General features: G+C 54.5%; 53 protein-coding genes and 2 tRNA genes (1 of these 55 only partly in view). 26 read left to right on the top strand and 29 right to left on the bottom strand.

The window, feature by feature from the left end; translation table 11 throughout:
- Positions 1-77: 77 nt before the first annotated feature.
- The 4 genes from infB to EQV24_RS12430 form a co-directional block, all read right to left on the bottom strand.
- Entirely contained in the window at positions 78-2,768 is a 2,691-nt protein-coding gene (gene infB / locus EQV24_RS12445) for a translation initiation factor IF-2 (RefSeq protein WP_013098916.1), read from the bottom strand.
- Positions 2,769-2,792: 24 nt separating this feature from the next.
- Complete coding sequence (gene nusA, locus EQV24_RS12440; protein WP_013098917.1) at positions 2,793-4,295, bottom strand: transcription termination factor NusA; 1,503 nt, start codon at positions 4,293-4,295, stop codon at positions 2,793-2,795.
- Between the two features lie 28 nt (positions 4,296-4,323).
- Positions 4,324-4,776 (bottom strand): ribosome maturation factor RimP, encoded by a 453-nt coding sequence (rimP, locus tag EQV24_RS12435; RefSeq protein WP_014833432.1) that lies wholly within the window; start codon positions 4,774-4,776, stop codon positions 4,324-4,326.
- A 207-nt stretch (positions 4,777-4,983) separates the two neighbouring features.
- A tRNA-Met gene (locus EQV24_RS12430) sits at positions 4,984-5,060 on the bottom strand.
- Positions 5,061-5,346: 286 nt separating this feature from the next.
- On the opposite strand from EQV24_RS12430, the gene argG reads away from it, so the two are divergent.
- On the top strand, positions 5,347-6,693 hold the full coding sequence (gene argG / locus EQV24_RS12425) for an argininosuccinate synthase (RefSeq protein WP_013098918.1): 1,347 nt from the start codon (positions 5,347-5,349) through the stop codon (positions 6,691-6,693).
- A 182-nt stretch (positions 6,694-6,875) separates the two neighbouring features.
- Here argG and EQV24_RS12420 read toward each other — a convergent pair.
- From EQV24_RS12420 to rlmE, 6 genes are all read right to left on the bottom strand, one after another.
- Positions 6,876-6,962, bottom strand: a tRNA-Leu gene (locus EQV24_RS12420).
- A gap of 9 nt (positions 6,963-6,971) precedes the next feature.
- Positions 6,972-7,304 carry a preprotein translocase subunit SecG gene (secG, locus tag EQV24_RS12415; protein WP_003861803.1) on the bottom strand — a complete coding sequence of 111 codons (333 nt, stop codon included), beginning with the start codon at positions 7,302-7,304 and terminating at the stop codon, positions 6,972-6,974.
- A 223-nt stretch (positions 7,305-7,527) separates the two neighbouring features.
- Positions 7,528-8,865: a phosphoglucosamine mutase gene (glmM, locus tag EQV24_RS12410; RefSeq protein ID WP_013098919.1), complete on the bottom strand. Its 1,338-nt coding sequence runs from the start codon at positions 8,863-8,865 to the stop codon at positions 7,528-7,530.
- Positions 8,858-9,706 carry a dihydropteroate synthase gene (gene folP / locus EQV24_RS12405; protein ID WP_058651421.1) on the bottom strand — a complete coding sequence of 283 codons (849 nt, stop codon included), beginning with the start codon at positions 9,704-9,706 and terminating at the stop codon, positions 8,858-8,860. The genes glmM and folP overlap by 8 nt, the downstream gene beginning before the upstream one ends.
- A 98-nt stretch (positions 9,707-9,804) precedes the next feature.
- The gene (ftsH, locus tag EQV24_RS12400; RefSeq protein ID WP_013098921.1) at positions 9,805-11,739 is read right to left on the bottom strand and encodes an ATP-dependent zinc metalloprotease FtsH; all 1,935 of its coding nucleotides are present in this window, start codon (positions 11,737-11,739) and stop codon (positions 9,805-9,807) included.
- A 102-nt stretch (positions 11,740-11,841) separates the two neighbouring features.
- The gene (rlmE, locus tag EQV24_RS12395; protein ID WP_003861812.1) at positions 11,842-12,468 is read right to left on the bottom strand and encodes a 23S rRNA (uridine(2552)-2'-O)-methyltransferase RlmE; all 627 of its coding nucleotides are present in this window, start codon (positions 12,466-12,468) and stop codon (positions 11,842-11,844) included.
- A gap of 127 nt (positions 12,469-12,595) precedes the next feature.
- Between rlmE and yhbY the strand changes: the two genes are divergently transcribed.
- A complete protein-coding gene (gene yhbY / locus EQV24_RS12390; protein WP_014833438.1) occupies positions 12,596-12,889 on the top strand; it encodes a ribosome assembly RNA-binding protein YhbY in 294 nt (97 codons plus the stop codon).
- A 151-nt stretch (positions 12,890-13,040) separates the two neighbouring features.
- Here yhbY and greA read toward each other — a convergent pair whose 3' ends face one another.
- A complete protein-coding gene (gene greA, locus EQV24_RS12385) occupies positions 13,041-13,517 on the bottom strand; it encodes a transcription elongation factor GreA (protein ID WP_095428114.1) in 477 nt (158 codons plus the stop codon).
- A gap of 227 nt (positions 13,518-13,744) precedes the next feature.
- On the opposite strand from greA, the gene dacB reads away from it, so the two are divergent.
- Genes dacB through pmrB form a run of 3 tightly spaced genes read left to right on the top strand, consistent with a single transcriptional unit; the run spans position 13,745 to position 16,883 of the window.
- Positions 13,745-15,178: a serine-type D-Ala-D-Ala carboxypeptidase gene (dacB, locus tag EQV24_RS12380; protein WP_045293570.1), complete on the top strand. Its 1,434-nt coding sequence runs from the start codon at positions 13,745-13,747 to the stop codon at positions 15,176-15,178.
- A 2-nt stretch (positions 15,179-15,180) separates the two neighbouring features.
- Positions 15,181-15,843: a two-component system response regulator PmrA gene (gene pmrA, locus EQV24_RS12375; RefSeq protein WP_013098925.1), complete on the top strand. Its 663-nt coding sequence runs from the start codon at positions 15,181-15,183 to the stop codon at positions 15,841-15,843.
- Positions 15,840-16,883, top strand: a complete 1,044-nt coding sequence (pmrB, locus tag EQV24_RS12370) for a two-component system sensor histidine kinase PmrB (RefSeq protein ID WP_058651423.1) — start codon at positions 15,840-15,842, stop codon at positions 16,881-16,883. The genes pmrA and pmrB overlap by 4 nt, the downstream gene beginning before the upstream one ends.
- A 38-nt stretch (positions 16,884-16,921) precedes the next feature.
- On the opposite strand, the gene cgtA is transcribed toward pmrB, so the two are convergent.
- The 4 genes from cgtA to rplU all read right to left on the bottom strand — a co-directional run bounded on the left by cgtA (position 16,922) and on the right by rplU (position 19,750).
- Positions 16,922-18,094, bottom strand: a complete 1,173-nt coding sequence (cgtA, locus tag EQV24_RS12365) for an Obg family GTPase CgtA (RefSeq protein ID WP_013098927.1) — start codon at positions 18,092-18,094, stop codon at positions 16,922-16,924.
- Positions 18,091-19,065 (bottom strand): DMT family transporter, encoded by a 975-nt coding sequence (locus EQV24_RS12360; protein WP_130626646.1) that lies wholly within the window; start codon positions 19,063-19,065, stop codon positions 18,091-18,093. The genes cgtA and EQV24_RS12360 overlap by 4 nt, the downstream gene beginning before the upstream one ends.
- A gap of 96 nt (positions 19,066-19,161) precedes the next feature.
- Positions 19,162-19,419: a 50S ribosomal protein L27 gene (gene rpmA, locus EQV24_RS12355; RefSeq protein ID WP_004385076.1), complete on the bottom strand. Its 258-nt coding sequence runs from the start codon at positions 19,417-19,419 to the stop codon at positions 19,162-19,164.
- Between the two features lie 19 nt (positions 19,420-19,438).
- Positions 19,439-19,750 (bottom strand): 50S ribosomal protein L21, encoded by a 312-nt coding sequence (gene rplU / locus EQV24_RS12350; RefSeq protein WP_003025032.1) that lies wholly within the window; start codon positions 19,748-19,750, stop codon positions 19,439-19,441.
- A gap of 257 nt (positions 19,751-20,007) precedes the next feature.
- On the opposite strand from rplU, the gene ispB reads away from it, so the two are divergent.
- Both ispB and sfsB read left to right on the top strand, forming a co-directional pair.
- A complete protein-coding gene (gene ispB, locus EQV24_RS12345; RefSeq protein WP_013098929.1) occupies positions 20,008-20,979 on the top strand; it encodes an octaprenyl diphosphate synthase in 972 nt (323 codons plus the stop codon).
- Positions 20,980-21,207: 228 nt separating this feature from the next.
- Entirely contained in the window at positions 21,208-21,495 is a 288-nt protein-coding gene (gene sfsB, locus EQV24_RS12340) for a DNA-binding transcriptional regulator SfsB (protein ID WP_013098930.1), read from the top strand.
- A 63-nt stretch (positions 21,496-21,558) separates the two neighbouring features.
- On the opposite strand, the gene murA is transcribed toward sfsB, so the two are convergent.
- The 7 genes from murA to mlaF form a co-directional block, all read right to left on the bottom strand.
- Positions 21,559-22,818 (bottom strand): UDP-N-acetylglucosamine 1-carboxyvinyltransferase, encoded by a 1,260-nt coding sequence (murA, locus tag EQV24_RS12335; protein ID WP_013098931.1) that lies wholly within the window; start codon positions 22,816-22,818, stop codon positions 21,559-21,561.
- A gap of 50 nt (positions 22,819-22,868) precedes the next feature.
- Complete coding sequence (gene ibaG / locus EQV24_RS12330; protein ID WP_008501458.1) at positions 22,869-23,123, bottom strand: BolA family iron metabolism protein IbaG; 255 nt, start codon at positions 23,121-23,123, stop codon at positions 22,869-22,871.
- Between the two features lie 126 nt (positions 23,124-23,249).
- The gene (gene mlaB / locus EQV24_RS12325; RefSeq protein WP_023622313.1) at positions 23,250-23,543 is read right to left on the bottom strand and encodes a lipid asymmetry maintenance protein MlaB; all 294 of its coding nucleotides are present in this window, start codon (positions 23,541-23,543) and stop codon (positions 23,250-23,252) included.
- Positions 23,543-24,178: a phospholipid-binding protein MlaC gene (gene mlaC / locus EQV24_RS12320; protein ID WP_013098933.1), complete on the bottom strand. Its 636-nt coding sequence runs from the start codon at positions 24,176-24,178 to the stop codon at positions 23,543-23,545. The genes mlaB and mlaC overlap by 1 nt, the downstream gene beginning before the upstream one ends.
- 18 nt (positions 24,179-24,196) lie before the next feature.
- Positions 24,197-24,745: an outer membrane lipid asymmetry maintenance protein MlaD gene (gene mlaD / locus EQV24_RS12315; RefSeq protein WP_013098934.1), complete on the bottom strand. Its 549-nt coding sequence runs from the start codon at positions 24,743-24,745 to the stop codon at positions 24,197-24,199.
- 4 nt (positions 24,746-24,749) lie between these two features.
- Positions 24,750-25,532: a lipid asymmetry maintenance ABC transporter permease subunit MlaE gene (gene mlaE, locus EQV24_RS12310; protein ID WP_038420698.1), complete on the bottom strand. Its 783-nt coding sequence runs from the start codon at positions 25,530-25,532 to the stop codon at positions 24,750-24,752.
- Between the two features lie 7 nt (positions 25,533-25,539).
- Positions 25,540-26,352 carry a phospholipid ABC transporter ATP-binding protein MlaF gene (gene mlaF / locus EQV24_RS12305; RefSeq protein ID WP_020687352.1) on the bottom strand — a complete coding sequence of 271 codons (813 nt, stop codon included), beginning with the start codon at positions 26,350-26,352 and terminating at the stop codon, positions 25,540-25,542.
- Between the two features lie 228 nt (positions 26,353-26,580).
- Here mlaF and EQV24_RS12300 point away from each other — a divergent pair, with 228 nt between their 5' ends.
- The 11 genes from EQV24_RS12300 to npr all read left to right on the top strand — a co-directional run bounded on the left by EQV24_RS12300 (position 26,581) and on the right by npr (position 34,500).
- Entirely contained in the window at positions 26,581-27,558 is a 978-nt protein-coding gene (locus EQV24_RS12300; RefSeq protein WP_013098936.1) for a calcium/sodium antiporter, read from the top strand.
- A gap of 13 nt (positions 27,559-27,571) precedes the next feature.
- Positions 27,572-28,558, top strand: a complete 987-nt coding sequence (gene kdsD / locus EQV24_RS12295; RefSeq protein ID WP_014833452.1) for an arabinose-5-phosphate isomerase KdsD — start codon at positions 27,572-27,574, stop codon at positions 28,556-28,558.
- Positions 28,559-28,572: 14 nt separating this feature from the next.
- On the top strand, positions 28,573-29,139 hold the full coding sequence (gene kdsC, locus EQV24_RS12290; protein WP_029883391.1) for a 3-deoxy-manno-octulosonate-8-phosphatase KdsC: 567 nt from the start codon (positions 28,573-28,575) through the stop codon (positions 29,137-29,139).
- Complete coding sequence (gene lptC, locus EQV24_RS12285) at positions 29,136-29,711, top strand: LPS export ABC transporter periplasmic protein LptC (protein ID WP_013098939.1); 576 nt, start codon at positions 29,136-29,138, stop codon at positions 29,709-29,711. Before kdsC ends, lptC begins: the two co-directional genes overlap by 4 nt.
- Positions 29,680-30,234: a lipopolysaccharide ABC transporter substrate-binding protein LptA gene (lptA, locus tag EQV24_RS12280; protein WP_013098940.1), complete on the top strand. Its 555-nt coding sequence runs from the start codon at positions 29,680-29,682 to the stop codon at positions 30,232-30,234. Before lptC ends, lptA begins: the two co-directional genes overlap by 32 nt.
- A 6-nt stretch (positions 30,235-30,240) precedes the next feature.
- The gene (gene lptB, locus EQV24_RS12275) at positions 30,241-30,966 is read left to right on the top strand and encodes an LPS export ABC transporter ATP-binding protein (RefSeq protein ID WP_013098941.1); all 726 of its coding nucleotides are present in this window, start codon (positions 30,241-30,243) and stop codon (positions 30,964-30,966) included.
- A 47-nt stretch (positions 30,967-31,013) separates the two neighbouring features.
- Positions 31,014-32,447, top strand: coding sequence for an RNA polymerase factor sigma-54 (gene rpoN / locus EQV24_RS12270; RefSeq protein ID WP_013098942.1), 1,434 nt, complete (start codon positions 31,014-31,016; stop codon positions 32,445-32,447).
- Between the two features lie 22 nt (positions 32,448-32,469).
- Positions 32,470-32,757, top strand: coding sequence for a ribosome hibernation promoting factor (hpf, locus tag EQV24_RS12265; RefSeq protein ID WP_013098943.1), 288 nt, complete (start codon positions 32,470-32,472; stop codon positions 32,755-32,757).
- Positions 32,758-32,839: 82 nt separating this feature from the next.
- Positions 32,840-33,331, top strand: coding sequence for a PTS IIA-like nitrogen regulatory protein PtsN (gene ptsN / locus EQV24_RS12260; RefSeq protein WP_013098944.1), 492 nt, complete (start codon positions 32,840-32,842; stop codon positions 33,329-33,331).
- Between the two features lie 45 nt (positions 33,332-33,376).
- The gene (rapZ, locus tag EQV24_RS12255) at positions 33,377-34,231 is read left to right on the top strand and encodes an RNase adapter RapZ (protein ID WP_013098945.1); all 855 of its coding nucleotides are present in this window, start codon (positions 33,377-33,379) and stop codon (positions 34,229-34,231) included.
- Entirely contained in the window at positions 34,228-34,500 is a 273-nt protein-coding gene (gene npr / locus EQV24_RS12250; protein ID WP_003861872.1) for a PTS phosphocarrier protein NPr, read from the top strand. Before rapZ ends, npr begins: the two co-directional genes overlap by 4 nt.
- A 39-nt stretch (positions 34,501-34,539) precedes the next feature.
- Here the strand turns inward: npr and mtgA are convergent, their stop codons facing one another.
- From mtgA to lptF, 5 genes are all read right to left on the bottom strand, one after another.
- Complete coding sequence (mtgA, locus tag EQV24_RS12245; RefSeq protein WP_013098946.1) at positions 34,540-35,265, bottom strand: monofunctional biosynthetic peptidoglycan transglycosylase; 726 nt, start codon at positions 35,263-35,265, stop codon at positions 34,540-34,542.
- Positions 35,262-35,915 carry an isoprenoid biosynthesis glyoxalase ElbB gene (elbB, locus tag EQV24_RS12240; protein WP_129253349.1) on the bottom strand — a complete coding sequence of 218 codons (654 nt, stop codon included), beginning with the start codon at positions 35,913-35,915 and terminating at the stop codon, positions 35,262-35,264. Before elbB ends, mtgA begins: the two co-directional genes overlap by 4 nt.
- Before the next feature lie 231 nt (positions 35,916-36,146).
- Positions 36,147-38,480 (bottom strand): aerobic respiration two-component sensor histidine kinase ArcB, encoded by a 2,334-nt coding sequence (gene arcB / locus EQV24_RS12235; RefSeq protein WP_029883392.1) that lies wholly within the window; start codon positions 38,478-38,480, stop codon positions 36,147-36,149.
- A gap of 135 nt (positions 38,481-38,615) precedes the next feature.
- Positions 38,616-39,698, bottom strand: a complete 1,083-nt coding sequence (lptG, locus tag EQV24_RS12230) for an LPS export ABC transporter permease LptG (RefSeq protein WP_013098949.1) — start codon at positions 39,696-39,698, stop codon at positions 38,616-38,618.
- Positions 39,698-40,798: an LPS export ABC transporter permease LptF gene (lptF, locus tag EQV24_RS12225; protein ID WP_029883394.1), complete on the bottom strand. Its 1,101-nt coding sequence runs from the start codon at positions 40,796-40,798 to the stop codon at positions 39,698-39,700. The genes lptG and lptF overlap by 1 nt, the downstream gene beginning before the upstream one ends.
- A 266-nt stretch (positions 40,799-41,064) precedes the next feature.
- Between lptF and pepA the strand changes: the two genes are divergently transcribed.
- The 5 genes from pepA to EQV24_RS12195 all read left to right on the top strand — a co-directional run bounded on the left by pepA (position 41,065) and on the right by EQV24_RS12195 (position 47,691).
- Complete coding sequence (pepA, locus tag EQV24_RS12215; protein ID WP_013098951.1) at positions 41,065-42,576, top strand: leucyl aminopeptidase; 1,512 nt, start codon at positions 41,065-41,067, stop codon at positions 42,574-42,576.
- 86 nt (positions 42,577-42,662) lie between these two features.
- The gene (gene holC / locus EQV24_RS12210) at positions 42,663-43,106 is read left to right on the top strand and encodes a DNA polymerase III subunit chi (protein WP_008502815.1); all 444 of its coding nucleotides are present in this window, start codon (positions 42,663-42,665) and stop codon (positions 43,104-43,106) included.
- Positions 43,106-45,961 (top strand): valine--tRNA ligase, encoded by a 2,856-nt coding sequence (locus EQV24_RS12205; RefSeq protein ID WP_013098952.1) that lies wholly within the window; start codon positions 43,106-43,108, stop codon positions 45,959-45,961. Before holC ends, EQV24_RS12205 begins: the two co-directional genes overlap by 1 nt.
- 123 nt (positions 45,962-46,084) lie before the next feature.
- Entirely contained in the window at positions 46,085-46,588 is a 504-nt protein-coding gene (locus EQV24_RS12200) for a GNAT family N-acetyltransferase (RefSeq protein WP_023619941.1), read from the top strand.
- 83 nt (positions 46,589-46,671) lie between these two features.
- The gene (locus tag EQV24_RS12195) at positions 46,672-47,691 is read left to right on the top strand and encodes an NAD(P)-dependent alcohol dehydrogenase (RefSeq protein WP_038420701.1); all 1,020 of its coding nucleotides are present in this window, start codon (positions 46,672-46,674) and stop codon (positions 47,689-47,691) included.
- Positions 47,692-47,749: 58 nt separating this feature from the next.
- Here EQV24_RS12195 and EQV24_RS12190 read toward each other — a convergent pair whose 3' ends face one another.
- Positions 47,750-49,396, bottom strand: coding sequence for a dihydroxyacetone kinase subunit DhaK (locus EQV24_RS12190; protein ID WP_130626645.1), 1,647 nt, complete (start codon positions 49,394-49,396; stop codon positions 47,750-47,752).
- Positions 49,397-49,533: 137 nt separating this feature from the next.
- Between EQV24_RS12190 and EQV24_RS12185 the strand changes: the two genes are divergently transcribed.
- Positions 49,534-51,036 (top strand): helicase HerA-like C-terminal domain-containing protein, encoded by a 1,503-nt coding sequence (locus tag EQV24_RS12185; RefSeq protein WP_013098956.1) that lies wholly within the window; start codon positions 49,534-49,536, stop codon positions 51,034-51,036.
- Here the strand turns inward: EQV24_RS12185 and EQV24_RS12180 are convergent.
- Positions 51,016-51,957 carry a TIGR01212 family radical SAM protein gene (locus EQV24_RS12180; protein WP_130626775.1) on the bottom strand — a complete coding sequence of 314 codons (942 nt, stop codon included), beginning with the start codon at positions 51,955-51,957 and terminating at the stop codon, positions 51,016-51,018. The two genes, EQV24_RS12185 and EQV24_RS12180, sit on opposite strands and share 21 nt — an antisense overlap.
- A 681-nt stretch (positions 51,958-52,638) precedes the next feature.
- Here EQV24_RS12180 and gltB point away from each other — a divergent pair.
- On the top strand, positions 52,639-57,099 hold the full coding sequence (gene gltB / locus EQV24_RS12175; protein WP_013098958.1) for a glutamate synthase large subunit: 4,461 nt from the start codon (positions 52,639-52,641) through the stop codon (positions 57,097-57,099).
- A gap of 9 nt (positions 57,100-57,108) precedes the next feature.
- On the top strand, positions 57,109-57,227 hold the 5' end (the start) of the coding sequence (gltD, locus tag EQV24_RS12170) for a glutamate synthase subunit GltD (protein WP_013098959.1). It continues 1,300 nt past the right edge of the window; 119 of the gene's 1,419 nt are visible here — the first part of the coding sequence; the start codon lies at positions 57,109-57,111; its stop codon lies off the right edge, out of view.

The following is a 57,227-nucleotide window of genomic DNA, read 5'->3' as shown; positions in this document are numbered from 1 at the left end:
GCTAAAGCCCCTTTTTAAAATTATTGCCGGGTGGCACGAGGCGATCCCGGCCGACATATGGACCTATCCCAACAGGATTAGTCGATGCTGCGTTGGATCTCGATGATTTCGAACACTTCGATCATATCGCCAACGCGAACGTCGTTGTAGTTCTTCACGCCGATACCACATTCCATGCCGTTACGGACTTCGTTAACGTCATCTTTGAAGCGGCGCAGGGATTCCAGCTCGCCTTCGTAGATAACCACGTTGTCACGCAGTACGCGGATTGGGTTGTGACGCTTGATGGTACCTTCGGTAACCATACAGCCCGCGATCGCACCGAATTTCGGCGATTTGAACACATCGCGCACTTCAGCCAGACCGATGATCTGCTGTTTCAGCTCTGGAGACAGCATACCGCTCATCGCTGCTTTCACTTCGTCGATCAGGTTATAGATGACGGAGTAGTAACGCAGATCCAGGCTTTCTGCTTCGATCACGCGGCGAGCAGACGCATCAGCACGCACGTTGAAGCCAACCAGAATGGCGTTAGAGGCAGCCGCCAGGGTTGCGTCGGTTTCGGTGATACCACCTACGCCAGAACCGATGATCTTCACTTTAACTTCGTCAGTAGACAGTTTCAGCAAGGAGTCGGAAATCGCTTCCACAGAACCCTGAACGTCAGCTTTCAGTACGACGTTCACTTCGTGAACTTCGCCTTCAGCCATGTTCGCGAACATGTTCTCGAGTTTAGATTTCTGCTGACGAGCCAGTTTAACTTCACGGAATTTGCCCTGACGGTACAGTGCAACTTCACGCGCTTTCTTCTCGTCACGCACAACGGTCACTTCGTCACCGGCAGCCGGCACACCGGACAGACCGAGGATTTCCACTGGAATGGACGGACCTGCTTCCAGCACTTCCTGACCCAGTTCGTTACGCATCGCACGAACACGACCGTATTCGAAACCACACAGGACGATATCGCCTTTATGCAGTGTACCTTCGCGAACCAGAACGGTAGCCACCGGGCCACGGCCTTTATCCAGGAAGGATTCGATGACCGCGCCGCTCGCCATACCGTTACGGATCGCTTTCAGCTCCAGAACTTCAGCCTGCAGCAGGATCGCGTCCAGCAGCTCGTCGATACCAGTACCTGCTTTCGCAGACACGTGTACGAACTGGCTTTCACCGCCCCACTCTTCTGGCAGGATGCCGTACTGGGACAGTTCGTTTTTAACACGATCTGGATCCGCTTCTGGCTTATCGATCTTGTTCACTGCAACCACAACCGGCACACCCGCCGCTTTCGCGTGCTGGATAGCTTCGATGGTCTGTGGCATGACGCCATCGTCTGCAGCAACAACCAGAACAACGATATCTGTCGCCTGAGCACCACGAGCACGCATTGAGGTAAACGCGGCGTGGCCTGGGGTATCCAGGAAGGTGATCATACCGTTGTCGGTTTCTACGTGATATGCACCGATGTGCTGGGTAATACCACCCGCTTCACCGGAAGCCACTTTCGTAGAACGAATGTAGTCGAGCAGAGAGGTTTTACCGTGGTCAACGTGACCCATGATGGTCACAACTGGCGCACGCGGTTCTGCCGCAGCACCGGTATCACGGTCGCTCATTACTGCTTCTTCCAGCTCGTTTTCACGACGCAGGATAACTTTGTGGCCCATCTCTTCGGCAACCAGCTGTGCGGTTTCCTGGTCGATCACCTGGTTGATGGTCGCCATTGCGCCCAGTTTCATCATCGCTTTGATGACCTGAGAGCCTTTAACCGCCATTTTGTTCGCCAGATCGCCAACGGTGATGGTTTCGCCGATCACAACGTCACGGTTAACGGCCTGAGCTGGCTTCTGGAAGCCCTGCTGCAGGGAAGAACCTTTACGCTGTTTGCCGCCTTTACCGCCACGCACGGCTGCACGCGCTTCTTCACGGTCAGCTTTAGACTCGGCGTGTTTGTTGCCTTTTTTCGCCGGACGCGCTGCTTTCGCATTGCGACCACGACCACGGCCGCCTTCTACTTCACGGTCGTTATCATCTTCAGCCTGACGCGCATGCTGAGAAGTGGTCACGTGATAGTCGCTGGTATCTTCAGACTGCTCAGCGGTATCAATACCGTTCTTCTCGTTTTCTTCTGCCATACGGCGCGCTTCTTCAGCCACACGACGCGCTTCTTCTTCAAGCTTGCGGCGTGCTTCTTCTTCGGCTTTACGCTTCAGTTCGGCAGCTTCATTTTCACGACGGGCTTTTTCAGCCTGGGCGGTTTTGGTCATTTCGTCTGTCTGTTGATTGCTCACTTTGTCTTTTTCCGCAGCTTCACGCTTCACTTTTTCACTTGCGTCGCGTTTCGCTTTTTCTGCGGCCTCACGTTCAGCTTTTAATTCTGCCTCACGTTTGGCAGTTGCTTCTGCCTCACGCTGAGCTTGTTCTTCCGCTTCACGCTGTGCCTGCTCTTCCGCGGCAAGGCGCTCTGCCTCTTGCGGATCACGTTTTACAAAGGTGCGCGTCTTGCGGACTTCAATTTGTACCGATTTACTTTTGCCACCGGTACCTGGAATATTCAACGTGCTGCGCGTTTTGCGCTGCAGCGTCAGCTTGTCAGGCGCAGAGCCGTGTTCACGGTTGAGGTGCGCTAACAAGGTTTGTTTTTCGTTTGCCGTCACTGAGTCATCAGCGGTCTTCGGGATCCCTGCATCAGCAAATTGCTGTACCAGGCGGTCCACGGAGGTCTGAATCTCAGCAGCCAGCGATTTTACAGTTACATCAGTCATGCTGTTCCTTCCTGCTACAGTTTATTACGCTTCGTCGCCGAACCAGCAAATATTACGTGCGGCCATGATGAGTTCGCCGGCTTTCTCGTCGGTTAAACCTTCGATATCAGCCAGGTCATCAACGCCTTGCTCAGCGAGATCTTCCAGCGTACAAACACCACGGGCAGCCAGCTTGAACGCAATCGCACGATCAAGACCTTCCAGATTCAGCAGGTCATCAGCCGGCTTTTTATCGCCAAGGCTTTCTTCCTGAGCCAGTGCCAGGGTGGTCAGTGCGTTTTTAGCGCGTTCACGCAGGGCTTCAACGGTTGGTTCATCCAGACCGTCAATTTCCAGCAGCTCTTTCATTGGCACATAGGCCAGTTCTTCCAGCGTAGAGAAACCTTCTTCTACCAGAACCGTGGCGAACTCTTCGTCAATGTCCAGGTATTTCGTGAAGGTATCGATCGCCGCATGGGCTTCAGCCTGATGCTTGGCCTGCAGGTCATCAACGGTCATCACGTTGAGTTCCCAGCCGCTCAGCTGTGACGCCAGGCGTACGTTCTGACCGTTACGGCCGATTGCCTGCGCCAGGTTACCCGCTTCAACAGCGATATCCATGGTGTGTTTGTCTTCGTCAACAACGATAGACGCCACATCCGCCGGAGCCATTGCGTTGATCACGAACTGCGCCGGGTTGTCATCCCACAGAACGATATCGATACGTTCGCCGCCCAGCTCGGTAGAGACCGCCTGAACACGCGCACCACGCATACCGACGCAAGCACCGACCGGGTCGATACGCTTGTCGTTGGTTTTCACCGCAATTTTCGCACGGGAGCCCGGATCGCGAGCCGCCGCTTTAATTTCGATAACTTCTTCACCGATTTCCGGCACTTCGATACGGAACAGTTCAACCAGCATTTCTGGTTTAGAACGGGTCACGAACAGCTGTGCACCACGCGCTTCAGGGCGAACGGCATACAGCACACCACGGATACGGTCGCCAGGGCGGAAGTTTTCACGCGGCAGCATGTCTTCACGGAGAATCACAGCTTCAGCGTTGCCCGGCATCCCTTCGGATTTGATCTCCAGAGAGATGTTGTCGCGGTTCACTTTCTTCACCACGCCAGTGATGATTTCGCCTTCCTGATCGCGGAACTGATCGACAACCAGCGCACGCTCGGCTTCGCGAACTTTCTGCACGATAACCTGTTTTGCGGTCTGGGTGGTGATACGGTCGAAGGTCACAGATTCAATCTGATCTTCAACATAGTCACCAACGTTCAGGCTTTCGTCTTCAAAACGCGCCGCTTCCAGGGTGATCTCTTTGGTTGGCTGGGTCACTTCTTCAACGATTACCCAACGACGGAATGTATCGAAGTCACCGCTTTTACGATCGATTTCTACGCGAACATCGATCTCTTGTTCGTATTTTTTCTTGGTTGCTGTAGCCAGTGCACTTTCCAGCGCTTCGAAAATCTTTTCACGCGGCAGTGATTTCTCGTTGGAGACGGCTTCAACAACAGCCAAAATTTCTTTGTTCATCGCGGGCTTTTCACCTCAATCCAGACTGTTAAAAGTGGGGAACCAGGTTCGCCTTCTGGATATTACTCAGCGCGAACACTTCATCTTTGCCTTCGACTGTTACCGTGATCATTTCACCATCAACGGCTTTGATAATTCCCTGCCATTTACGGCGGTTCTGTACGGCCATACGCAGAACGAGAGCCACTTCTTCACCGGTAAAGCGCACATAGTGCTCGGCCGTGAACATCGGGCGATCGAGGCCAGGTGAGGAAACTTCCAGGTTGTACGCAACGGTAATTGGGTCTTCAACATCAAGAACCGCACTCACCTGGTGGCTAACATCAGCACAATCATCAACATTGATGCCATCTTCACTATCAATATAGATGCGCAGCGTCGATGTGCGGCCGCGAACGAATTCGATGCCGACCAGTTCGTAGCCCAGTGCTTCGACCGGTGCAGTAATCATCTCTGTTAATTTTTGCTCTAATGTGGACAAGCCCACCCCCAAGACATAAAAAAAGGGCGTAAAGCCCAGTTATTCTGTAGTCAGATAACAAAAAACCCCGATAAATCGGGGCTTTAGATAACTGAACCCTATAGCCACAACTGTGGCCTGGAGCACTCTCCGAAAGAATTTTTTCAAATCCAGCTACGAAGGCTCTGAGTCTTCACAGTATATTTGAAAAATGACTTTATGGGAAAGTGGTTGCGGGGGCCGGATTTGAACCGACGACCTTCGGGTTATGAGCCCGACGAGCTACCAGGCTGCTCCACCCCGCGCCTGAAACGTGGCAAATTCTACGCGTTTTGGACAGAATTTGCAAATAATGCTGGGATTTGGTACCGAAGACGGGACGTAAAACCGGCGTTTAGTATATTGATAGTGAGCCCCATCTGTCAACTCAGTTTCCGCCAGGGCATACGGAGGGAAATTTTTACAAAAAACGCACGAGTCTCTTCCGGTCATCGACAAAAGATGATTAAATGAATACTCACTTATTTTGCATAAAAATGCATCGAGAGCGAAAGCGGTCTCTAATCAGTCAATCACGCAGGGTTTTATTTTATGACGACGATTCTCAAGCATCTTCCGGTAGGACAACGTATTGGCATCGCTTTTTCAGGCGGCCTGGATACCAGCGCTGCACTGCTGTGGATGCGCCAAAAGGGAGCGGTTCCGTATGCATATACTGCGAACCTGGGTCAGCCGGATGAGGACGACTATGATGCCATTCCTCGTCGTGCTAAAGAGTATGGCGCAGAGAACGCACGTCTGATTGATTGTCGTAAGCAGCTGGTCGCCGAAGGTATTGCCGCTATCCAGTGTGGCGCGTTCCATAATACCACTGGCGGTCTGACCTATTTCAACACCACCCCACTGGGCCGTGCCGTGACCGGCACCATGCTGGTTGCCGCCATGAAAGAAGATGGCGTGAACATCTGGGGTGACGGCAGTACCTATAAAGGCAACGACATTGAACGTTTCTATCGTTATGGCCTGCTGACCAACGCCGAGCTGCAGATTTACAAACCGTGGCTGGACACCGATTTTATCGATGAGCTGGGCGGCCGTCATGAAATGTCTGAATTTATGATCGCCTGCGGCTTCGACTATAAAATGTCCGTCGAAAAAGCCTACTCCACTGACTCCAACATGCTGGGCGCAACGCACGAAGCAAAAGATCTGGAGTTCCTGAACTCCAGCGTGAAAATCGTTAACCCAATCATGGGCGTGAAATTCTGGGATGAAAGCGTCACAATCCCGGCAGAAGAAGTAACCGTGCGTTTCGAGCGTGGCCACCCGGTAGCCCTGAACGGCAAGACCTTCTCTGATGATGTGGAACTGATGCTGGAAGCGAACCGCATCGGCGGTCGTCACGGCCTGGGTATGAGCGATCAGATCGAAAACCGTATCATCGAAGCGAAAAGCCGTGGCATCTATGAAGCCCCGGGGATGGCGCTGCTGCACATTGCCTATGAGCGTCTGCTGACCGGCATTCACAACGAAGATACCATCGAGCAGTATCACTCCCATGGCCGTCAGTTGGGTAAACTGCTGTATCAGGGCCGCTGGTTCGATCCACAGGCACTGATGCTGCGTGATGCCCTGCAGCGTTGGGTGGCAAGCGCTATCACTGGCGAAGTCACTCTTGAACTGCGTCGCGGGAATGATTACTCCATTCTGAACACTGTGTCTGACAACCTGACCTACAAAGCAGAACGTCTGACCATGGAAAAAGGTGAATCCGTATTCTCGCCTGATGACCGTATCGGTCAGTTGACCATGCGTAATCTGGATATCACCGATACACGTGAGAAGCTGTTCAACTACGTTGAGAATGGCCTGCTGTCAGCCAGTTCCGGCAACGGCCTGCCGCAGGTTGAAAACCTGGAGCACAGCGATAAGAAGTAATCGAGAGAAGACATCCAAAAGGCGCCCAACAGGCGCCTTTTTTGTAGCCTTAGTAGGCCCGGTAAGCGCAGCGCCACCGGGCAATGGCGGGTGGCGCTGCGCTTACCCGCCCTACAAAAGATCAGATCCACAGAATACAGACGAAAAAAAAGACGTCGAAAGACGTCTTTTTTCTGGAATATTGGTACCGAGGATGGGACTCGAACCCACAAGCCCGTTAGGGCACTACCACCTCAAGGTAGCGTGTCTACCAATTCCACCACCTCGGTACGGAATACTTACTGCGGGATATCGCTGGTTGGCTTAGCCGGTGCAGCTGGCTGAGTCTGCTCAGTTTTCGCTGGCGCGCTCAGGTTTTCCCACTCGCTTCCTTTGCTGGTCTTGTTGCTGTTGATATTGCCAAGCACCAGGCTGATGATGAAGAACAGCGTAGCCAGAATCGCTGTGGTACGGGTCATGAAGTTCGCAGAACCACTTGAACCGAACAGCGTACCGGAAGCGCCTGCTCCGAAGGAGGCTCCCATATCAGCGCCTTTACCTTGCTGCAGCATAATCAGCGCTACGAGAGCGATGGCTACAATAAGGAAAATAACTAAAAGAGCTTCGTACATAATCAACCTGTTCCTTGCGGATTTGCCGCATACCAATGCTTCGACCAATTAGCAGGATTTTTGTTTCCCACTGAAGCGGGTGTGAATACTAACCAAAGCGAATGACCTTCGCAAGGGCAATTTTGACGCATTGTATCAACTGCAGAAAAAAACAGCAAAAAGCCATTAAATGCTTAAAACTAAGGCGGCAAGCGCCGCCTTTTTAAACACTTACTGTGAAAAGTTATGCAGCTTTTACAGCATCTGCAATACGGTGCGCAAATTCAGTCACCTGCGCTTCGTCTTCGCCTTCCACCATCACGCGGATCAGCGGTTCAGTACCTGACTTACGCAGCAGGACACGCCCACGGTTGCCAAGCGCAGCTTCAACGTCTGCCATCACCGCTTTGACGTTATCATTTTCCAGCGGATCGCCTTTGCCTGCGGTGAAGCGCACGTTCACAAGGATCTGCGGGAACATTTTCATGCCGCTGCACAGATCGTGCAGGCTCATATGGTTACGTGCCATCGCGGCAACAACCTGAAGCGCTGCCACAATGCCGTCACCGGTGGTGGTTTTGTCGAGCAGGATCACATGGCCGGAGTTTTCAGCGCCAATGCGCCAGCCTTTCTCCTGCAGTTTTTCCAGCACGTAGCGGTCACCCACCTTCGCGCGAACAAACGGGATCCCCAGCTGTTTCAATGCCAGCTCCAGACCCATGTTGCTCATCAGCGTGCCAACCGCACCACCGCGCAGCTGTCCCTGACGCAGACCTTCACGCGCAATAATGTAGAGGATCTGGTCGCCATCGACCTTGTTCCCTTCGTGGTCAACCATGATCACACGGTCGCCGTCGCCGTCCAGGGCAATACCCAGGTCCGCTTTTTCTGCCAGCACGCGTGCCTGCAGGGCACGAACGTCCGTCGCACCAACCTGTTCGTTAATGTTCAGACCATCAGGCTCACAGCCGATGGTGATCACTTTCGCCCCCAGCTCGCGGAAAACATTCGGCGCAATGTGATACGTCGCGCCGTTTGCACAGTCCACCACAATTTTGAGGTGAGCCAGGCTTAGCTCGTTCGGGAAGGTCCCTTTGCAGAATTCAATGTAACGGCCAGCCGCATCAACAATACGGTTTGCTTTGCCCAGCTCAGCGGAATCAACACAGGTGATCTCTTTTTCCATTTCAGCTTCGATCGCCTCTTCCACATCATCCGGCAGCTTGGTGCCATCGATGGAGAAGAACTTGATACCGTTATCATAGAACGGGTTATGTGAGGCTGAAATCACGATGCCGGCTTCCGCGCGGAAGGTACGCGTCAGATAGGCGACAGCAGGTGTTGGCATTGGGCCAGTAAAGGATGCTGAAAGCCCGGCAGCGGCGAGACCGGCTTCCAGTGCGGACTCCAGCATATAGCCGGAAATGCGGGTGTCTTTGCCAATGATGATCTTACGCGAGCCATGACGCGCCAGAACCTTGCCAGCAGCCCAACCAAGCTTAAGCACAAAATCAGGGGTGATTGGAGCATCGCCTACGCGCCCACGGATACCATCGGTACCAAAATATTTACGATTACTCATAGCGTTTCTTTTCCTTCGCTGCCAGTGTGGCTTCCACCACACGCATGGCTTCTACTGTTTCTTTAACATCATGGACACGGATAATATGCGCGCCTTGCATTGCTGCAATCACCGCGCAGGCCAGACTGCCGCTCAGGCGCTCACTCGGCCCGACATTCAGCAACTGCCCAATCATCGACTTTCTCGACATGCCAACCAGCAACGGCAGGCCGAAATGATGAAACTCTGACAGGCGCGCAAGCAACGCATAATTGTGGGAGAGATTTTTACCGAAACCGAACCCCGGGTCGAGCAGCAATTTCTCTTTTGCGATACCTGCACGCTCACAGCGTGCAATATGCTCAATAAAGAAGCGATTCACATCTGCAAAGACATCCTCATACTTAGGCGCATCCTGCATCGTTTTCGGTTTTCCCTGCATATGCATCAGACAAACCGGCAGCCCGGTTTCCGCAGCCGCTTCAATCGCCCCCGGCTCGGTCAGAGAGCGGATATCATTGATGATGTGAGCACCCACTCGCGCCACTTCATGAATCACCTCTGGCTTAGACGTGTCCACGGATATCCACACCTCAAAACGTTGTGCGATGGCTTCAACCACCGGCACCACTCGCGCCAGTTCTTCCTCCACCGAAACCTCTGCCGCCCCCGGACGCGTCGACTCACCGCCAACGTCAATGATGGTAGCGCCCGCGTTGATCATCAGATTGGCGTGCTTAACCGCCTCAATAAGCGTGTTATGCGTACCGCCATCTGAGAAGGAGTCAGGGGTAACATTCAGGATACCCATCACATGCGGATGTGAGAGATCGAGATGCGAGTCCTGGGCGAAAAGTTTCATGGCTAAATCCCTGGTATTAATGTGGTTAAACAGAAAAGAAAAACCCCGGAGCAAGCTCCAGGGTTTGAGGTACAGACACACTCGCCAACAGCAGTGACTTACTTGTCGCCCAACTGTTCTGACATGGTGTTACCCGGGTTCGGCGTACGCGGTTCATCAACCGGACGCGGCGCACGCGGGGTGCCATTGTTGTCAGAATTGTTGGAAGCGCCTGGGTCTTCCCAGCCTGCTGGCGGACGCACTTCGCGGCGAGCCATCAGGTCGTCAATCTGCGGAGCATCGATGGTCTCATATTTCATGAGCGCATCTTTCATCGAATGCAGGATGTCCATATTGTCGTTCAGGATCTGACGTGCGCGACCGTAGTTACGTTCAATCAGCGCTTTCACTTCCTGGTCGATGATACGAGCCGTTTCATCAGACATATGTTTCGCTTTCGCCACAGAACGGCCCAGGAATACTTCGCCCTCTTCCTCTGCATAGAGCAGTGGACCGAGTTTGTCGGAGAAGCCCCACTGAGTCACCATGTTACGCGCCAGGTTTGTCGCCACTTTAATATCGTTGGACGCACCGGTAGAAACATGTTCCGGACCGTAGATAATCTCTTCCGCCAGACGACCGCCGTACAGGGTTGAAATCTGGCTTTCCAGCTTCTGACGGCTGGCGCTGATCGCGTCGCCTTCAGGCAGGAAGAAGGTCACACCCAGCGCACGACCGCGCGGAATGATCGTCACTTTATGCACCGGATCGTGTTCCGGCACAAGGCGACCGATAATCGCGTGGCCCGCTTCGTGGTATGCTGTGGACTCTTTTTGCGCTTCCGTCATCACCATGGAGCGACGTTCCGCACCCATCATGATTTTGTCCTTCGCTTTTTCGAATTCCACCATCGACACTACACGTTTGTTACCGCGAGCGGCAAACAGTGCAGCTTCGTTGACCAGGTTAGCCAGGTCCGCACCGGAGAAGCCCGGAGTACCGCGCGCAATGATTGCCGCGTCGATATCTGGCGCCAGCGGTACGCGACGCATGTGCACTTTCAGAATCTGTTCACGACCACGAACATCCGGCAGACCGACCACAACCTGACGGTCGAAACGGCCTGGACGCAGCAGCGCAGGGTCAAGAACGTCCGGACGGTTAGTTGCCGCGATAACGATAATACCCTCGTTACCTTCGAAGCCGTCCATCTCAACCAGCATCTGGTTCAGGGTCTGCTCACGTTCATCGTGACCACCGCCCAGACCAGCGCCACGCTGGCGGCCTACGGCGTCGATTTCATCGATGAAGATAATGCACGGTGCTGCCTTTTTAGCCTGCTCGAACATGTCACGCACACGAGATGCACCGACACCCACGAACATTTCTACGAAGTCAGAACCTGAAATAGTAAAGAACGGTACCTTCGCTTCACCCGCGATGGCTTTCGCCAGCAGGGTCTTACCGGTACCCGGAGGGCCGACCATCAGGACGCCTTTCGGGATCTTACCGCCCAGCTTCTGGAAACGGCTCGGCTCGCGCAGGTATTCAACCAGTTCACCCACCTCTTCTTTTGCTTCGTCACAACCGGCGACGTCTGCAAACGTGGTTTTGATCTGATCTTCCGTCAACATACGCGCCTTGCTCTTACCGAACGACATGGCACCTTTGCCACCGCCGCCCTGCATCTGGCGCATAAAGAAGATCCAGACGCCGATAAGAAGCAGCATCGGGAACCAGGAGATGAAGATAGAAGCCAGCAGGCTCGGTTCTTCTGGCGGCTCACCTACCACCTTGACGTTTTTAGTCAGAAGGTTATCAAGCAGCTTAGGATCGTTCACCGGGATGTAAGTCGTGTAACGGTTACTATCTTTCTTGGTAACGTTGATCTCACGTCCGTTGATACGCGCTTCGCGAACCTGGTCCTGATTGACCTCCTGCAGGAAGGTAGAATAATCCACCTTGCGGCCATTCGACTCGCTGGGCCCAAAGCTCTGGAATACTGACATCAGCACAACGGCAATGACCAGCCAGAGTATTAGGTTTTTCGCCATGTCACTCAAGGGATTAACCTCATATTACAACTGTGTTAAAAACAGCGTCAGGATACTCTATATCCAGTGTCATTCAAACTTTCGTCTGAAATCTACCGGTTATCATTTTCGCCCGGTCGCTACAATATACACTTCACGGGAACGGGCCCGGGAAGAGTCCGGCTTACGAACTTTAACCTTCGCAAACAGGGAGCGAATTTCCTTAAGATACTCCTCGAAACCTTCGCCCTGAAACACCTTCACAACAAAACTACCACCAGGCGCTAGTACATCACGACACATTTCTAACGCTAGCTCCACCAGATACATGGCGCGGGGGATATCCACCGCCGGTGTTCCACACATATTTGGTGCCATATCCGACATGACAACCTGGACCTTACTGTCACCAACACGATCAAGTAACGCTTTCAGCACTAATTCATCACGAAAGTCGCCCTGAAGGAAGTCGACACCAACGATGGGATCCATTGGTAAAAGATCGCATGCGATGATGCGGCCCGTGCCGCCAATCTGCGTTACCGCATACTGCGACCATCCGCCAGGTGCCGCACCGAGGTCAACCACCGTCATCCCCGGCTTAAAAAGTTTGTCACTTTGCTGTATTTCATCAAGTTTAAACCAGGCACGGGAACGCAACCCCTTTTTCTGTGCCTGTTGAACATATTTATCGCTAAAGTGTTCCTGAAGCCAGCGGCTGGAGCTGGCAGAACGCTTTTTACCTGTCATTTAACATTTCCGTCCTGGTTCATCGTTGCTTGCCTGTGACGTAAATTTCTACGCAGCTATTTGGCGATATAAGGGAGATGGCGGTAGAATGAACCGTTTTCAATCCCAACGTAAGCAAAAATATACGATGAATCTGAGTACTAAACAAAAACAGCACCTTAAAGGTCTGGCACATCCGCTCAAGCCTGTAGTCATGCTTGGCAACAATGGTTTGACCGAAGGGGTGCTTGCCGAGATTGAACAAGCGCTGGAACACCACGAGCTGATCAAGGTGAAAATTGCCTCTGAAGACAGAGACACGAAGAACTTGATCGTGGAAGCCATCGTGCGCGAAACCGGTGCCTGTAACGTGCAGGTCATCGGTAAAACGCTGGTGCTCTATCGCCCAACTAAAGAGCGTAAAATCTCGCTGCCACGCTAAGGATATCCTGAATTAAACACATTTTCTGTGTAAAACGAGGGATTTCTGTCAGCAGGTGAGCAAAATGCCATGCTCCTTGAGTTGATAAAAGGCCGCTATGCGGCCTTTTTCCTTTCTTTACAATGTATCAACATCTTCGTGAAGAGGCGAATTACAGGTACTCAACCTTAATAATTTCGTATTCCACTTCGCCACCCGGGGTACGGATGATCACGACATCGTCCTGCTCTTTGCCAATCAGGCCGCGAGCAATCGGTGAGTTCACTGAAATCAGGTTCTGTTTGAAGTCTGCTTCATCGTCACCCACGATGCGGTAAGTCTGCTCTTCGTCAGTGTCCAGGTTCAGCACGCTAACGGTTGAACCAAAGATCACACGCCCATTGTTTGGCATTTTGGTGATATCGATAACCTGCGCATTGGACAGCTTAGCTTCGATATCTTTAATACGCCCTTCACAGAAACCCTGCTGCTCACGCGCCGCGTGGTATTCAGCGTTCTCTTTCAGGTCGCCATGCTCACGCGCTTCCGCGATAGCGGCGATGATTTCAGGGCGACGAACAGATTTCAGGAAATCCAGCTCTTCGCGCAGTTTTTCGGCACCACGTAAGGTCATCGGAATAGCTTGCATTTGTTATACCTCTTAAACATTCCTGTTGGGAGCAGTGTTCCCTGCTCCGGCCCTCATGAGCGGGCCAGAAGCAAAAAGAAAACCGACCCGGGAGCAACGCCCCAGGTCAGCAGCAATTTTCAATTTGATAAGTATTTTACCGCGAAGTTCACTATGGGTCATCGTTTACTTTGCAGTGCCATGCACCGTAGTATGACGGTTTGTTTTCGGGTTGTTAGCGCGAGATTATGCGATTTTCCAGATTTATCATCGGATTGACTACCAGTATAACGTTCAGCGTTCAGGCCGCGAATGTTGATGAATATATTAATCAGCTCCCTGCCGGGGCCAACCTTGCTCTGATGGTGCAGAAGGTCGGCGCGCAGGCACCTGAGATTGACTACCACAGTCAACAAATGGCGCTGCCTGCCAGTACTCAGAAGGTGATCACTGCGCTCGCTGCCCTGCTTCAGCTTGGTCCTGACTTCCGTTTTACCACGACTCTTGAGACTAAAGGAGAGGTTAAAGACGGTGAGCTGAAAGGCGATCTTATTGCCCGTTTTGGCGGTGATCCCACCTTCAAACGTCAGGATATCCGCAACATGGTGGCGGTGCTGAAAAAATCTGGCGTGCAGAAGATCGATGGCAACGTGTTGATCGACACCTCCATCTTTGCCAGCCACGATAAAGCGCCGGGCTGGCCGTGGAACGACATGACGCAGTGCTTTAGCGCACCGCCATCGGCAGCGATTGTTGATCGTAACTGCTTCTCGATTTCGCTTTACAGCGCGCCAAAACCGGACGATTTAGCGTTTATTCGCGTGGCGTCTTACTACCCGGTCACCATGTTTAGCCAGGTCCGAACGCTGGCAAAAGGCTCCCCGGATGCGCAATATTGCGAACTCGATGTGGTGCCCGGCGACCTTAACCGCTTCACGCTTACCGGTTGCCTGACGCAACGCGCCGATCCCCTCCCGCTGGCCTTCGCCATCCAGGATGGCGCAAGCTACGCGGGCGCAATTCTCAAGGACGAACTGAAACAGGCTGGGATCACCTATACCGGTACCCTGCTCCGCCAGACGCAGGTTAATCAACCCGGCACGGTTGTCGCCAGCAAACAGTCTGCACCGTTGCACGATTTGCTAAGGATCATGCTGAAGAAGTCTGACAATATGATCGCCGACACCGTGTTCCGCATGATTGGTCACGCGCGTTTTGGTGTTCCGGGAACCTGGCGTGCGGGCTCCGACGCCGTGCGTCAGATCCTTCGTCAGCAGGCGGGGATCGATCTGGGCAACACCATCGCTGTCGATGGTTCCGGGTTATCACGTCACAATTTGATCTCCCCGGCGACCATGATGCAAGTGCTTCAGTACATTGCACAACATGACACTGAGCTAAACTTTATTTCGATGCTGCCACTTGCCGGGCATGACGGTTCACTTCAGTACCGGGCCGGTCTTCACGCTGCCGGTGTGGACGGTAAGGTATCAGCCAAAACAGGTTCACTACAGGGTGTTTACAACCTTGCAGGCTTCATCACCACCGCCAGCGGGCAGCGTCTGGCATTCGTGCAGTATCTTTCCGGCTATGCCGTCGAACCGGCCGACCAGCGCAATCGCCGTATCCCGCTGGTGCGCTTCGAAAGCAGGCTTTATAAGGACATCTACCAGAATAACTAGCGATGAAACTACTTATAGTTGAAGACGATCTGTTATTACAGGAAGGGCTGGCGCTGGCGCTGTCCAATGAAGGCTATGCCCTCGACTGCGCCGCCACGGCGGCAGAGGCGGATGCCCTGATCCAGAGCGGTGAATACAGTCTGGTGATCCTCGATCTGGGCCTCCCGGATAAAGACGGGGCCACGTTGTTAAGCCAGTGGCGGCGTCGCGGTGTTGACAACCCGGTGTTGATCCTGACGGCGCGCGATGCCATCGAAGATCGTATCAACGGCCTGGATTCCGGCGCGGATGATTATCTGGTGAAGCCGTTTGCCCTTGCAGAGCTACAGGCGCGCGTGCGTGCGTTAATTCGCCGCTATCAGGGGCACAGTGATAACTTACTGACCGATGGTGATATTACCCTGAATCTGCAAACTCAGCAGGTGCTGTGCCAGTCTCTGCCTGTTGAGGTCACACCGAAAGAGTTCGCCCTGCTTACGCGTCTGATCATGCGTAGCGGGCAGACGGTACACCGTGAAACCCTCCAGCAGGATATCTACTCCTGGCAGGACGATCCGGGATCAAATACCCTTGAAGTCCACATTCACAATTTGCGACGCAAACTTGGCAAAGACCGGATAAAAACCGTTCGTGGCGTGGGTTATCGTCTGGAGAGACAGAAATGAACAGTATGCGTCGGCGATTAATGGTTTTGCTGGCGGTGATCCTGTTATTTTTCCAGTTGATAAGCGTGATTTGGCTGTGGCATGAAAGCCGCGAACAGATTGGCTTTCTGGTCAATGAAACGCTGTCTGCAAAGGCACGTAACAACCATGTCGAAAAAGAGATCCGCGAAGCGATTGCCTCGCTGCTGGTCCCTTCCCTGGTGATGGTCGGTTTTACCCTGCTCTTCTCCTTCTGGGCAGTCACCTGGATAACTCGTCCGCTGAAACAATTGCGGGCCAGTCTGGCGAATCGTTCGGCGGACAACCTCACTCCGCTGCCCATGTATTCAGATATGGAAGAGATTGGCGCCGTCACAACCTCTCTGAACCAATTGCTCGCCAGGCTTGATCACACCATACAACAGGAAAGGCTCTTTACCGCCGATGCCGCGCATGAACTGCGAACCCCACTCGCCGGGATCAGGTTGCATCTGGAACTGATGGCACAGTCAGGTTCGCCACAGGCTTCAGCATTAATCAGCCGTATCGATCAACTCATGCATACCATTGAACAGCTGCTGATGCTGGCGCGGGCCGGGCAGGCAATGGCGAGCGGCCACTATGAGACGGTAAACTGGACAGACAATATCATCACCCCGCTTGGCCTTGAGCATGAAGCCAAAGAACATACGGTGATATGGCCGGCCAAAAGTCCGCTAACGGTGCAGGGGGACGCGGTGCTTCTGCGACTCATGCTGCGTAACCTGCTGGAGAATGCCGGGCGCTACAGCCCAGCAGGGACCACCATCACAGTGACATTGACCGCACAGGACGGCGGTACACGGGTCAGCGTAATCGATCAGGGTCCCGGTATTGATGAAGCACACCGGCAGTCAATTACCGAGCCGTTCCGTCGTCTCGATCAGCGCTACGGTGGCAGTGGCCTGGGTCTGAGCATTGTGCAACGCATTGTGCAACTTCACCACGGAAAGCTGACGCTGGAGAATGCCGCAGAAGGCGGTCTCATTGCCAGTTGCTGGCTGCCTTCAACGTTAGAATAAAAAAAAACCCCTGTATCAACAGGGGCCTTATCGGGTCATTAGTGCTTGTAGATGAACTCGACGCCTTCTTCGTCGTCTTCATCCCAGTCGTCGTCCCAGTCGTCTTCCTCTTCCGCTTCCAGCTCTTCAAGCTGTTGACGGTGGTAGTCATCCCACATGAATTCGACTTTTTCAGGCTGCTTCGCTTCTTCAGCCTGAACAACCGGGTTCTCGATGATAAAGGTCATCACATCCCAGCAGAGATCTTTCACGCCAACCTGGCTTGCCGCGGAGATCAGGTAGTACTTATCTTCCCACCCCATCGCTTCAGCAATGGCTTTCGCTTTTGCTTCCGCTTCGGCTTTATCCATCAGGTCAATCTTGTTAAAGACCAGCCAGCGCGGTTTGTTCGCCAGTTTCTCGCTGTATTTCTCCAGCTCGCCGACGATGATACGGGCATTTTCTACCGGATCGGACCCGTCGATCGGATCGATATCGATAAGGTGCAACAGTACACGGCAGCGCTCAAGGTGTTTCAGGAAGCGGATACCCAGACCGGCACCTTCCGCTGCGCCTTCAATCAGACCCGGGATATCGGCAACCACAAAGCTCTTCTCGTTATCCATACGGACAACGCCCAGGCTTGGCACCAGCGTGGTAAACGGATAGTCCGCCACTTTTGGCTTAGCGGCAGAGACGGCGCGAATAAACGTGGATTTACCAGCGTTTGGCATTCCCAGCATCCCCACATCGGCCAGCAGCATCAGCTCCAGCTGCAGGTCGCGCTTATCGCCCGGCGTACCCATTGTTTTCTGACGCGGCGTACGGTTGACGGAAGATTTGAAACGGCTGTTGCCCAGACCGTGCCAACCCCCTTTTGCAACCATTAGACGCTGACCATGTTTGGTCATATCGCCCATGGTCTCACCGGTACCCTGATCGATCACACGCGTACCCACCGGTACCTTAATGGTGACGTCTTTGCCACGTTTACCGGTACAGTCACGGCTCTGGCCGTTCTGGCCACGCTCAGCGCGGAAAGATTTTTCGAAACGGTAGTCGATCAGCGTGTTGAGGTTCTCATCCGCCTCCAGCCATACGTCGCCGCCGTCGCCGCCGTCGCCGCCGTCAGGGCCACCACGAGGAATATATTTTTCACGGCGGAAGCTTACGCAACCGTTGCCGCCATCACCTGCCACGACCAGGATCGTCGCTTCATCAACAAACTTCATTTTACTCTCCGTAAATCATTCGCCTGAGCGGGGACCGCTTCATTTTTGCGCCAACGCCCCCAGAGACGATGACCAATGGCGGAATACATCGCGCCCGCAACCACGACAAACGCACCGAGATAGCCCAACAGGTTGAGCATCGGTCTGACGAAGACATCGGGCCAGGCCATTGATAACAAATCTGAAAATAACAGCGTAAACAGCGGAGTGAGCGTAATCAATGCACTCACCTGTGCTGCCTGCCAGCGCGCCATTGCTTCGGCCAGCGCGCCATAACCGACCAGCGTATTCAGCCCACAAAATATGAGGCACGCCAGCTGCCAGTCGCTAAGCTGGGTGATCACCCCCGGCTTCGCTAACGGCAATAATGCTATTGTACACAAAGTGTACAGCAAAAAGAGGATCTGCTGTGAGGCAAGGCGACGCAATAACACCTTTTGCGCGACGCCATAGCTCACCCAAACCGTTGCTGCCCCCACACCGAAGATTACACCCCAGGTGTAATTGGTCAGGCGGGTAAAAATTTCTATCAGGCTGGTATTGAAGAACATTACCAGGCCACATAGCAGCATGCTCGCCCCGACGATCTGCGTACCGCGCATCTTCTCCTTGAGGATAACGACGCTGGCAATCATCATGCCGACCGGTGAAAGTTGACCAATCACTTGCGACGCCGTCGGGCTGAGATATTGCAGGGAAGAACTGAACAGAATGAAGTTACCAAACAGTCCCCCCGTCGCGATAGCCAGTAATACCAGCCAGCGCGGTTTACGGAAGAGACGCAGGGGCGGAAGCTTGCCTTTAACAGCAAGGATGGCCCCCAGGCCGATACTTGCCATCAGAAAGCGATAAAACACCACCGTAGGCGGTTCCATCACTTCCAGTACCTGCTTCATTGCAATTGGCAGCGCACCCCAGCACATTGCGGTTGTGAGCGCCAAAAGAATTCCAATGCCGGCCTGCTGCTTCATGCCCGTTTTCCCTACAGAAAAAATTACCGGGTTTCCAATGTAAAAAGCCCCGCAACAGGTTGCGGGGCTTTAATCCGTTACCGGACCGAGAAAACCTTACTCAGCAACGATGCTGATGTATTTACGGTTGTTCGGGCCTTTAACTTCAAATTTCACTTTACCGTCTGCTTTAGCAAACAGAGTGTGGTCACGACCGCAACCTACGTTGTTGCCAGCGTGGAATTTGGTACCACGTTGACGAACGATGATGCTACCCGCCAGAACGGATTCGCCACCGAAACGCTTAACGCCCAGGCGTTTAGCTTCTGAATCGCGACCGTTACGTGTGGAGCCGCCAGCCTTTTTATGTGCCATTTAAATCTCTCCTCAGGTCTTAGGCGCTGATGCCAGTAATTTTCACATCAGTGAACCACTGACGGTGGCCCTGCTGCTTACGGTAGTGTTTACGACGACGAAACTTAACGATTTTAACTTTCTCGCCACGACCGTGAGCAACAACTTCAGCTTTGATAACGCCGCCATCAACGAAAGGAACGCCGATTTTGACTTCTTCACCGTTTGCGATCATCAGAACTTCTGCGAACTCAACAGATTCGCCAGTTGCGATGTCCAGCTTTTCCAGGCGAACGGTCTGACCTTCGCTTACTCGGTGTTGTTTACCACCACTTTGGAAAACCGCGTACATATAAACTCCGCTTCCGCGCACATCCTCGTATGAATCAGAGTGCGCTATAAATATTCACAATAGGGCGCGAATATTACGCAAAACGCGAGCCTTTGACAAGTGCTACCATCAATACATGAAGAAAAAAAACACAACACGTACGGTAGCGTTTATCTGAGCCGTTTTTTCAGTACAATCAGCAATACTATTGATAAACCGAAACCCTTCGTTACCCCATTAAAGATGGGATAAACAGGATAAAAAGCCCGGCTTTTGCGATGAATTTAGAAAAAATCAACGAGTTAACCGCGCAAGATATGGCGGGTGTGAATGCAGCAATCCTGGAACAACTCAACTCTGATGTTCAGCTAATCAATCAGTTGGGCTATTACATCGTCAGCGGCGGCGGTAAACGTATTCGCCCGATGATTGCCATACTGGCCGCCAGAGCCGTGGGTTATCAGGGAAAGGCTCATGTCACTATCGCAGCACTGATCGAATTTATTCACACTGCGACGCTTCTGCATGATGATGTTGTGGATGAATCAGACATGCGTCGTGGCAAAGCCACGGCAAACGCCGCCTTCGGCAACGCAGCCAGCGTTCTGGTCGGTGATTTTATCTATACCCGTGCCTTCCAGATGATGACCAGCCTCGGCTCTCTGAAAGTGCTGGAAGTGATGTCTGAAGCCGTTAACGTGATCGCGGAAGGCGAAGTGCTGCAGCTGATGAACGTCAACGATCCTGACATCACCGAAGAAAATTACATGCGCGTAATCTACAGCAAAACCGCGCGCCTGTTTGAAGCCGCGGCGCAATGTTCCGGCATTCTGGCTGGCTGTACCGCTGCGCAGGAAAAAGGGCTGCAGGACTACGGCCGTTATCTGGGGACCGCATTCCAGTTGATTGACGATTTGCTGGACTACAGTGCTGATGGCGAAACGCTCGGCAAAAACGTCGGCGATGACCTCAACGAAGGTAAACCGACCCTGCCGCTGCTCCATGCCATGCACAACGGATCCGCTGACCAGGCGAAAATGATCCGTGAAGCGATTGAGCAGGGAAATGGTCGCCATCTACTGGAACCGGTACTGGAAACAATGGCCATCTGCGGCTCGCTGGAGTGGACGCGTCAGCGCGCTGAAGAAGAGGCGGATAAAGCCATCGCGGCACTGCAGGTCATTCCAGACAGCCCATGGCGCGATGCGTTAATCGGCCTTGCCCACATCGCCGTACAGCGCGATCGTTAACCTCTCGCTTCTCCCCGCGGCCTTCGCGGGGAGATTTCAATAAGTTCTTATAAATTCCATATTCACGTAAAATCATCGGCTTACAGACCGCATGAATAAAGCCATGTCTTATTCTGAATATTCCTTCAAGTAACGCGAACTTTTTAGAGCCTGTGTTCAAAATGAGTATAGTAACCCCGTCGTTTCGGTAGAAATGACGTGGGTGATTACGAACACAAGGACAGCTTTATGGATATGAAATTTATCGACTGGCACTCAGCAGATATTATTGCTGCGCTGCGCAAAAAAGGAACATCGCTCGCCGCTGAATCACGTCGCAATGGATTGAGCTCATCAACGCTGGCAAATGCCCTGACTCGCCCCTGGCCAAAGGGTGAATTGATTATTGCATCGGCGCTGGAGACGCACCCGTGGGTCATTTGGCCCTCGCGTTACCACGATCCCATTACCCATGAGTTTATTGACAGAACACGCATGATTCGCCAGAAAAAAACCAGGAAAGAGCAACCGGCCTGACGCGCTTTTTTTGACAGGAACAGCACCCCCCCGGCCATCTCTGGCAGGGGGCTGCCGGAACGATTACTCGCCCTTCACACGCTCGATATTGGCACCCAGCGCGCGCAGTTTGTCTTCAATACGCTCGTAACCACGATCGATGTGGTAGATACGATCCACAACCGTCGTTCCTTCCGCGATACAACCCGCTAATACCAGGCTCGCAGACGCACGCAGATCGGTTGCCATAACCTGCGCACCGGAGAGCTTCTCAACACCGTGGCAAATCACCGTGTTACTTTCGATCTCTGCATGTGCGCCCATACGGATCAGCTCCGGTACGTGCATGAAGCGGTTCTCGAAGATAGTCTCGGTGATCACACCGGTACCTTCTGCCACCAGGTTCAGCAGCGTGAACTGAGCCTGCATATCGGTCGGGAATGCCGGATGCGGCGCCGTGCGAACGGTTACCGCTTTTGGACGTTTACCGTGCATATCAAGGCTGATCCAGTCTTCACCGGTTTCGATATCCGCACCCGCTTCACGCAGCTTCGCCAGCACCGCATCCAGGGTGTCAGGCTGCGCATTACGGCAAACAATCTTGCCGCCAGAAATGGCCGCAGCCACCAGGAAAGTCCCGGTTTCAATACGGTCTGGCAGAACGCGATACACACCGCCCCCCAGACGCTCAACGCCTTCAATGGTGATGCGATCGGTACCCTGGCCAGAGATTTTTGCACCCAGCGCCACGAGGAAGTTGGCAGTATCCACAATTTCCGGCTCGCGCGCGGCGTTTTCGATAATGGTGGTACCTTCTGCCAGCGTTGCCGCGGACATAATGGTGACGGTTGCGCCAACGCTCACTTTATCCATGACAATGTGTGCGCCTTTCAGGCGGCCATTAACGGACGCTTTAACGTAACCTTCTTCCAGTTTGATCTCCGCGCCCAGCTTCTCCAGACCGAAGATATGCAGGTCAACAGGACGCGCGCCAATGGCGCAACCACCAGGCAGTGACACCTGTCCCTGACCAAAACGCGCTACCAGCGGGCCAAGCGCCCAGATGGATGCACGCATGGTTTTCACTAGGTCGTACGGTGCTGAGAAGTTGTTCACGTTGCTGGCATCGATCCAGACGGAGCCATTACGCTCGACTTTCGTCCCCAACTGGGTGAGCAGCTTCATGGTGGTGTCGATATCTTTCAGCTTCGGTACGTTCTGAATTTCTACCGGCTCTTCCGCGAGCAGCGCAGCAAAGAGGATCGGCAGCGCGGCGTTTTTCGCGCCAGAAATTGTGACTTCGCCCTGGAGGCGCGTCGGCCCCTGTACACGAAATTTATCCATGGTGTGCTCTCTTATAAATTCAACCGTGCTGCGGGCGCATCGCCCTCAGCTCAAAAACCGTTTAGTTTGCGATCGCGTGCCCACTCTTGCGGGGTGAACGCTTTAATCGACAGGGCGTGTATGCGGTTATCCGCAATATATTCCATCAGCGGCGCGTACACAGCCTGCTGTTTCTTCACACGGCTCATACCGTCGAACATCTCACCCACAGCAATAACCTGGAAGTGACTGCCATCGCCTGTGACGTGGGCTTCCTGAAGGGAGAGTGCATTCATCAGCACTGTCTGGATTTCATGATTTTCCATGGGTTCTTAATCATCTGATAGTGAAAACAAGCCCAACATCTTAGAGCAAAGTGGCGTCGTCTTAAACAAGCAAAAAGCCCCGACGATGAAACTGTCAGGGCTTTCAGAAGTAACGCACTGAAAATATTAATGCGGCAGTACGTCCTGAGGAAGATTGTAGAGCTGCGCCAGGGTGACGACATTATCGCTGGCCCCGTGAAGCATTACGGTTGCCCCCTGCTTTTTCCCCACGGCAATGAGGTGGGCAAGCAGCGCCACCCCAGCCGTATCTACCCGCGTGACGCCGCTCAAATCGATCAGCGTAACGCCCTGCATGGCGTCATGGCGTTTATCCCATAACGGGTTGAGCAGATCCTGATCGAGTTCACCGGACAGCTTTAATGTTTCGCCCTCACGCGACCAGCTCAGTTGCTGCGACATTACTTCTTCTCATCCAGGGTGATTTTCTGGCGAGAGATAGACTGCAGCTGGGCGGTCAGGCCATCAATGCCTTTAGTACGCAGCAGGTCGCTCCACTCATTCTGTTTAGTCGTGATCATGCTCACCCCTTCGGCGATCATGTCATACGCCTGCCAGTTGCCGGTCTGGCTGTTTTTACGCCACTGGAAATCCAGGCGAACCGGTGGACGACCGTTAGGATCGATGATCGTGACGCGAATAGGCACTATGGTGGCATCACCCAGCGGCTGTTCCGGTGCAATCTGGTAGGTCTGGCCGTGGTACATCGCCAGCGCCTGGCCGTAAGCCTGTTTCAGGTATTCGCGGAAGGCAGCAAAGTAGGCTTCACGCTGCGCAGGGGTAGCGTCTTTGTAATAACGCCCCAGCACCAGCGCACCGGCATATTTGATCTGCACATACGGCAGCAGCTCCTGATCGACCACGTCACGCAGATAATCAGGATTAGAACGAATTTTAGGCTGTTCGTTTTTAAGACGATCGAAGGTTTTCTTCGCGGCTTCGTCCATCAGTTTGTACGGGTTGCTCTGATCCGCGGCGTGTGCTGCCGTGAGAGGGGCAATAACCAGCATGGCAACCATTAACAGTCGTTTAAACATGAATGACTTCTCCTGATATTAATTCGTCGTGCCAGGTGTCGGTGCGACGTTGGTATGATCTTCAGTCTGCGCAGGGGCAGCATCGGACTTTTTATCATCTCCCTTACTGTTGTAAAGGAACTGACCAATCATGTCCTCCAGCACCATCGCGGACTTGGTATCCTGGATCACGCTACCGTCTTTAAGGATAGTCGTTCCAAGCTCAGGATCTTCAAAGCCCACGTTCAGTGCCAGATATTGTTCGCCCAGCAGGCCGGAGGTGCGGATAGAAAGCGAGCTGGTATCCGGGATATGGTTGTAACGCTCTTCAATATCCATCGCCACGCGCGGCAGATAGGTTTTTTCATCAAGCGTAATGTCAGCCACACGGCCAATAACCACACCGCCAATACGCACAGGAGAGCGCGCCTTCAACCCTCCGATATTGTCGAAAGTGGCATAGATGCGATAAGTCGGTTCGGTACGCACTGAGGTGATATCCGCCGCTCTCAGGCAGATAAACAGTGCGGCAAGCAGTGCCAGCAACAGGAACACGCCGACCCAAATTTCATTTTTTCTCGTTTGCATGAACTCAATTCCCAAACATCAGTGCGGTGAGCACAAAATCCAGACCCAGTACGGCCAGCGACGAATGTACGACAGTACGTGTAGTTGCACGGCTAATGCCCGCCGACGTCGGGATGGCATCGTAACCATTAAATAACGCAATCCAGGTGACCGTAATGGCAAATACCACGCTTTTAATCAAACAGTTAACCAGATCCATTCGCAGATCGATGGCGTCCTGCATGGCAGACCAGAAGAAACCGGCATCAATGCCTTTCCAGTGAACGCCCACCAGCGAACCGCCCCAGATACCGACGGCCACAAACAGGATAGTCAGCAACGGTAAGGAGATAACCCCTGCCCAGAAACGGGGCGAGATAACACGCCGCAACGGATCGACCGCCATCATTTCCATACTGGAAAGCTGCTCGGTGGCACGCATCAGACCAATCTCTGCGGTGAGTGCCGACCCCGCGCGTCCGGCAAACAGCAGTGCCGCCACCACCGGCCCCAGTTCACGCAGCAGCGAAAGCGCCACCAGCATGCCGAGGCTGGTTTCCGCGCTGTAGGTCGTCAGAACAAGGTAGCCCTGCAGCCCCAGCACCATGCCGATAAACAGACCGGACACAATGATGATCAGCATCGACAGCACGCCGACGTTATAGAGTTGCCGTACCAGTAAAGGCGCGTGCTTGCGCAACTCCGGCTTGCCGACCAGCGCGTTGAACAACATCAATCCGGCGCGCCCGAACGTCCTGATGGTTTTTATGCCACGGTGTCCAAGAGCGGCCAACGCATTTAACAGCATGAGTGGCTTAACTCCCTATTCCCAATAAATCGTCACGATAGTCGCCCGCAGGGTAGCGGAACGGCACAGGCCCATCCGCAATACCGTCGAGGAACTGCCGTACTCGCGGATCGCAGTTTTCCTGCAACGCCTGGGCGCTGCCGTGCGCGACGATCCTTTTGTCTGCCACAATGTAGGCATAGTCGGCAATACTCAACACTTCCGGCACATCGTGAGACACCACAATGCAGGTGACGCCGAGCGCGCTGTTCAATTCAGAGATGAGCTTCACCAGCACGCCCATCGTAATTGGATCCTGTCCGACAAACGGTTCGTCGAACATGATTAAATCGGGTTCCAGCGCAATGGCTCTCGCCAGCGCGGCGCGACGCGCCATGCCACCAGACAGCTCTGACGGCATCAGCTTTGCGGCGCCACGCAGCCCTACCGCCTCCAGCTTCATCATTACCGTGCTTTTCAGCAGCTCTGGCGGAAGCTGCGTATGCTCGCGCAGCGGATAGGCGACATTATCAAAGACGTTCATGTCGGTGAACAAGGCCCCCGACTGAAAGAGCATGCTCATCCGCTTGCGCACAGTATACAGGCGCGACCGCGACATCTCCGGTACGTTTTCGCCGTCGAAGAGGATTTCACCGCTATCGGGTGGGATCTGCCCACCGATAAGTCGCAGCAGGGTCGTTTTACCGATCCCGGACGGTCCCATGATGGCTGTGATTTTGCCACGTGGCACGGTCAACGAAATATCATCAAATATCAATCTGTTGCCGCGAGAAAAGCTCACCCCACGGACATCGACTAAATTCGCCATCGTTTGGCTCATTTACGGTTCCTTTCTTACCCTGCTTCATGCGAAGCGTGAAGCTTAAATCAGCCCTAAACCCCACATTTTTACAGAATATTAGCCGTAGAGGTTAGCGAAAGCTGGCATTTGTTTTACTTTTCCGGCGCATAAAGTCAAAATTAGGAATTCGTTACGTCTTAGGCTGTATGCAGCGCTAACAATTCCCGCGCGGTGGACCGGCGAGTATACCTGAAGAAAGGACTTTTGATGCTTTTAGCAACAGCACTGTTAATAATTGGTTTACTTTTGGTGGTCTACAGTGCTGACCGTTTGGTGTTTGCTGCATCGATCCTGTGCCGCCTCACTGGCGTCCCACCTGTTGTCATCGGGATGACCGTGGTCAGTGTTGGAACCTCCCTGCCTGAAATCATCGTCTCTGTGACGGCATCGCTGCATGGTCAGATAGACCTTGCTGTTGGCACCGCGATTGGCTCTAACATCGTCAATATTCTGCTTATTCTGGGCCTGGCCGCGCTGCTCCATCCATTTCGCGTGCATTCTGATGTTCTGCGCCGGGAATTGCCGCTAATGTTGATCGTAAGCCTGTTGGCAGGATGCGTATTTTACGATGGCGTTCTGAGCTACAGTGACGGCATTTTCTTGCTGGCGCTGGCGGTCATCTGGCTGCTCTATAGTGTTAACATTGCCCGCCTGGCGGAAAAACAGGGTCAGGACAGCCTGACGCGTGAGCAGGTCGCCGAGCTACCGCGTGAAGGTACGCTGCCTGTGGCACTGCTCTGGCTGGGTGTCGCGTTGATCATTATGCCCATGGCAACACGGATGGTCGTGGATAACGCGACGGTACTGGCGAATTATTTCGCCATGAGCGAACTGACCATTGGCCTGACCGTGATCGCCATCGGCACCAGCCTGCCGGAGCTGGCCACGGCCATTGCCGGGGCACGTAAAGGTGAAGATGACATCGCCATCGGCAATATTATCGGCTCGAACATCTTCAATATTGCCATCGTCATGGGCCTGCCAGCCCTGATAACGCCCGGGCCGTTTAACCCGCTGGCCTTCTCACGTGATTACGGGGTGATGTTGCTGGTAAGCGTTATCTTTGCCCTGCTCTGCTGGCGGCGGCAACGACAGATCGGCAAAGGCGCAGGCGCGCTGCTGACGGGTGGATTTATCGTATGGATGGCGATGCTGTACTGGCTTTCGCCTCTTCTCTCTGGGTAAACGGAAACGCATTATGTCGCAAATAGAATTGCAGCCGGGTTTTGACTTTCAGAAAGCAGGCAAAGACGTTCTGGAGATTGAACGTGAAGGTCTGGCGCAGTTAGATCAGTACATTAATCAGGATTTCAGTCTGGCCTGTGAGAAGATGTTCTACTGTGCCGGTAAAGTCGTGGTAATGGGGATGGGCAAGTCCGGCCACATTGGCCGCAAAATGGCCGCCACTTTCGCCAGCACCGGCACCTCCTCCTTCTTTGTACATCCAGGAGAAGCGGCACACGGCGATCTGGGCATGGTGACGCCGCAGGATGTCGTCATTGCGCTGTCAAACTCCGGGGAGTCCAACGAGATCCTGGCGCTGATACCGGTTCTGAAGCGGTTGCAGGTCCCGCTCATTTGCATGACCAGCCGCCCGGAAAGCAGCATGGCACGTGCGGCGGATATTCACCTGTGCGTGAAAGTGCCGAAAGAGGCCTGCCCACTGGGTCTTGCGCCGACATCCAGCACCACCGCGGCGCTGGTGATGGGCGACGCGCTTGCCGTTGCGCTCCTTGAAGCCCGCGGTTTTACCCCTGAAGATTTCGCGCTTTCCCATCCTGGCGGTGCGCTGGGTCGGAAACTGCTGCTGCGGGTTAACGATATTATGCATACTGGCGATGAGATCCCTCACGTCAGTAAAGAGGCCTCTCTGCGTGATGCGCTGCTGGAAATCACCCGTAAAAACCTGGGCATGACGGTGGTGTGTGACGATCTGATGAAGATCGAAGGGATTTTCACCGACGGTGACCTACGTCGCGTGTTCGACATGGGCGTGGATGTTCGCACGCTGGGTATTGCCGATGTGATGACGCCCGGCGGGATTCGCGTTCGCCCGGGCACGCTGGCGGTGGATGTACTGAACCTGATGCAGTCCCGACATATCACCTCAGTGATGGTTGCCGATGGCGACCAATTGCTGGGTGTGGTACATATGCATGATCTGCTGCGCGCAGGCGTAGTGTAATGAAGGATAAGACAATGAGTAATGCGGGTGCATCCCTTGCAACCTGTTATGGTCCGGTCAGTGCCCACGTGATGGCAAAGGCAGAAAATATTCGCCTGCTGATTCTGGATGTGGACGGCGTACTGTCCGATGGCCTGATTTACATGGGCAATAATGGTGAAGAGCTGAAAGCGTTCAACGTTCGCGATGGCTACGGTATTCGTTGTGCGCTCACATCGGGTATCGAGGTTGCCATCATCACCGGGCGAAAAGCTAAACTGGTAGAAGATCGCTGTGAAACGTTGGGCATTACCCATCTGTATCAGGGACAGTCCGATAAGATGGCTGCTTTCAATGATTTACTGGGTAAACTGTCTATCGCGCCAGAACATGTGGCCTATGTCGGGGACGACCTGATCGACTGGCCGGTAATGGCTGAGATTGGCCTGAGTGTCGCGGTTGCGGATGCGCATCCGCTGCTGATCCCGCGGGCTGATTATGTTACCCACATCAACGGTGGCCGTGGTGCCGTACGTGAAGTCTGCGATCTGCTTCTGCTGGCGCAGGGCAAGCTTGATGAGGCCAAAGGGCAATCGATATGAGTAAAACCAGACGTTGGGTTATCATTCTGCTTTCGCTTGTCGCACTGATACTGATTGGCGTGAACCTTGCCGATCGTGACGATACGCAAACGGAAGTGATCAACAATAACGATCCAACCTATAAAAGCGATCACAGTGATACCGTAGTCTATAGCCCGGAAGGTGCGCTGAACTATCGCCTGATTGCCCAGCACGTTGAATATTTTTCAGATGACGGTATTTCGTGGTTTACCCAGCCGGTCATGACGACGTTTGATAAGGACAAAGTGCCGACGTGGTCGATTAAGTCCGACCGGGCAAAACTGACGAATGACCGTATGCTTTATCTTTATGGCCATGTTGAAGTCAACGCCCTGACCGCTGACTCACAACTGCGCAAAATTACGACAGATAATGCCCAGATCAACTTGGTTACTCAGGATGTGACGTCGCAGGATCTGGTCACTCTGTACGGCACAACATTTAATTCCAGCGGTTTAAGAATGCGCGGGAACTTACGCAGCAAAAACGCCGAGCTGATTGAAAAGGTTAGAACCTCCTATGAAATTCAAAACAAACAAACTCAGCCTTAAAGTAATTATCGCCAGCGCGATGCTGGCGGCCAGTCTTCCCGCGCTTGCTGTTACTGGCGATACCGAACAGCCGATCCATATCGAGTCCGATACGCAGTCTCTTGATATGCAGGGTAATGTCGTTACCTTTACCGGCAACGTGGTCATGACCCAGGGCACCATCAAGATTAACGCCGATAAGGTGGTCGTTACCCGTCCAGGTGGCGAACAGGGCAAAGAGATCATTGATGGCTACGGCAACCCGGCCACGTTCTACCAGATGCAGGACAACGGCAAGCCAGTGAAGGGCCATGCCAGCCACATGCATTATGAACTGGCGAAAGATCTGGTCATCCTTACCGGTAACGCCTATCTGGAACAGCTCGACAGCAATATCACCGGCGATAAGATCACCTATCTGGTGAAAGAGCAAAAAATGCAGGCCTCCAGCGAGAAAGGCAAACGCGTCACCACCGTGTTAGTGCCGTCTCAGCTGCAGGACAAAGGCAAGGGCCAGGCCCCGGCACAGAAGAAGAGTAACTAATTCGTTATGGCAACATTAACTGCAAAAAATCTCGCGAAGGCCTATAAGGGCCGCCGTGTCGTGGAAGATGTCAGTCTGACCGTCAACTCCGGCGAAATTGTTGGCCTGCTTGGTCCAAACGGTGCAGGTAAAACCACGACCTTCTACATGGTTGTGGGTATTGTCCCGCGCGATGCCGGTAATATCATCATTGATGATGAAGACATCAGCCTTCTGCCACTGCATGCGCGCGCACGCCGTGGTATTGGCTACCTGCCGCAGGAAGCCTCCATTTTCCGTCGCCTGAGCGTCTTCGATAACCTGATGGCCGTTCTGCAAATTCGTGACGACCTGACCAGCGAACAGCGTCAGGATCGCGCCAACGAGCTGATGGAAGAGTTTCACATTGAGCACCTGCGCGATAGCCTTGGTCAGGCGCTGTCCGGGGGGGAACGCCGCCGTGTTGAAATTGCACGCGCGTTGGCAGCAAACCCGAAGTTCATCCTGCTGGATGAACCATTTGCAGGCGTTGACCCCATCTCCGTTATCGACATTAAACGTATTATTGAGCATCTGCGCGACAGCGGTCTTGGCGTGTTGATTACTGACCACAACGTCCGTGAAACACTGGCCGTATGTGAACGTGCGTATATCGTGAGCCAGGGCAACCTGATCGCCCACGGCACGCCACAGCAGATCCTCGAAGATGATCATGTTAAGCGCGTCTATCTTGGGGAAGACTTCAGACTCTGATAGGGTAGAGGTAAAGTAACGCCGAACCGGAGAAAAATGCTCTGAACATGAAGCAAGGTTTGCAATTAAGGCTCAGCCAACAACTGGCGATGACGCCGCAGTTACAGCAGGCGATTCGCCTGTTGCAACTGTCCACATTAGAACTCCAGCAGGAGCTCCAGCAAGCGCTGGACAGCAATCCGCTGCTGGAGCAAGCCGATCTTCATGACGAGGTAGACACTCAGCAATCACAGGACACGGAAGCCCTCGATACCGCCGATGCACTCGAACAAAAAGAGATGCCGGACGAGCTTCCGCTGGATGCCAGCTGGGATGAAATCTACACCGCCGGAACCCCTTCCGGCACGCGTGCAGACTACCAGGACGATGAGCTACCGGTCTATCAGGGTGAAACCACCCAGTCACTACAGGATTACCTGATGTGGCAGGTGGAGCTAACCCCTTTCTCCGATACCGATCGCGCGATTGCCACCTCCATCGTCGATGCCGTTGACGACACCGGCTATCTGACCGTCACGCTGGACGATATTCTGGAAAGCATGGGCGATGACGAGATTGAACTTGAAGAGATAGAAGCCGTTCTGAAGCGCATTCAGCGTTTCGACCCGGTGGGCGTAGCAGCGAAAGACCTGCGCGACTGTCTGCTGATCCAGCTTTCACAGTTCAGCAAAGAGACGCCCTGGATCGATGAAGCCCGCTTAATCATCAGCGATCATCTGGATCTGCTGGCTAACCATGATTTCCGTACCCTGATGCGCGTTACGCGTCTGAAAGAAGAGGTGCTGAAAGAGGCGGTTAACCTGATCCAGTCGCTCGATCCTCGCCCCGGCCAGTCGATCCAGACCAGTGAGCCTGAATACGTCATACCTGACGTGCTGGTCAGAAAACACAACGGCCGCTGGGTCGTTGAACTCAATTCAGACAGCATTCCTCGCCTGCAAATCAATCAGCAATATGCCTCCATGTGCACCAGCGCGCGTAACGACGCCGACAACCAGTATATTCGTAGCAATCTGCAGGAAGCGCGTTGGTTAATCAAAAGCCTGGAGAGCCGCAATGATACGCTGTTGCGTGTGAGCCGCTGTATCGTCGAACAACAGCAGGCTTTCTTTGAGCAGGGCGAAGAGTATATGAAACCGATGGTGCTGGCGGATATCGCCCAGGCCGTCGAGATGCATGAATCAACGATTTCCCGCGTGACCACGCAGAAGTATCTGCACAGTCCTCGCGGTATATTTGAGCTTAAGTATTTCTTCTCCAGCCATGTGAATACCGAAGGCGGTGGCGAAGCCTCGTCAACGGCGATTCGTGCACTGGTGAAGAAGTTGATCGCCGCGGAGAACCCCGCGAAGCCACTGAGCGACAGTAAGTTAACCACCATGCTGTCCGACCAGGGTATTATGGTGGCACGTCGTACTGTTGCGAAGTATCGAGAGTCTTTATCCATTCCGCCGTCTAACCAGCGTAAACAGCTGGTCTGACACAACCGATAAGGAAGACACTATGCAGCTCAACATCACTGGACAAAACGTCGAAATTACTGAAGCTTTACGCGACTTTGTGAACACGAAATTCGCAAAACTCGAGCAGTATTTCGAAAGGATCAATCAGGTCTATATTGTGTTGAAAGTGGAGAAAGTGACTCATATCTCGGATGCAACCCTGCATGTCAATGGGGGCGAACTCCACGCCAGTGCGGAAGGGCAAGACATGTACGCTGCTATCGACGGCTTGATTGATAAGCTTGCAAGACAGCTCAATAAACATAAAGATAAACTGAAACAACACTAATTGTCCGGGCAGTTAACGGGTGCAGGAAGGCCTGTTGTGGAGCACAACAGGCCATTTGTACAGTTAGCGCTTAGGTGAAATTATGATGAACAACGATTCCGCTCTTCAATTGAGCAATGTCCTTAACCAGGAATGTACCCGCAGTGGCGTTCACTGCCAGAGCAAAAAACGTGCGCTGGAGATTATCAGTGAACTGGCCGCAAAACAGCTGGGCCTGCCACCGCAGGTCGTATTCGAAGCCATCCTGACCCGTGAAAAAATGGGCAGTACCGGTATCGGCAACGGCATTGCGATCCCGCATGGCAAACTGGAAGAGGACACCCTGCGTGCCGTCGGTGTGTTTGTGCAACTGGAAACGCCTATTGCCTTTGATGCCATCGATAACCAGCCCGTTGATCTCCTCTTCGCGCTGCTGGTTCCTGCCGATCAGACGAAAACCCATCTGCATACGCTTTCACTGGTCGCTAAACGCCTGGCCGATAAAACCATCTGCCGTCGACTGCGCTCAGCGCAAAGTGATGAAGAGCTTTATGAAATTATCACTGAAGCAGAAGGCAGTCAGGATGAGGCATAACCAGGAGATGGCCTTCACATCTGTTGTCCTGAGGAGAAACGGAACATGGTGCTGATGATTGTCAGTGGCCGTTCAGGGTCGGGGAAATCCGTCGCCCTGCGCGCGCTGGAAGACATGGGTTTTTACTGCGTAGATAACCTGCCGGTGGTACTGCTGCCCGAGCTGGCACGCACCCTTGCAGACAGACAAATCTCTGCCGCCGTCAGCATCGACGTCCGTAACATGCCTGAATCGCCAGAAATCTTTGAACAGGCGATGAGCAACCTGCCGGACACGTTTTCACCTCAGTTGCTGTTCCTTGATGCGGACCGCAACACGCTGATCCGTCGCTACAGCGATACCCGTCGTTTGCACCCGCTTTCCAGCAAGAACCTCTCTCTGGAGAGCGCAATCGACGAAGAGAGCGACCTGCTGGAGCCCCTGCGCTCACGTGCCGATTTGATTGTCGACACCTCCGAAATGTCCGTTCACGAGCTGGCAGAAATGCTACGTACCCGTTTACTGGGCAAACGCGAGCGTGAACTGACAATGGTGTTTGAGTCATTCGGCTTTAAGCACGGCATTCCTATCGATGCGGATTATGTTTTCGACGTGCGCTTCCTGCCAAACCCGCACTGGGATCCGAAACTGCGTCCAATGACCGGTCTGGATAAACCCGTCGCGGCGTTCCTCGACAGGCACACAGAAGTTCACAATTTTATCTACCAGACGCGAAGCTACCTTGAGCTATGGTTACCTATGCTGGAGACAAACAATCGTAGCTATCTGACGGTGGCGATTGGCTGTACCGGCGGTAAACATCGTTCGGTCTATATCGCCGAACAGCTGGCCGACTATTTCCGTTCACGCGGAAAGAACGTTCAGTCCCGTCATCGCACGCTGGAAAAACGTAAAACATGACCGTAAAACAAACCGTTGAGATCACCAATAAGCTGGGCATGCACGCACGCCCGGCAATGAAGCTGTTTGAACTGATGCAGGGTTTCGATGCGGAAGTTCTGCTGCGAAATGATGAAGGGACCGAAGCGGAAGCAAACAGCGTCATTGCGCTGCTGATGCTGGACTCCGCCAAAGGTCGCCAGATTGAAGTCGAAGCCACCGGCCCACAGGAAGAGGAAGCGCTGGCGGCGGTGATTGCGCTGTTTAACGCCGGGTTTGACGAGGATTAATTTCAGCCCCGCTGGCGGGTGGCGCTGCGCTTACCCGCCCTACATCAGCTTATTACGCTGCATAAACCCTTCCCCACCTAACTGACGCATCTGGCGCATGATCCACGCCTGACGGCTTCGCACGTACCCGGACGGGGCATTAGCCTTAAAGCGGATGGGATTAGGCAAGACGGCAGCCAGGAGCGCCGCTTCGGACATACTCAGTCGGCTGGCCGGTTTATTGAAATAGCGCTGCGCGGCGGCCTCAACACCAAACACGCCATCGCCAAACTCAGCAATATTGAGATAGACGGTCAGAATGCGTTTTTTGCTCCAGACCGTTTCCATCCCCAGCGTCAACCCCGCTTCCAGCCCTTTTCGTACCCAGCTGCGACCGTCCCACAGGAACAGATTCTTTGCGGTTTGCTGCGATAATGTCGATGCCCCACGGACGCGGTTTTCGTGGCGTTCATTGTGCGCCAGCGCTTTCTCGATTGCCGCCACGTCAAACCCCCAGTGTTCCGGGAATTTCTGATCCTCTGCCGCAATGACCGCCAGCCCCATAAAAGGTGAGATCTCATCCATACTTACCCAGTCCGAGTGGGCCACATAGCTGAAATCACCGCTGAGCCATGCCCCAAGCTGACGCTCGACCATCACGGCCGAAAACGGGACCGGCATAATGCTGAATAAGGCGAGTCCGCCGCCCCAGAATACCGCGAGCACGAGAACGATGCGCAACAGGGCGCGTTTCACCCACGCGCCTGCGCCGAATTTACGACTCATTCAGTCAACACCAGCACTCTGGCCACCAGTTTTTCGATGCCTGCAGCAGCCTCGGCAATATTCTGCGCCAGCATCCAGGCAGGCGTGGTAACGACCTTGTTGTCTTCATCCACCACAATGTCATCCACCGGACAAGGTACGTGCTCGCCGCCCATCTCCTCAATGATTTCTGCGGTATCAATATCGGTGCCGATTGTCAGCCGCAGCGGGAAATCAAAAATTTTAGGCAGCATTGCCGGCGCGATACAGATAAAGCCCTGCGGTTTACCTGCCGCGTGCATCGCCTGCGACAGCGCTTTTAAATGGGGATCGATCTGACACGCCGCCCTTTCTGAAGCAAAGGTACTGAGATTTTTGGCCGCCCCAAACCCGCCCGGCACGATTAACGCATCGAGCTCAGCGGCGTCCGCCTGAATAAGGGGGTGGACATCGCCACGCGCAATACGCGCCGCTTCAATCAGTACGTTACGGGTTTCCGCCATGGCCTCTCCGGTCAGATGATTAATCACATCTGCCTGCTTTTTGTCTGGCGCAAAACAGATCGCTTCCGCCCCCTGCCTTGCCAGGGCCAGCAGCGTGATGACGGCTTCATGAATTTCTGAACCATCGTAAACACCGCATCCGCTCAGTACGACACCAACCTTTTTCATCCTGACGTTCCTTCTTTGCAACTTGCTGAAGCACATAATTAATTTTGATTAAAACGCTATGCTTCACACATTTCACTGATTCATGTAACAAACCATTTAAGATTTGCTATCTTATCTGCGTGCGGCCTAAATTTTCAGGCGGCGCCCATGCGAAAACAACACGAAAAATCAGGCGCAGCCACGATTTCCCTGGTGTTGGCGCAGTATTCGCGCACCCCGGTTAAGCCGGGGTCATTTTTTTCTGGCATCCACCCAGGCTTTGAGCACCGCCACATCGTTCTGCCACTCTTGTTTCATCTCTTCGACCCAATCACCCACGTTATCTTCCCATGCCGGTAAATCAGGTGACTGAATCTGTTGTCCCAACTGCTGTAAGTGGCGTAACCCGACAGAGCCTGCAGCGCCTTTGATCTTATGTCCTTCTTCCACAATGCCTTTCTGATCGCGTGCGGTCAGGTTGGACTCCAGCACGCTCAGGTAGCCAGGCATCATTTTTTCGAACACGGCCAGACCATCGGTTATCAGTTTTGGGCCAACCAGGTCGATGTACTGCTCCAGCATCGCAGTATCCAGAATCGTTTGGGTCTTCGCGCTATCAACAGACGTCATGGTGCTCTCCTCTTCATCATGGGTATCCCAGAACTTCTTGATCATGGCGGTCAGAGCAGGCACCGCCAGCGGCTTGCTGAGCACATCATCCATACCGGCATCGAGGTACTCTTTTTTATCTTTCAGGACGTTGGCCGTCAGCGCGACCAGCGGCGGCAGTTCATCGGCGGCATACTGCGTTGTCAGCGCACGGGAGATATCCAGCCCGGTCATGTCCGGCAGTTGAATATCCAGCAGGACGAGGTCATATTCGCCCGGTTTAAACATCTCCAGCGCGGCTTTTCCGGTCATCGCCACGTCCACGCTGTTACCCAGTTTTTCCAGCACCGAGCGCGCCACAATCACGTTCAGCTCGATGTCTTCTACCAGCAGAACATGCAGCGCCGGGAGCGGCATATCGTCTTGTTCAAAGGTATCCTCAACCTCTTCTGCCACCGCCGGGGCATGCACCGTCAGCGTAAAGGTAGAGCCTTTGCCCGCCTGGCTGGCCACGGTGATATCACCGCCCATGCTCTTCGCGAGCCGTTTCGATACCGCAAGGCCAATGCCCGTGCCGGTAGCAGGCTTACCACCGTTGCTGTCCTTCACCTGATAATACATGGCAAAGATTTTGTCCTGCTCTTCCTGCGGAATGCCAATGCCTGAGTCTTCCACCTCAAAGTGCAGCATGTCTCCTTCGTCATAACGGATACGCACCGCCACCTGCCCCTGCTGGGTAAATTTCACCGCGTTACTGATCAGGTTCCAGAGGATTTGGCGCAGACGCGTGCCGTCCGTGACCACTTTGTGCGGCAGCGGCAGGGTTGGCTCCATGACAAAGCTCAGCCCCTTCTGCTGCGCCTGCAGGCCGGACAGGTTTTCCAGATCGGCAAGGAAGCTGGTGAAATCAACCGGCTGGTTATCAAGCTGGACTTTACGGCGCTCCATCTTATCCATGTCAATAATATCGTTGAAGATATTCCCCAGCGTGACCGCCGAGACATGGATCGTTTTGAGGTATTTTTCCTGTTCCGCCGTCAGGTCGGTGTCCAGCAGAATACGGCTTAAGCCGACGATGCCGTTCAACGGGGTACGCAGTTCATGGCTTATGGTGGAGATGAAGGTCGTCTTATCGCGGCTGGCGCGCTCAAGGGCATCCTGATAACGCTTACGCTCGGTGATATCGCGGCCAAAGCCCATCAGGCCGTGGCGTTTCCCGACGCGGTCGTAGTACGGCACTTTACGGATTTCAAAGCAGGCTTTACGCCCGTCCGGGTAATCCAGCCACTGTTCATAGGTCAGCGAGACATTGTGGCGGAAGACTTTTTCGTCCGTCTCCATGACCTTGGCGGCCGCCTCTTCGGAGTACACATCCTGGGGTTTCAGGTGGATCAGCTGCTTTTCGCTTTTGCCGGTCAGCAGCTCCATCGCCCGGTTACAGCCGGAGAACTCTTTGTCTTCGTTACGGTAGAAAACCAGATCCGGAGAAGCATCAAGGAATGAACGCAGGAAAGAGGATTGCTGCTCAAGCTGGATCTGCGTCACCTCACGCTCTTTCATTTCGATTTTCAGCTGCTCAAGCGTCGCCTGACGCTCGGCTTCCGCCTTCTCACGATCTGAAATCTCCTGGTTAAGCTGGGCAATGTTGTCTTTCAGCTGGACGTTGAGCTTTAAATCGCGCTCGCGCATCTCTTCCAGCTTATCAACCAGTTTTGACAGGCGCTGACGGGACTCCTCCAGCTGTTCAACGACGACGGAAAGAAAATAGACCGCCCAGGGGGTGATCAGCAAACCGAAGAAGATAGAGCGGATGACGTCGATACTCTCGACCTGACCATGCAACACCATGGTCACGGCCATTTGCACGACAATGGCCAGAACAACCAGCGCCAGCGCCAGCAGCATGGAGAAACGCACCAGCCCGAGCTTCATCATCAGGTCGACGTAGTACTGGGCAAGCATTCGAATTTGCTTCATAGAGGATCCCTTCACGACTTTATCGCTCAATAATACTCAAATTCGCGGCGGGACGTTGAAGGTTGTGAGAAAAAGTGCGGGGTGAAACAGGAGATTAGCCTCGCTTCCGGCTAACCGGAAGCGAGGAGAGGACAATCAGGAGCGTTTCAGCAGCAGCCAGAGGCTGATCAGCAGGAAGCTGGCGCTCGGCAGCAGCGCACCAATAATTGGCGGAATGCCGTAAACCAGCGTCAGCGGGCCAAAGATCTGATCGAGGACGTAGAATACAAAGCCGAAGCTGATCCCGGTGACCACTCGAACACCCATCGGTACGCTACGCAGCGGGCCAAAGATAAACGACAGGGCCATCAGCATCATCACCGCCACGGACATCGGCTGGAAGATTTTGCTCCACATATTGAGCTGATAACGCCCGGCATCCTGCCCGCTCGACTTCAGGTATTTGACGTAGTTGTGCAACCCGCTGATGGAGAGCGCGTCCGGATCCAGCGCCACCACCCCGAGTTTGTCCGGCGTGAGGTTGGTTTTCCACGTCCCGGACACCGTCTGAGAGCCGGTGATCTGTTTTGGGTTCGTCAGGTCAGACTCGTCAACCTGGGATAACCGCCACTGCTTGTGTTCGGGGTCAAACTTCGCTGACGATGCGTGACGTACAGACTGTAAACGACGCTCATCATTGAAGGCGTAAATACTCACGCCGCCCAGCTCATCATCCCCTTTCACGCGTTCGATATAGACGAAGTTCTGGCCATCTTTCGCCCATAACCCTTGCTGTGTAGAGAGCAGTGAACCGCCGTACATCGCCTGGGCACGATAGTTACGCGCCATCTGTTCGCCCTGCGGTGCCACCCACTCGCCAATCGCCATGGTCAGCAGCACCAGTGGGATCGCGGTTTTCATGACCGACAGCGCCACCTGCAAACGGGTAAAGCCCGATGCCTGCATCACAACCAGTTCGCTGCGCTGTGCCAGCATCCCCAGCCCCAGCAGCGCGCCCAGCAGGGCTGCCATCGGGAAGAAGATCTGCACATCTTTTGGCACGCTGAGCAGGGTATACATCCCTGCACCCAGCGCGTCGTAGCTCCCTTGCCCGGCTTTTTTCAGCTGATCGACAAATTTAATAATGCCGGAGAGCGACACCAGCATGAACAACGTCATCATGATGGTGGTAAAAATGGTTTTACCGATATAGCGATCAAGAACGCCAAACGCCTGCATTAGATGGCTCCTTTACGCGAAAATCGGGCACGTATGCGGCGCACTGGCACCGTATCCCACAGGTTTAATCCCAGCGCCAGTAAGATGTACAGGCTGTTGACGAACCACGTCCAGACCATCGGGTCCAGCTTACCCTTCGCGCCGTTAGAACGAATCGAGGTTTGCAGCAGGAAGTAGATCAGGTACAGCAGCATCGCCGGCAGCATTGAGAGCACGCGCCCCTGACGCGGGTTCACCACGCTCAGCGGCACGACAATCAATGCCATCATAAACACGGTGAAGACGAGCGTAATACGCCAGTGGAACTCCGCACGCGCTCTGTCGGTATCGGTGTTCCACAGCGTACGCATATCCATTTGCTCGGTATCCGTTGGATCGAGCGCCACCGCCTGATGACCAATAATGGCCTGATAGTTCTGGAAATCCGTAATACGGAAGTCACGAAGCATCGCGGTGCCTTCAAAGCGGGTGCCTTTATTCAGCGTCACGACCTGGGAACCATCTTTGCGCTGCGCAAGCTGACCGGAGTCTGCCACCACCACCGATGGACGGGCGTTTCCTTTGGTTCGCAGCTGCGCCAGGAAGACGTCGTTGAATTTACTGCCGTCGACGCTCTCAATAAACAGCACTGAGTTTCCGTCGGTCGCCTGCTGGAACTGCCCCTGCGCTAATGCCGCCATACCGGGGTTCGCTTTTGCTTCAGCCAGCACTTCATCCTGATGACGAGAGGACATTGGGCCCGCCCACATCACATTCACCGCGGCGACGATACCCGTGAACAGCGCCAGTATCATGGCGGCTTTCACCAGAACAGCTTTGCTCAAGCCACAGGCATGCATCACCGTGATTTCACTCTCGGTATAAAGCTTACCGAGCGTCATGAGCAGACCGAGGAAAAGACTTAGCGGCAGAATAAGCTGCGCCATTTCCGGGATCCCTAAACCAAGCAGGGAAAGCACCAGATTCGTTGGAATTTCGCCGTCAACGGCCGCACCGAGGATCTTGACCAGCTTCTGACAGAAAAAAATCAGCAGCAGGATGAAGAGGATCGCCAGTTGGCTTTTGAGCGTCTCCCGCACCAGATATCTTATGATTATCACTTTAAATACGCCCGTAAAAACCCGTCTCTTTGCTGGAAAATCGCTTGTTTCATGGCTTAAACGTCATTTATTCTCTTGAGTCGTCGAAATCATCGCTAAGATTAAAACACCCGGCGGATTCACGCTTCAGGACTTTTTCTGACGTGTCGAAACCGTAATAACGTAAGATTAACACGAAGTCACCACAACAGCGGACTTGAGTTACGAAAGGTTTCAATTCTATCCGTAGCAGCCGCTGTTGTCTTTAAGATTCAGGAGCGTAGTGCATGGAGTTCAGTGTAAAAAGCGGTAGCCCGGAGAAACAGCGGAGTGCCTGCATCGTTGTGGGCGTCTTTGAACCACGCCGACTCTCCCCGATCGCCGAGCAACTCGATAAAATCAGTGACGGCTACATTAGCGCCCTGCTGCGCCGTGGCGAACTGGAAGGCAAACCTGGGCAGACGCTGTTACTGCACCATGTTCCGAACGTGCTGTCCGAACGTATTCTGCTGATTGGCTGCGGTAAAGAGCGCGAGCTGGATGAACGTCAGTATAAGCAGGTGATTCAGAAAACAATTAATACCCTGAATGACACCGGCTCAATGGAAGCCGTTTGCTTCCTGACCGAACTGCACGTCAAAGGTCGTAACACCTACTGGAAAGTGCGCCAGGCTGTCGAAACCGCAAAAGAGAGCCTGTACAGCTTCGATCAGCTCAAGACCAACAAAAGCGAGCCGCGCCGTCCGCTGCGTAAAATGGTCTTTAACGTGCCAACCCGTCGCGAACTCACCAGCGGCGAGCGCGCCATCCAGCACGGTCTGGCGATTGCCGCCGGGATTAAAGCCGCAAAAGATCTGGGCAACATGCCGCCTAATATCTGTAACGCTGCCTATCTGGCCTCTCAGGCGCGCCAGCTGGCTGACTCCTATAGCAAGAATGTCATCACCCGCGTTATCGGCGAACAGCAGATGAAAGAGCTGGGTATGCACTCTTACCTGGCGGTGGGCAACGGCTCGCAGAACGAATCCCTGATGTCGGTTATCGAATACAAGGGCAATCCGTCAGAAGATGCGCGTCCTGTTGTGCTGGTTGGTAAAGGCCTGACCTTCGATTCCGGTGGTATCTCCATCAAGCCTTCTGAAGGCATGGATGAGATGAAGTACGACATGTGTGGTGCAGCGGCGGTGTATGGCGTGATGCGTATGGTGGCTGAACTTCAGTTACCGATTAACGTTATCGGCGTGCTGGCGGGCTGCGAAAACATGCCGGGTGGACGCGCTTATCGTCCGGGTGATGTCCTGACCACCATGTCCGGCCAGACCGTTGAGGTGCTGAACACCGACGCCGAGGGCCGCCTGGTGCTGTGCGACGTATTAACCTACGTTGAACGCTTCGAACCTGACGTGGTGATCGACGTGGCCACCCTGACCGGTGCCTGCGTGATCGCGCTGGGCCACCACATCACCGGCCTGATGTCGAACCACAATCCGCTGGCGCACGAGCTTATCGGCGCGTCCGAACAAGCCGGCGACCGCGCATGGCGTCTGCCACTGGGTGACGAATACCAGGAGCAGCTGGAGTCTAACTTTGCGGACATGGCGAACATCGGCGGCCGTCCTGGTGGTGCCATCACCGCGGGCTGCTTCCTGGCACGCTTCACCCGCAAGTACAACTGGGCACACCTGGATATTGCCGGCACCGCATGGCGCTCCGGAAAAGCCAAAGGCGCGACCGGTCGTCCGGTTGCGTTGCTGTCGCAGTTCCTGCTAAACCGCGCCGGATTTAATGGCGACGAGTAAGTCAAAACGGCAGTAAACCGTAGGCCGGGTAAGGTGAAGCCGCCACCCGGCTTAAGCATTTAAAGTGAGCACAAGAAGCCCCATATATGAAGAATGCAACGTTCTACCTTCTGGACAATGACACCCATCAGGATGGCCTCAGCGCCGTAGAACAGCTGGTGTGTGAAATTGCCGCAGAACGTTGGCGCGCAGGTAAACGGGTTCTGATTGCCTGTGAAGATGAACAGCAGGCGATTCGTCTTGACGAAGCGCTGTGGGCGCGCCCGCCGGAGAGTTTTGTACCGCATAACCTGTCTGGCGAAGGGCCCCGCGGCGGCGCACCGGTCGAGATAGCCTGGCCGCAAAAGCGCAACAGCAGCGCGCGCGATATTCTGATTAGCCTGCGGATAGATTTTGCAGATTTTGCCACCGCTTTCACAGAAGTGGTAGACTTTGTCCCTTACGAAGAATCCTTGAAACAACTGGCGCGCGAACGCTACAAAGCGTACCGCCTGGCTGGTTTTAACCTGAATACGGCAACCTGGAAATAATGGAAAAGACATATAACCCACGCGATATCGAACAGCCGCTTTACGAGCACTGGGAACAGCAGGGCTATTTCAAGCCTAACGGCGATGAAAGCAAAGAGTCCTTCTGCATCATGATCCCGCCGCCGAACGTCACCGGCAGTTTGCATATGGGTCATGCCTTCCAGCAGACCATCATGGATACCATGATCCGCTACCAGCGCATGCAGGGCAAAAACACCCTGTGGCAGGCGGGGACTGACCACGCGGGTATCGCGACCCAGATGGTGGTTGAGCGTAAGATTGCCGCTGAAGAGGGTAAAACCCGTCACGATTACGGTCGCGACGCCTTTATCGATAAAATCTGGCAGTGGAAAGCAGAATCTGGCGGCACCATTACCCGTCAGATGCGCCGTCTCGGTAACTCCGTAGACTGGGAGCGCGAGCGTTTCACCATGGACGAAGGCCTTTCCAACGCCGTAAAAGAAGTGTTCGTCCGTCTGTACAAAGAAGACCTGATTTACCGTGGCAAACGCCTGGTTAACTGGGACCCGAAACTGCGCACCGCGATCTCTGACCTGGAAGTGGAAAACCGCGAGTCTAAAGGCTCCATGTGGCACATCCGCTATCCGCTGGCAGACGGCGCGAAAACCGCAGACGGTAAAGATTACTTAGTGGTGGCGACCACCCGTCCGGAAACCCTGCTGGGCGATACCGGCGTGGCCGTTAACCCGGAAGATCCGCGTTATAAAGATCTGATTGGCAAATTCGTGGTGCTGCCGCTGGTGAACCGCCGCATTCCAATAGTGGGCGACGAACACGCCGACATGGAAAAAGGCACCGGCTGCGTGAAAATCACCCCGGCGCACGACTTCAACGACTACGAAGTGGGTCGTCGTCACGCCCTGCCGATGATCAACATTCTGACCTTCGACGGTGACATCCGTGAAAGCGCAGAAGTGTATGACACCAAAGGCAACGAATCCGACGTTTACTCAAGCGACATTCCGGCAGAGTTCCAGAAGCTGGAACGCTTTGCCGCGCGTAAAGCGATTGTGGCTGCCGTTGACGCACTCGGCCTGCTGGAAGAGATTAAACCTCACGATCTGACCGTGCCGTACGGCGACCGTGGTGGCGTGGTTATCGAGCCAATGCTGACCGACCAGTGGTATGTGCGTGCCGACGTGCTGGCAAAACCGGCTGTTGAAGCGGTTGAAAACGGCAGCATTCAGTTCGTGCCGAAGCAGTACGAAAACATGTACTTCTCCTGGATGCGCGATATTCAGGACTGGTGTATCTCCCGTCAGCTGTGGTGGGGTCACCGTATCCCGGCATGGTATGACAACGAAGGCAACGTATACGTTGGGCGCAGTGAAGATGAAGTGCGTCAGGAAAACAACCTGAGCGCAGACGTTGCCCTGCGTCAGGACGAAGACGTGCTGGATACCTGGTTCTCCTCCGCGCTGTGGACCTTCTCCACCCTCGGCTGGCCAGAGAACACCGACGCGCTGCGTCAGTTCCACCCAACCAGCGTGATGGTGTCTGGCTTCGATATCATCTTCTTCTGGATTGCCCGCATGATCATGATGACCATGCACTTCATTAAAGATGAAAACGGCAAGCCGCAGGTTCCGTTCCATACCGTCTATATGACCGGTCTTATCCGTGACGATGAAGGCCAGAAGATGTCCAAATCCAAGGGCAACGTCATTGACCCGCTGGATATGGTGGACGGGATCTCCCTGGAAGAGCTGCTGGAAAAACGCACCGGTAACATGATGCAGCCACAGCTGGCAGAGAAGATCCGCAAGCGCACCGAGAAACAGTTCCCGAACGGGATTGAATCTCACGGTACTGACGCCCTGCGTTTCACTTTGGCGGCGCTGGCCTCTACCGGTCGCGACATCAACTGGGACATGAAGCGTCTGGAAGGTTACCGTAACTTCTGTAACAAACTGTGGAACGCCAGCCGCTTCGTGCTGATGAACACCGAAGATCAGGATTGCGGCTTCAACGGCGGCGAGATGATCCTCTCTCTGGCCGACCGCTGGATCCTGGCGGAATTCAACCAGACGGTGAAAGCGTTCCGCGAGGCGCTGGACAGCTACCGCTTCGACATCGCGGCGGGCATTCTGTACGAATTCACCTGGAACCAGTTCTGTGACTGGTACCTGGAGCTGGCGAAGCCGGTCATGAACGGCGGAACGGAGGCAGAACTGCGCGGTACGCGTAATACGCTGATTACCGTGCTGGAAGGCCTGCTGCGTCTGGCGCACCCGATCATTCCATTTATCACCGAAACCATCTGGCAGCGTGTGAAAGCGATCGCGGGCATCAACGCCGACACCATCATGCTGCAGCCGTTCCCGGAATTCGATGCCGCTAAAGTGGATGAAGCTGCCTCAGCGGATACCGAGTGGCTGAAGCAGGCGATCGTCGCTGTACGTAACATCCGTGCAGAAATGAACATCGCCCCGGGCAAACCGCTGGAACTGCTCCTGCGCGGTTGCAGCGACGCGGCTGTTCGTCGTGTCACCGAGAACAATACCTTCCTGAAAACCATGGCGCGTCTGGAAAGCATCACCGTGCTGCCAGCCGATGACAAAGGTCCGGTCTCCGTGACGAAAATCATCGACGGCGCTGAGCTGCTGATCCCAATGGCGGGTCTCGTCGACAAAGACGCTGAGCTGGCACGTCTGGCGAAAGAAGTGGCGAAAGTCGACGTGGAAATTGGCAAAATCGAAAGCAAACTGGCGAACGAAGGCTTTGTCGCCCGCGCGCCGGAAGCGGTCATCGCCAAAGAGCGTGAACGCCTGGTTGCTTTCGCCGATGCGAAGACCAAGCTGATTGAGCAGCAGGCGGTGATTGCGGCCCTGTAATGCTTTTACCCCTTACGCTTCAGGGCGTAAGGGGTATTCTTCCTGAAAACTCCTCGCTTGCACTCCCCTTTCTGCGGTGCTATTAACAGCAGTTGTGTGTCAATTTTTGTAATGAGTAATGCTATGAGCGTGATTACCCCCGTCGCGACGACGATGCGTCGGATCGCTGTGCAGGACAACCCGGCTATCGCCGCCGTTATCCGTACGGTTTCTGCCGAATATGGCCTGACGGCTGATAAAGGCTATACGGTTGCTGATCCAAATCTGGACGAGCTGTTCCAGCTTTACAGCCAGCCGGGCCATGCCTACTGGGTTATTGAGCAGAATGGCCAGGTGGTGGGCGGCGGCGGCGTTGCTCCGCTCAGCTGCAGCGAGCCGGATATCTGCGAGCTGCAGAAAATGTATTTCCTGCCATCTGTTCGCGGACAAGGCCTGGCGAAGAAACTGGCGCTGGTCGCACTCGACTATGCCCGCAATCAGGGTTTTACACGTTGTTACCTCGAAACAACCGCCTTCCTCAAAGAGGCCATCGGCCTGTATGAACATCTGGGCTTTGAGCATATTGATGCACCGCTGGGCTGCACCGGCCACGTCGATTGCGAAGTCAGGATGCTGAAAACGCTGTAAATACTTTTGCTGCCCTCTTCTGTTAAGCGGTGGTTAACTGAATGCTCTACACTCTCAGTTCACACCATAACGGGGGAAACACGATGTCGAAGATAAAAAGCTACGCCGCACCGCAGGCGGGTGCAGAACTTGAACTGTACGAGTACGATGCGGGCGAACTAAAAGCGGAAGACGTCGAAGTACAGGTTGATTACTGCGGGATCTGCCACTCGGATCTCTCCATGATCGACAACGAATGGGGCTTTTCAAGCTATCCACTGATCGCCGGACACGAAGTGATTGGCCGCGTCGTGGCGCTCGGCAGCGCTGCGCAGGACAAAGGCCTGAAAGTGGGCCAGCGCGTGGGTATTGGCTGGACGGCACGCAGCTGCGGTCATTGCGACGCCTGTATCAGCGGCAACCAGATCAACTGCCTTGAAGGCGCCGTTCCAACCATCCTCAACAAGGGCGGTTTTGCCGATAAACTGCGCGCCGACTGGCAGTGGGTCATTCCGTTGCCTGACAGCATTGATATCGAATCCGCAGGCCCGCTGCTGTGCGGCGGCATTACCGTCTTTAAACCGCTGCTGATGCACCATATCACCGCCACCAGCCGTGTGGGTGTGATTGGTATCGGGGGTCTCGGTCATATTGCCATCAAACTGCTGCACGCGATGGGCTGCGAAGTGACGGCATTCAGTTCTAACCCGGCGAAAGAGCAAGAAGTGCTGGCGATGGGAGCGGATAAAGTGGTGAACAGCCGCGATCCAGACGCGCTGAAAGCACTGGCGGGTCAATTCGATCTGATCATCAACACCGTTAATGTCGATCTCGACTGGCAGCCGTACTTTGAAGCACTGGCCTACGGCGGTAACTTCCATACGGTGGGTGCCGTGCTGAAGCCGCTGCCGGTTCCGGCGTTTACCCTGATCGGCGGGGATCGCAGCGTGTCCGGCTCTGCAACCGGCACGCCGTTCGAGTTGCGCAAACTGATGAAGTTCGCCGGGCGCACGAAAGTATCGCCAACCACCGAACTCTATCCGATGTCGAAAATCAACGAAGCGATCCAGCACGTGCGTGACGGCAAAGCCCGTTACCGTGTGGTGTTGAAAGCAGATTTTTAATGTGACACACCCCTCTCCTACAGGGAGAGGGCGCAAACACTAAAAACGGTAACGATTGTTACCGTTTTGCTTCTACCATGGCCTTAAACACCTCTGCCACCGCAACCGCTCCCGGATCCATTACCCCATCCAGATTCTCTTTATTCACATACGACGAACGTCCCGCGCCCGCTTTGCCCATTCTGGCCGTTGCCTCTGCGCCCTGCTGTGCCGCCTGCGCTGCCGCCTGAAGATCGTTTTTCTGCAACGTCTCCAGCGCCGGTTGTAGCGCATCGATCAGCGTGCGATCGCCGAGATCGGCCCCGCCATACTGCTTCATCTGTGCCAGCCCGCTCAGCAATGCATCCGCAAGCGATTGTCCGTCATGTAGCTTTTGTCCGGCTGCCGTGAAAAAGATCGACATTAATACGCCACTCGATCCGCCCATCACCGTTGCCAGCCGCTCGCCCACCAGCAGAAGTAATGTCGACACGTCGTTAAGAGGAAGGTTGTTCTCCTCCAGACGCTGCGCAATCTCCCGCGCCCCTTGCGCAAAGGTGGATCCGGTATCGCCATCCCCCACTTTCGCATCCAGCACGTTCAGACGGTTTTCCAGCTGAATCAACGTCTTTGTCACCACAGAGACATATTCGCCCACCTGCGGATTTGCAGACGGGGTAAACTCCACGCAGTCATGGATCGCGCTATGCTCCTGGGTACGCAGCGGGGCAAACGCCACCGGCTTCTGCCAGCCCAGCGTCTCAACCTCTTCATGAAGGGCTTTTTCGAACAGATCGTTTAGCTTCAGCAGCGTCAGCGAAAAGCCCTTCATATCCAGGGCGCTCACCAGCGGTGCCGGGCCAATCAGGTACGCCAGGTTATCTTTCAGTGCCGAGTGGGCCAGCTCTTTGGTGAGCAGAGCCATCTCAAGCGCTGATACGCCCCCCAGGTTATTGATCAACACTGCGAAGCGCCCGTCACCCGCCTTCGCCTTGAGCGGCGTCACCAGCGTGTCGATAATCGCTTTACTGTTCTGCGTATCCACGACGGAAGCCCCCGGCTCACCATGAATGCCCAGACCCAGCTCGACATGACCTTGCTTAATGCGCCCTTCTTCCTCGTCGCTTCCCGGCAGATTACACGTTTGCATCGCAACGCCCAGGCTCCAGAGGTTATCGCAGGCCTGTTGCGCAATATCACGCACTTCACTCAGCGATTTTCCGTGCTCTGCGGCATAACCCGCGATCTTATGAACCAGCGCCGTACCGGCAATGCCGCGCGGCTGTTTGTTGTCCGGCAGCGCAATATCGTCTGCCACAATGACCATCTCCACCTTCAGGCCGTAGCGTTTCGCCTTTTCTGCCGCCAGACCAAAATTCAGGCGGTCACCGGTGTAGTTTTTAACGATCAGCAGGCAGCCACGGTCACCCGTCACCGCCACAATGGCATTCAGCACCGCATCCACGCTCGGCGAGGCGAACAGATCGCCGCACACTGCTGCCGTCAACATACCTTTGCCGACAAACCCGGCGTGTGCAGGCTCGTGGCCGGAACCGCCACCGGAGATCACCGCCACGCGGCTCTTGTCCCAGTCGCTGCGGGCCATAATGCGAATGGCAGGATCAACATCAAGCTTGACGAGGTTACCGTGCGGAGCAGAAATCAGAATGCCTTCAATAGCATCGTTGACCAGTTGTTTGCGATTATTAAAAAAGAATCTGGACATACATTCTCAACTTGTTGTGAACCGTATGCAAAAGCATAGTCCGCGCTGGGTAATACGCCGCAAAGTAAGGAATTTTTAACGCCATTTTGCCGTCAGGTTGCCTATACTCCACCCAGGACTAAGAGAGGATGAGTATCATGAGTACACCATTGTTAATTGCCAGGACGCTGGAGAAAGAGCTGTTTTTACTGCCTGCGATGGCGAACCGACACGGCCTGATCACCGGTGCCACCGGGACGGGGAAAACCGTTACCCTGCAGAAGCTGGCCGAATCGCTCTCTGAGATTGGCGTGCCGGTCTTTATGGCCGATGTAAAAGGCGATTTAACCGGTGTGGCTCAGGAGGGGGCCCCCTCAGAAAAACTCCTTGAGCGTCTGAAAAATATCGGCGTCAATGATTGGACGCCGCACAACAACCCGGTAGTTGTCTGGGATATCTTTGGTGAGAAAGGTCATCCGGTACGTGCCACCGTCTCCGATCTTGGCCCGCTGCTGCTGGCCCGTCTTCTGAATCTCAACGATGTCCAGTCCGGGGTGTTGAACATCATCTTCCGTATTGCCGACGATCAGGGGCTGCTGCTGCTCGATTTCAAAGATCTGCGCGCCATAACCCAATATATCGGCGATAACGCTAAATCCTTCCAGAACCAGTACGGCAACATCAGCAGTGCCTCCGTGGGGGCCATTCAGCGCGGGTTACTGACGCTGGAGCAACAGGGTGCAGAACATTTCTTCGGCGAGCCGATGCTCGATATCAAAGACTGGATGCGCACAGACAGCAACGGCAAAGGCATCATCAACATTCTCAGCTCAGAGAAGCTCTATCAGATGCCGAAACTCTACGCCGCCAGCCTGCTGTGGATGCTCTCTGAACTTTACGAACAGCTGCCGGAGGCGGGCGACCTTGAGAAGCCGAAGCTGGTGTTCTTCTTCGACGAAGCGCACCTGCTGTTCAACGATGCGCCGCAGGTGCTGCTGGACAAAATCGAGCAGGTTATCCGGCTGATCCGCTCCAAAGGCGTCGGCGTGTGGTTTGTTTCGCAAAACCCGTCGGATATCCCCGATAACGTGCTGGGGCAGCTCGGTAATCGCGTCCAGCACGCCCTGCGTGCCTTTACGCCAAAAGATCAGAAAGCCGTCAAAGCTGCCGCACAAACCATGCGCGCGAACCCGGCCTTTGATACCGAAGCGGCGATTCAGGCGCTGGGTACCGGTGAGGCGCTGATCTCCTTCCTGGATGCCAAAGGCAGCCCGTCCATTGTGGAACGCGCCATGGTGATTGCCCCTTGCTCGCGAATGGGGCCGGTAACGGACGATGAGCGCAACGGACTGATTAACCACTCCCCGGTTTACGGGAAATACGAAGATGAAGTGGATCGCGAATCTGCCTTCGAGATGCTGCAAAAAGGGGTACAGGCCACCACCGACTCGCAGGACGCCCCACCCGCCAGGGGGCAGTCAGTCGCGGTGGATGACGGCATTCTGGGCGGGCTGAAAGACATTTTGTTTGGCAGTACCGGGCCGCGCGGCGGCAAGCGCGATGGCGTTGTACAGACGATGGCGAAAAGCGCCGCGCGGCAGGTCACGAATCAGATAGTGCGCGGCATGCTGGGGAGTCTGTTAGGCGGTCGCCGCCGGTAGCGGAGCGACCCACGGCCGTCCCAGCGCCGAGCCCTGCACACCGTGCTCATGCAGATAGCGGTCAATCTCCACCATCCCCGTCCAGCGGTTCTCACACCATAGCGGTGCCAGAAGCGTTGGACGGCGGGCGCTGGCGGAGATACGGTGATAGACAATCTCGGGCGGCGTATGACGGATCATCTCCCCTGCCGTTACCGTATACTCGTCGAGTGCGATGCCGTTTAACCGCCCGGCTTGCCAGGCTTTGGCCATAATGCTGCCCTGCACAATATGCAGCGGGTGCAGCTTGAGCCCGTCCACGCCTGTCTCAACGACTTTTTCCAGCGTCTCCAGGCCATGCTGCTGCCCTTCTCCCGGCAGGCCGACAATCAGATGCGTGCAGACTTTCAGGCCACGTTCGCGGGCCAGGCGGGTGGTGCGCTGATAGCAGGCAAAATCGTGGCCGCGATTAATACGGTGCAGGGTTTTGTCATGCGCGCTTTGCAGGCCTAGTTCCAGCCAGATCTCATAGCCCTGCTCTTTATACTCGCTGAGTAAATCCAGCACCGCGTCGGGCACGCAGTCCGGACGCGTACCGACACACAGCCCGACAATGTTCGCCTGAGCGACCGCCTGTTGATACATCGAACGCAGCACCTGCACTTCCGCCCATGTGCTGGTGTAGGCCTGGAAATAGGCCAGATACTGCTTTGCCCGGTTCACAAGACGGGCCTGATGCGCGAGCTGTTCCGCGATAGATTTATGCTGCTGCGCCTCGTCCGCAAAGGAGGCCACGTTACAGAAGGTGCAGCCGCCGCGCCCGAGCGTACCATCGCGATTCGGGCAGCTAAAACCGCCATGCAGCGTCAGCTTGTGAACCTTTTGCCCGTAGCGCTGCAAAAGATCCCCACCAAACATATTGACTAATTTCTGTAACTGCATAATCTGATAGACCGTCCCGAAGAAAGGGGACAAGCCTGCCATTTTTAGCCACCATCGGCGATGACCTGGATCAATCGCCCTGGCTGGCTTTTATCTATTTGAATAACTAATCAAGATTACTGCAATTTCATTCACGCCAAATGTGATTACTTTTCCTTATGTTCTGATTGTTTTTTTTATTTATAACGCCAACACTGAAAAACAGTGACTTTATGCGGGTTTAAACCGCACAGCAGTTTATTATCCTGCCATAAAACCGCTATTCAGCACGCTGCATCAATAATACCGCTTTCATATAGTGAGTCAGATCACACTCCGCTGCGACTTCGCAGGGCGTTTAGTGGTTGTAAAAATAGTTAAATATCTTTTAAATACAATTCATTAGCTTATCTATAGCACATTTTTGTATAAATAAGATTGCCATTTGACCTGTGTACCAATTCCCGATAAGTTGGAAATCCGCTGGAAGCTTTCTGGATGAGCGGCCTGCTCATCATATTTATGCAGTAATTGAGATTCCCTCTGAAGCAAGTCCTCAAACTTGTTTACCTGCGCGAAAGGATGAAAAGAGGGCGAATGCGAGGTCCGCGTATGAAACGCAAACCCCGTCGCCATGCTCTTTCTGTGCCTGTGCGCCACGGTTCAGTGGGAAGCCCGACGAGCCTGGGGAGGTTCACTGATATGTTGTACGATAAATCCCTTGAGAAGGATAACTGTGGTTTCGGCCTGATCGCCCACATAGAAGGCGAACCTAGCCACAAGGTAGTGCGTACTGCTATTCACGCACTGGCCCGTATGCAGCACCGTGGTGCCATCCTTGCCGATGGTAAAACCGGCGACGGTTGCGGCCTGCTGCTACAAAAACCGGATCGTTTCTTCCGTATCGTGGCGGAAGAGCGCGGCTGGCGTTTAGCCAAAAACTACGCTGTCGGTATGCTGTTCCTGAATCAGGATCCTGAAAAAGCTGCCGCCTCACGCCGCATCGTTGAAGAAGAACTTCAGCGTGAAACCCTGTCTATTGTCGGCTGGCGCGATGTGCCAACCAACGAAGGGGTGCTCGGTGAAATCGCCCTCTCCTCGCTGCCTCGTATTGAACAGATTTTTGTTAATGCGCCTGCTGGCTGGCGTCCACGTGATATGGAACGCCGTCTGTTTATCGCCCGCCGCCGCATTGAAAAGCGTCTCCAGGACGATAAAGAGTTCTACGTCTGTAGCCTCTCGAACCTGGTGAACATCTATAAAGGTCTGTGTATGCCGGCTGACCTGCCGCGCTTCTACCTGGACCTGGCGGACCTGCGTCTGGAATCGGCCATTTGCCTGTTCCACCAGCGCTTCTCCACCAACACCGTTCCACGCTGGCCGCTGGCACAGCCGTTCCGCTATCTGGCGCACAACGGCGAGATCAACACCATCACCGGTAACCGCCAGTGGGCGCGCGCCCGTACCTATAAGTTCCAGACCCCACTGATCCCGGACCTGCATGATGCTGCGCCGTTCGTTAACGAAACCGGCTCTGACTCCAGCTCCATGGATAACATGCTGGAGCTGCTGCTGGCAGGCGGCATGGATATCGTGCGTGCCATGCGTCTGCTCGTGCCACCGGCCTGGCAGAACAATCCGGATATGGATCCGGAGCTGCGCGCATTCTTTGACTTTAACTCCATGCACATGGAGCCATGGGATGGCCCGGCGGGCATCGTCATGTCCGACGGTCGTTTTGCCGCCTGTAACCTGGACCGTAACGGTCTGCGTCCGGCGCGCTACGTCATCACCAAAGACAAGCTCATCACCTGCGCCTCAGAAGTCGGTATCTGGGATTACCAGCCTGACGAAGTGGTTGAGAAAGGCCGTGTTGGGCCGGGCGAGCTGATGGTTATCGATACCCGCGGTGGGCGTATTCTGCACTCCGCTGAAACAGACAACGATCTGAAGAGCCGCCATCCCTATAAAGAGTGGATGGAGAAAAACGTGCGCCGTCTGGTGCCGTTCGAAGATCTGCCGGACGAAGAAGTGGGCAGCCGCGAGCTGGACGACGATACGCTGGCAAGCTTCCAGAAGCAGTTTAACTACAGTGCGGAAGAGCTGGATTCCGTCATCCGCGTGCTTGGTGAAAACGGCCAGGAGGCTGTCGGCTCCATGGGTGACGATACCCCGTTTGCCGTGCTCTCCAGCCAGCCGCGTGTAATTTATGACTATTTCCGTCAACAGTTTGCGCAGGTGACCAACCCGCCAATCGACCCGCTGCGTGAAGCCCACGTCATGTCATTGGCAACAAGCATTGGTCGCGAGATGAACGTCTTCTGCGAGGCAGAAGGCCAGGCTCACCGCCTGACCTTTAAATCGCCGATCCTGCTTTACTCCGATTTCAAACAGCTCACCACGCTGAAAGAGGATCACTACCGTGCAGACACGCTCGATATTACCTTCGACGTGACCGAAGCGACCCTCGAAGAGACGGTGAACGCGCTGTGTGACAAAGCGGAACAGATGGTGCGTAACGGCACCGTTCTGCTGGTGCTGTCTGACCGTAACATTGCGAAGAACCGCCTGCCGGTGCCTGCGCCAATGGCGGTGGGGGCTATCCAGACGCGTCTGGTCGATAAGAGCCTGCGCTGCGACGCCAACATCATTGTTGAAACCGCAAGCGCACGCGATCCGCACCACTTTGCCGTGCTGTTAGGCTTTGGTGCGACGGCGATCTATCCATACCTGGCCTACGAAACGCTGGCTCGTCTGGTGGACACCCGTGCGATCGACAAAGATTACCGTACCGTGATGCTGAACTACCGTAACGGCATCAACAAAGGCCTTTACAAGATCATGTCCAAAATGGGCATCTCGACCATCGCCTCTTACCGCTGCTCGAAGCTGTTTGAAGCGGTTGGCCTGCATAACGACGTGGCAAACCTCTGCTTCCAGGGCGTGGTCAGCCGCATCGGTGGAGCCGGTTTTGCCGACTTCCAGCAGGATCTGGTGAACCTGTCTAAGCGCGCCTGGCTGGCACGTAAGCCGCTGGAGCAAGGTGGTCTGCTGAAGTACGTTCACGGCGGTGAGTATCACGCCTACAACCCGGACGTGGTGCGCACGCTGCAGCAGGCCGTCCAGAGCGGCGAGTACAGCGATTATCAGCAGTATGCTGAGCTGGTGAACAACCGCCCGGCAGCCACGCTGCGCGATCTGCTGGCGCTGAACCCTGGTGATGAAGCGGTCAGCATCGACGACGTAGAGCCTGCGTCTGAGCTGTTCAAACGCTTTGACACCGCTGCTATGTCCATCGGCGCATTAAGCCCGGAAGCCCACGAGGCGCTGGCCGAAGCGATGAACAGCATCGGCGGTAACTCTAACTCCGGTGAAGGCGGTGAAGATCCTGCCCGCTACGGCACCAATAAAGTGTCCCGTATCAAGCAGGTGGCATCTGGTCGCTTTGGCGTAACGCCAGCGTACCTGGTCAACGCCGACGTCATTCAGATTAAAGTCGCTCAGGGGGCAAAACCGGGCGAAGGCGGTCAGTTACCGGGTGATAAAGTCACCCCGTACATCGCCAAACTGCGTTACTCGGTACCGGGCGTGACGCTGATCTCCCCGCCGCCGCACCACGATATCTACTCTATCGAGGATCTGGCGCAGCTGATTTTCGACCTGAAACAGGTCAACCCGAAAGCGATGATTTCCGTGAAGCTGGTTTCCGAACCGGGCGTCGGCACCATCGCGACCGGTGTGGCGAAAGCCTATGCGGATCTCATCACCATCGCCGGTTATGACGGTGGTACTGGTGCAAGCCCGCTCTCTTCCGTGAAATACGCGGGTTGTCCGTGGGAGCTGGGCCTGGTGGAAACCCAACAGGCGCTGGTGGCAAACGGTCTGCGTCATAAGATCCGTCTGCAGGTGGACGGCGGTCTGAAAACCGGCCTCGACATCATCAAAGCGGCGATTCTGGGTGCGGAAAGCTTCGGCTTTGGTACCGGCCCGATGGTTGCGCTGGGCTGTAAATACCTGCGTATTTGCCACCTGAACAACTGTGCGACCGGCGTTGCAACCCAGGACGAGAAGCTGCGTAAGAACCACTATCACGGCCTGCCGTTCAAAGTGACAAACTACTTTGACTTCATCGCCCGTGAAACCCGCGAGCTGATGGCGCAACTGGGTGTAAAACGTCTGGTGGATCTGATTGGCCGTACCGACCTGCTGAAAGAGCTGGACGGTTTCACTGCCAAACAGCAGAAACTGGATCTGGGCAAGCTGCTGGAAACGGCCGAGCCGCATCCGGGTAAGGCGGTCTACTGCACCGAGAACAACCCGCCGTTCGACAATGGCGTGCTGAACGCGCAGCTACTGCAGCAGGCGAAGCCATATGTGGATGAGAAGCAGAGCAAAACGTTCTGGTTTGATATCCGCAACACCGACCGCTCTGTGGGCGCGTCGCTCTCTGGTTACATCGCGCAAACGCACGGCGATCAGGGGCTGGCAGCGGATCCGATCACCGCGCACTTCAGCGGTACGGCGGGTCAGAGCTTCGGCGTGTGGAATGCCGGCGGCGTTGAGCTGTACCTGACCGGCGATGCTAACGACTACGTCGGTAAAGGCATGGCGGGTGGTCTGCTGGCGGTGCGTCCTCCAGTGGGCTCTGCTTTCCGCAGTCACGAGGCCAGCATCATCGGTAACACCTGTCTTTACGGCGCGACCGGTGGCCGTCTGTTTGCCGCGGGCCGTGCGGGTGAGCGTTTTGCGGTGCGTAACTCCGGTGCTATCACCGTGGTGGAAGGCATTGGCGATAACGGCTGTGAATACATGACGGGAGGGATTGTTTGCGTGCTGGGTAAAACCGGCGTGAACTTTGGCGCAGGCATGACGGGCGGTTTTGCATACGTCCTGGATGAAGATGGTGAGTTCCGCAAACGCGTGAACCCAGAACTGGTGGAAGTGCTGGACGTTGATACGCTGGCGATCCACGAAGAACATCTGCGCGGTTTGATTACCGAACACGTGCAGCATACCGGTTCTTCGCGCGGCGAAGAGATCCTGGCGAACTGGCCAGCGTTCTCTGCGAAATTCGCGCTGGTTAAACCGAAGTCCAGCGATGTTAAAGCCCTGTTGGGTCACCGTAGTCGTAGCGCAGCAGAGCTGCGTGTGCAGGCGCAGTAAGGAATTCAGATGAGCCAGAACGTATACCAGTTTATCGACCTGCAGCGTGTTGATCCGCCAAAGAAACCGCTGAAGATCCGTAAAATTGAATTTGTAGAAATCTATGAGCCGTTTTCAGAAGGCCAGGC

The sequence above is a fragment of the Enterobacter sp. A8 genome, from assembly GCF_004296595.1.
In the GTDB taxonomy this organism is placed as follows: Bacteria; Pseudomonadota; Gammaproteobacteria; order Enterobacterales; family Enterobacteriaceae; genus Enterobacter; species Enterobacter cloacae.
This window is presented reverse-complemented; position numbering and strand designations above follow the sequence as displayed.

Bases quoted from the DNA above. Each gene is read 5' to 3' on its own strand.
- infB (WP_013098916.1), bottom strand. From the start codon at position 2,768: ATGACTGATGTAACTGTAAAATCGCTGGCTGCTGAGATTCAGACCTCC.
- nusA (WP_013098917.1), bottom strand. From the start codon at position 4,295: ATGAACAAAGAAATTTTGGCTGTTGTTGAAGCCGTCTCCAACGAGAAA.
- argG (WP_013098918.1), top strand. From the start codon at position 5,347: ATGACGACGATTCTCAAGCATCTTCCGGTAGGACAACGTATTGGCATC.
- secG (WP_003861803.1), bottom strand. From the start codon at position 7,304: ATGTACGAAGCTCTTTTAGTTATTTTCCTTATTGTAGCCATCGCTCTC.
- glmM (WP_013098919.1), bottom strand. From the start codon at position 8,865: ATGAGTAATCGTAAATATTTTGGTACCGATGGTATCCGTGGGCGCGTA.
- folP (WP_058651421.1), bottom strand. From the start codon at position 9,706: ATGAAACTTTTCGCCCAGGACTCGCATCTCGATCTCTCACATCCGCAT.
- ftsH (WP_013098921.1), bottom strand. From the start codon at position 11,739: ATGGCGAAAAACCTAATACTCTGGCTGGTCATTGCCGTTGTGCTGATG.
- rlmE (WP_003861812.1), bottom strand. From the start codon at position 12,468: ATGACAGGTAAAAAGCGTTCTGCCAGCTCCAGCCGCTGGCTTCAGGAA.
- yhbY (WP_014833438.1), top strand. From the start codon at position 12,596: ATGAATCTGAGTACTAAACAAAAACAGCACCTTAAAGGTCTGGCACAT.
- greA (WP_095428114.1), bottom strand. From the start codon at position 13,517: ATGCAAGCTATTCCGATGACCTTACGTGGTGCCGAAAAACTGCGCGAA.
- dacB (WP_045293570.1), top strand. From the start codon at position 13,745: ATGCGATTTTCCAGATTTATCATCGGATTGACTACCAGTATAACGTTC.
- pmrA (WP_013098925.1), top strand. From the start codon at position 15,181: ATGAAACTACTTATAGTTGAAGACGATCTGTTATTACAGGAAGGGCTG.
- pmrB (WP_058651423.1), top strand. From the start codon at position 15,840: ATGAACAGTATGCGTCGGCGATTAATGGTTTTGCTGGCGGTGATCCTG.
- cgtA (WP_013098927.1), bottom strand. From the start codon at position 18,094: ATGAAGTTTGTTGATGAAGCGACGATCCTGGTCGTGGCAGGTGATGGC.
- EQV24_RS12360 (WP_130626646.1), bottom strand. From the start codon at position 19,065: ATGAAGCAGCAGGCCGGCATTGGAATTCTTTTGGCGCTCACAACCGCA.
- rpmA (WP_004385076.1), bottom strand. From the start codon at position 19,419: ATGGCACATAAAAAGGCTGGCGGCTCCACACGTAACGGTCGCGATTCA.
- rplU (WP_003025032.1), bottom strand. From the start codon at position 19,750: ATGTACGCGGTTTTCCAAAGTGGTGGTAAACAACACCGAGTAAGCGAA.
- ispB (WP_013098929.1), top strand. From the start codon at position 20,008: ATGAATTTAGAAAAAATCAACGAGTTAACCGCGCAAGATATGGCGGGT.
- sfsB (WP_013098930.1), top strand. From the start codon at position 21,208: ATGGATATGAAATTTATCGACTGGCACTCAGCAGATATTATTGCTGCG.
- murA (WP_013098931.1), bottom strand. From the start codon at position 22,818: ATGGATAAATTTCGTGTACAGGGGCCGACGCGCCTCCAGGGCGAAGTC.
- ibaG (WP_008501458.1), bottom strand. From the start codon at position 23,123: ATGGAAAATCATGAAATCCAGACAGTGCTGATGAATGCACTCTCCCTT.
- mlaB (WP_023622313.1), bottom strand. From the start codon at position 23,543: ATGTCGCAGCAACTGAGCTGGTCGCGTGAGGGCGAAACATTAAAGCTG.
- mlaC (WP_013098933.1), bottom strand. From the start codon at position 24,178: ATGTTTAAACGACTGTTAATGGTTGCCATGCTGGTTATTGCCCCTCTC.
- mlaD (WP_013098934.1), bottom strand. From the start codon at position 24,745: ATGCAAACGAGAAAAAATGAAATTTGGGTCGGCGTGTTCCTGTTGCTG.
- mlaE (WP_038420698.1), bottom strand. From the start codon at position 25,532: ATGCTGTTAAATGCGTTGGCCGCTCTTGGACACCGTGGCATAAAAACC.
- mlaF (WP_020687352.1), bottom strand. From the start codon at position 26,352: ATGAGCCAAACGATGGCGAATTTAGTCGATGTCCGTGGGGTGAGCTTT.
- EQV24_RS12300 (WP_013098936.1), top strand. From the start codon at position 26,581: ATGCTTTTAGCAACAGCACTGTTAATAATTGGTTTACTTTTGGTGGTC.
- kdsD (WP_014833452.1), top strand. From the start codon at position 27,572: ATGTCGCAAATAGAATTGCAGCCGGGTTTTGACTTTCAGAAAGCAGGC.
- kdsC (WP_029883391.1), top strand. From the start codon at position 28,573: ATGAGTAATGCGGGTGCATCCCTTGCAACCTGTTATGGTCCGGTCAGT.
- lptC (WP_013098939.1), top strand. From the start codon at position 29,136: ATGAGTAAAACCAGACGTTGGGTTATCATTCTGCTTTCGCTTGTCGCA.
- lptA (WP_013098940.1), top strand. From the start codon at position 29,680: ATGAAATTCAAAACAAACAAACTCAGCCTTAAAGTAATTATCGCCAGC.
- lptB (WP_013098941.1), top strand. From the start codon at position 30,241: ATGGCAACATTAACTGCAAAAAATCTCGCGAAGGCCTATAAGGGCCGC.
- rpoN (WP_013098942.1), top strand. From the start codon at position 31,014: ATGAAGCAAGGTTTGCAATTAAGGCTCAGCCAACAACTGGCGATGACG.
- hpf (WP_013098943.1), top strand. From the start codon at position 32,470: ATGCAGCTCAACATCACTGGACAAAACGTCGAAATTACTGAAGCTTTA.
- ptsN (WP_013098944.1), top strand. From the start codon at position 32,840: ATGATGAACAACGATTCCGCTCTTCAATTGAGCAATGTCCTTAACCAG.
- rapZ (WP_013098945.1), top strand. From the start codon at position 33,377: ATGGTGCTGATGATTGTCAGTGGCCGTTCAGGGTCGGGGAAATCCGTC.
- npr (WP_003861872.1), top strand. From the start codon at position 34,228: ATGACCGTAAAACAAACCGTTGAGATCACCAATAAGCTGGGCATGCAC.
- mtgA (WP_013098946.1), bottom strand. From the start codon at position 35,265: ATGAGTCGTAAATTCGGCGCAGGCGCGTGGGTGAAACGCGCCCTGTTG.
- elbB (WP_129253349.1), bottom strand. From the start codon at position 35,915: ATGAAAAAGGTTGGTGTCGTACTGAGCGGATGCGGTGTTTACGATGGT.
- arcB (WP_029883392.1), bottom strand. From the start codon at position 38,480: ATGAAGCAAATTCGAATGCTTGCCCAGTACTACGTCGACCTGATGATG.
- lptG (WP_013098949.1), bottom strand. From the start codon at position 39,698: ATGCAGGCGTTTGGCGTTCTTGATCGCTATATCGGTAAAACCATTTTT.
- pepA (WP_013098951.1), top strand. From the start codon at position 41,065: ATGGAGTTCAGTGTAAAAAGCGGTAGCCCGGAGAAACAGCGGAGTGCC.
- holC (WP_008502815.1), top strand. From the start codon at position 42,663: ATGAAGAATGCAACGTTCTACCTTCTGGACAATGACACCCATCAGGAT.
- EQV24_RS12205 (WP_013098952.1), top strand. From the start codon at position 43,106: ATGGAAAAGACATATAACCCACGCGATATCGAACAGCCGCTTTACGAG.
- EQV24_RS12200 (WP_023619941.1), top strand. From the start codon at position 46,085: ATGAGCGTGATTACCCCCGTCGCGACGACGATGCGTCGGATCGCTGTG.
- EQV24_RS12195 (WP_038420701.1), top strand. From the start codon at position 46,672: ATGTCGAAGATAAAAAGCTACGCCGCACCGCAGGCGGGTGCAGAACTT.
- EQV24_RS12190 (WP_130626645.1), bottom strand. From the start codon at position 49,396: ATGTCCAGATTCTTTTTTAATAATCGCAAACAACTGGTCAACGATGCT.
- EQV24_RS12185 (WP_013098956.1), top strand. From the start codon at position 49,534: ATGAGTACACCATTGTTAATTGCCAGGACGCTGGAGAAAGAGCTGTTT.
- EQV24_RS12180 (WP_130626775.1), bottom strand. From the start codon at position 51,957: ATGCAGTTACAGAAATTAGTCAATATGTTTGGTGGGGATCTTTTGCAG.
- gltB (WP_013098958.1), top strand. From the start codon at position 52,639: ATGTTGTACGATAAATCCCTTGAGAAGGATAACTGTGGTTTCGGCCTG.